Origin of the sequence: Ralstonia sp. TCR112 (genome assembly GCF_007997035.1) — a bacterium.
Lineage (GTDB): Bacteria > Pseudomonadota > Gammaproteobacteria > Burkholderiales > Burkholderiaceae > Ralstonia > Ralstonia edaphi.
Genome location: NZ_VOSS01000088.1, coordinates 1 through 47,751 on the forward strand (window position 1 = coordinate 1; position 47,751 = coordinate 47,751).

At 62.5% G+C, this 47,751-nt stretch carries 46 protein-coding genes, 1 tRNA gene and 2 pseudogenes; 45 read left to right on the plus strand and 4 right to left on the minus strand.

Annotation, left to right across the window (positions count from 1 at the left end):
• The 3 genes from FUT88_RS19770 to FUT88_RS19780 form a co-directional block, all read right to left on the minus strand.
• The coding region (locus tag FUT88_RS19770; protein ID WP_147217664.1) for a DUF3106 domain-containing protein at positions 1-701 on the minus strand (701 nt) is incomplete at its 3' end.
• Between the two features lie 11 nt (positions 702-712).
• A complete protein-coding gene (locus tag FUT88_RS19775) occupies positions 713-1,153 on the minus strand; it encodes a DUF3619 family protein (protein ID WP_147217666.1) in 441 nt (146 codons plus the stop codon).
• Positions 1,150-1,716: an RNA polymerase sigma factor gene (locus FUT88_RS19780; protein ID WP_147217668.1), complete on the minus strand. Its 567-nt coding sequence runs from the start codon at positions 1,714-1,716 to the stop codon at positions 1,150-1,152. The genes FUT88_RS19775 and FUT88_RS19780 overlap by 4 nt, the downstream gene beginning before the upstream one ends.
• Before the next feature lie 359 nt (positions 1,717-2,075).
• Here FUT88_RS19780 and FUT88_RS19785 point away from each other — a divergent pair, with 359 nt between their 5' ends.
• From FUT88_RS19785 to FUT88_RS19810, 6 genes are all read left to right on the plus strand, one after another.
• On the plus strand, positions 2,076-3,833 hold the full coding sequence (locus tag FUT88_RS19785; protein WP_147217670.1) for an acetolactate synthase 3 catalytic subunit: 1,758 nt from the start codon (positions 2,076-2,078) through the stop codon (positions 3,831-3,833).
• On the plus strand, positions 3,833-4,324 hold the full coding sequence (gene ilvN, locus FUT88_RS19790) for an acetolactate synthase small subunit (protein ID WP_004630835.1): 492 nt from the start codon (positions 3,833-3,835) through the stop codon (positions 4,322-4,324). Before FUT88_RS19785 ends, ilvN begins: the two co-directional genes overlap by 1 nt.
• A gap of 75 nt (positions 4,325-4,399) precedes the next feature.
• Entirely contained in the window at positions 4,400-5,416 is a 1,017-nt protein-coding gene (gene ilvC / locus FUT88_RS19795) for a ketol-acid reductoisomerase (protein ID WP_147217672.1), read from the plus strand.
• A 147-nt stretch (positions 5,417-5,563) separates the two neighbouring features.
• The gene (locus tag FUT88_RS19800; RefSeq protein WP_147217674.1) at positions 5,564-6,211 is read left to right on the plus strand and encodes a phosphatidylserine decarboxylase; all 648 of its coding nucleotides are present in this window, start codon (positions 5,564-5,566) and stop codon (positions 6,209-6,211) included.
• Between the two features lie 13 nt (positions 6,212-6,224).
• Complete coding sequence (pssA, locus tag FUT88_RS19805) at positions 6,225-7,097, plus strand: CDP-diacylglycerol--serine O-phosphatidyltransferase (protein ID WP_147217676.1); 873 nt, start codon at positions 6,225-6,227, stop codon at positions 7,095-7,097.
• A 315-nt stretch (positions 7,098-7,412) separates the two neighbouring features.
• Complete coding sequence (locus FUT88_RS19810; RefSeq protein ID WP_147217678.1) at positions 7,413-8,954, plus strand: 2-isopropylmalate synthase; 1,542 nt, start codon at positions 7,413-7,415, stop codon at positions 8,952-8,954.
• Between the two features lie 243 nt (positions 8,955-9,197).
• Here FUT88_RS19810 and FUT88_RS19815 read toward each other — a convergent pair whose 3' ends face one another.
• Positions 9,198-9,800, minus strand: coding sequence for a hypothetical protein (locus FUT88_RS19815; protein WP_410003892.1), 603 nt, complete (start codon positions 9,798-9,800; stop codon positions 9,198-9,200).
• A gap of 25 nt (positions 9,801-9,825) precedes the next feature.
• Between FUT88_RS19815 and FUT88_RS19820 the strand changes: the two genes are divergently transcribed.
• From FUT88_RS19820 to ureC, 39 genes and pseudogenes are all read left to right on the plus strand, one after another.
• A complete protein-coding gene (locus FUT88_RS19820) occupies positions 9,826-11,082 on the plus strand; it encodes a branched-chain amino acid ABC transporter substrate-binding protein (RefSeq protein ID WP_147217716.1) in 1,257 nt (418 codons plus the stop codon).
• A 160-nt stretch (positions 11,083-11,242) separates the two neighbouring features.
• A complete protein-coding gene (gene rpsO, locus FUT88_RS19825) occupies positions 11,243-11,512 on the plus strand; it encodes a 30S ribosomal protein S15 (RefSeq protein WP_004630822.1) in 270 nt (89 codons plus the stop codon).
• Positions 11,513-11,831: 319 nt separating this feature from the next.
• Positions 11,832-14,006: a polyribonucleotide nucleotidyltransferase gene (gene pnp / locus FUT88_RS19830; RefSeq protein ID WP_147217680.1), complete on the plus strand. Its 2,175-nt coding sequence runs from the start codon at positions 11,832-11,834 to the stop codon at positions 14,004-14,006.
• A gap of 100 nt (positions 14,007-14,106) precedes the next feature.
• Entirely contained in the window at positions 14,107-15,060 is a 954-nt protein-coding gene (locus tag FUT88_RS19835) for an HAD family hydrolase (RefSeq protein ID WP_147217682.1), read from the plus strand.
• A 38-nt stretch (positions 15,061-15,098) separates the two neighbouring features.
• The gene (locus tag FUT88_RS19840; RefSeq protein WP_147217684.1) at positions 15,099-16,103 is read left to right on the plus strand and encodes an NAD(P)H-quinone oxidoreductase; all 1,005 of its coding nucleotides are present in this window, start codon (positions 15,099-15,101) and stop codon (positions 16,101-16,103) included.
• An 80-nt stretch (positions 16,104-16,183) separates the two neighbouring features.
• Complete coding sequence (tpiA, locus tag FUT88_RS19845; RefSeq protein WP_147217686.1) at positions 16,184-16,930, plus strand: triose-phosphate isomerase; 747 nt, start codon at positions 16,184-16,186, stop codon at positions 16,928-16,930.
• Between the two features lie 62 nt (positions 16,931-16,992).
• Entirely contained in the window at positions 16,993-17,355 is a 363-nt protein-coding gene (gene secG, locus FUT88_RS19850; protein WP_147217688.1) for a preprotein translocase subunit SecG, read from the plus strand.
• A 179-nt stretch (positions 17,356-17,534) separates the two neighbouring features.
• Positions 17,535-17,619 (plus strand) — tRNA-Leu (locus FUT88_RS19855).
• Between the two features lie 163 nt (positions 17,620-17,782).
• Positions 17,783-18,142 carry an NADH-quinone oxidoreductase subunit A gene (locus FUT88_RS19860; protein ID WP_004630810.1) on the plus strand — a complete coding sequence of 120 codons (360 nt, stop codon included), beginning with the start codon at positions 17,783-17,785 and terminating at the stop codon, positions 18,140-18,142.
• A gap of 6 nt (positions 18,143-18,148) precedes the next feature.
• Positions 18,149-18,631 carry a NuoB/complex I 20 kDa subunit family protein gene (locus FUT88_RS19865; RefSeq protein ID WP_004630808.1) on the plus strand — a complete coding sequence of 161 codons (483 nt, stop codon included), beginning with the start codon at positions 18,149-18,151 and terminating at the stop codon, positions 18,629-18,631.
• Position 18,632: 1 nt separating this feature from the next.
• Complete coding sequence (locus tag FUT88_RS19870) at positions 18,633-19,235, plus strand: NADH-quinone oxidoreductase subunit C (protein WP_147217689.1); 603 nt, start codon at positions 18,633-18,635, stop codon at positions 19,233-19,235.
• Between the two features lie 13 nt (positions 19,236-19,248).
• Entirely contained in the window at positions 19,249-20,502 is a 1,254-nt protein-coding gene (locus tag FUT88_RS19875) for an NADH-quinone oxidoreductase subunit D (protein ID WP_147217690.1), read from the plus strand.
• A 115-nt stretch (positions 20,503-20,617) separates the two neighbouring features.
• Complete coding sequence (nuoE, locus tag FUT88_RS19880; RefSeq protein ID WP_045206189.1) at positions 20,618-21,121, plus strand: NADH-quinone oxidoreductase subunit NuoE; 504 nt, start codon at positions 20,618-20,620, stop codon at positions 21,119-21,121.
• Positions 21,122-22,417, plus strand: a complete 1,296-nt coding sequence (gene nuoF, locus FUT88_RS19885; RefSeq protein WP_065858872.1) for an NADH-quinone oxidoreductase subunit NuoF — start codon at positions 21,122-21,124, stop codon at positions 22,415-22,417.
• Positions 22,418-22,429: 12 nt separating this feature from the next.
• Positions 22,430-24,781: an NADH-quinone oxidoreductase subunit NuoG gene (gene nuoG, locus FUT88_RS19890; protein ID WP_147217692.1), complete on the plus strand. Its 2,352-nt coding sequence runs from the start codon at positions 22,430-22,432 to the stop codon at positions 24,779-24,781.
• Positions 24,782-24,789: 8 nt separating this feature from the next.
• Positions 24,790-25,854, plus strand: coding sequence for an NADH-quinone oxidoreductase subunit NuoH (nuoH, locus tag FUT88_RS19895; protein ID WP_009241059.1), 1,065 nt, complete (start codon positions 24,790-24,792; stop codon positions 25,852-25,854).
• A gap of 20 nt (positions 25,855-25,874) precedes the next feature.
• Complete coding sequence (gene nuoI / locus FUT88_RS19900; RefSeq protein ID WP_003261939.1) at positions 25,875-26,366, plus strand: NADH-quinone oxidoreductase subunit NuoI; 492 nt, start codon at positions 25,875-25,877, stop codon at positions 26,364-26,366.
• A gap of 152 nt (positions 26,367-26,518) precedes the next feature.
• The gene (locus FUT88_RS19905; protein ID WP_027681035.1) at positions 26,519-27,151 is read left to right on the plus strand and encodes an NADH-quinone oxidoreductase subunit J; all 633 of its coding nucleotides are present in this window, start codon (positions 26,519-26,521) and stop codon (positions 27,149-27,151) included.
• Between the two features lie 17 nt (positions 27,152-27,168).
• Positions 27,169-27,480: an NADH-quinone oxidoreductase subunit NuoK gene (gene nuoK / locus FUT88_RS19910; protein WP_004630788.1), complete on the plus strand. Its 312-nt coding sequence runs from the start codon at positions 27,169-27,171 to the stop codon at positions 27,478-27,480.
• 29 nt (positions 27,481-27,509) lie between these two features.
• Positions 27,510-29,566: pseudogene (nuoL, locus tag FUT88_RS19915) on the plus strand (NADH-quinone oxidoreductase subunit L).
• Positions 29,567-29,578: 12 nt separating this feature from the next.
• The gene (locus FUT88_RS19920) at positions 29,579-31,045 is read left to right on the plus strand and encodes an NADH-quinone oxidoreductase subunit M (RefSeq protein ID WP_147217694.1); all 1,467 of its coding nucleotides are present in this window, start codon (positions 29,579-29,581) and stop codon (positions 31,043-31,045) included.
• 16 nt (positions 31,046-31,061) lie between these two features.
• Positions 31,062-32,537, plus strand: a complete 1,476-nt coding sequence (nuoN, locus tag FUT88_RS19925) for an NADH-quinone oxidoreductase subunit NuoN (RefSeq protein ID WP_147217695.1) — start codon at positions 31,062-31,064, stop codon at positions 32,535-32,537.
• A gap of 13 nt (positions 32,538-32,550) precedes the next feature.
• Positions 32,551-32,865 (plus strand): DUF2818 family protein, encoded by a 315-nt coding sequence (locus FUT88_RS19930; protein WP_147217697.1) that lies wholly within the window; start codon positions 32,551-32,553, stop codon positions 32,863-32,865.
• A 44-nt stretch (positions 32,866-32,909) separates the two neighbouring features.
• Complete coding sequence (locus tag FUT88_RS19935; RefSeq protein WP_147217699.1) at positions 32,910-33,521, plus strand: NUDIX domain-containing protein; 612 nt, start codon at positions 32,910-32,912, stop codon at positions 33,519-33,521.
• Positions 33,522-33,658: 137 nt separating this feature from the next.
• On the plus strand, positions 33,659-34,120 hold the full coding sequence (locus tag FUT88_RS19940) for a DUF1178 family protein (protein ID WP_147217700.1): 462 nt from the start codon (positions 33,659-33,661) through the stop codon (positions 34,118-34,120).
• Positions 34,121-34,204: 84 nt separating this feature from the next.
• A complete protein-coding gene (locus tag FUT88_RS19945) occupies positions 34,205-35,401 on the plus strand; it encodes an acyl-CoA dehydrogenase family protein (protein ID WP_147217702.1) in 1,197 nt (398 codons plus the stop codon).
• Positions 35,402-35,436: 35 nt separating this feature from the next.
• Positions 35,437-36,567 (plus strand): acyl-CoA dehydrogenase family protein, encoded by a 1,131-nt coding sequence (locus tag FUT88_RS19950; protein WP_147217703.1) that lies wholly within the window; start codon positions 35,437-35,439, stop codon positions 36,565-36,567.
• 55 nt (positions 36,568-36,622) lie between these two features.
• Positions 36,623-37,108, plus strand: coding sequence for a MaoC family dehydratase (locus FUT88_RS19955; RefSeq protein ID WP_147217705.1), 486 nt, complete (start codon positions 36,623-36,625; stop codon positions 37,106-37,108).
• Positions 37,109-37,145: 37 nt separating this feature from the next.
• Positions 37,146-37,624, plus strand: a pseudogene (locus tag FUT88_RS19960) (MaoC family dehydratase).
• Positions 37,625-37,887: 263 nt separating this feature from the next.
• Entirely contained in the window at positions 37,888-39,144 is a 1,257-nt protein-coding gene (urtA, locus tag FUT88_RS19965) for an urea ABC transporter substrate-binding protein (RefSeq protein ID WP_027681046.1), read from the plus strand.
• A 100-nt stretch (positions 39,145-39,244) separates the two neighbouring features.
• Positions 39,245-40,876, plus strand: coding sequence for an urea ABC transporter permease subunit UrtB (gene urtB, locus FUT88_RS19970; RefSeq protein WP_186829350.1), 1,632 nt, complete (start codon positions 39,245-39,247; stop codon positions 40,874-40,876).
• Between the two features lies 1 nt (position 40,877).
• A complete protein-coding gene (gene urtC / locus FUT88_RS19975; RefSeq protein WP_147217707.1) occupies positions 40,878-42,047 on the plus strand; it encodes an urea ABC transporter permease subunit UrtC in 1,170 nt (389 codons plus the stop codon).
• Positions 42,044-42,895, plus strand: a complete 852-nt coding sequence (urtD, locus tag FUT88_RS19980) for an urea ABC transporter ATP-binding protein UrtD (RefSeq protein ID WP_009241045.1) — start codon at positions 42,044-42,046, stop codon at positions 42,893-42,895. Before urtC ends, urtD begins: the two co-directional genes overlap by 4 nt.
• A 1-nt stretch (position 42,896) precedes the next feature.
• On the plus strand, positions 42,897-43,589 hold the full coding sequence (urtE, locus tag FUT88_RS19985; RefSeq protein ID WP_147217708.1) for an urea ABC transporter ATP-binding subunit UrtE: 693 nt from the start codon (positions 42,897-42,899) through the stop codon (positions 43,587-43,589).
• A gap of 102 nt (positions 43,590-43,691) precedes the next feature.
• Positions 43,692-44,579, plus strand: coding sequence for an urease accessory protein UreD (locus FUT88_RS19990; protein ID WP_147217710.1), 888 nt, complete (start codon positions 43,692-43,694; stop codon positions 44,577-44,579).
• Between the two features lie 90 nt (positions 44,580-44,669).
• Positions 44,670-44,972 carry an urease subunit gamma gene (locus FUT88_RS19995; protein WP_004630759.1) on the plus strand — a complete coding sequence of 101 codons (303 nt, stop codon included), beginning with the start codon at positions 44,670-44,672 and terminating at the stop codon, positions 44,970-44,972.
• A 54-nt stretch (positions 44,973-45,026) separates the two neighbouring features.
• Complete coding sequence (locus tag FUT88_RS20000; protein ID WP_147217712.1) at positions 45,027-45,644, plus strand: HupE/UreJ family protein; 618 nt, start codon at positions 45,027-45,029, stop codon at positions 45,642-45,644.
• Positions 45,645-45,655: 11 nt separating this feature from the next.
• Positions 45,656-45,961 carry an urease subunit beta gene (locus FUT88_RS20005; RefSeq protein WP_063391398.1) on the plus strand — a complete coding sequence of 102 codons (306 nt, stop codon included), beginning with the start codon at positions 45,656-45,658 and terminating at the stop codon, positions 45,959-45,961.
• A 13-nt stretch (positions 45,962-45,974) separates the two neighbouring features.
• On the plus strand, positions 45,975-47,693 hold the full coding sequence (ureC, locus tag FUT88_RS20010; RefSeq protein ID WP_147217714.1) for an urease subunit alpha: 1,719 nt from the start codon (positions 45,975-45,977) through the stop codon (positions 47,691-47,693).
• Positions 47,694-47,751: the final 58 nt, after the last annotated feature.

The window sequence follows — 47,751 nt, forward strand, 5'->3', positions numbered from 1 at the left end:
GCCGCCGGCGCGGATGCCGCGGCGGTCGCCTTGCTGGCCGGCGCGGATTTGGTCGTGCCCGGTTTGGTGCGCGCACCGTGATGGATCGATTTGGCCGCGTCCTTGGCCAAGCCCGCCCCGCCCGGCAGCGCCGTCACTGCGGACGGGTGCTTTTGCGCCTTGGCCGCGGCGGCCAGCGCTTTCTTCTGCTCTTCCGTCAGTTGCTGGTAGCTCTGCCAAGCTTCGCTCTTCTTCTGCACCGGAAGCGACTTGGTGGTCTGGAAATTCTCACGCGCGCGGTGGCGTTGCTCGGGTGTGAGCTTGACCCAGTCCGCCATGCGGGTTTGCAGGCGCTGCTGCTGAGCCGGCGTGTATTTCGGATACGCCTGTGCAATCTGCAGCCACTTCTTGCGGGCCAATTCCGGCAAACCGTTCCATTCCGGCGCCAGCGGCGCGAAGATGCGCTGCTGCACAATGGTCAACTCGGCCCAGTTCGGGTGGACGGCGGGCAGCGGGTTGGTTGCGGGCGGTGTCGGCAGATCAACCGGCGCGTTGACCGTCACGCCCGATGCCGCGGCAGGCGCAGAAGTGGCCGGTACCTGTGCCATCGCAAGGCCCGCCGTGAGACCGGCAGCACCGATCAAAGCGACGATGCCGACGTGCAGGCGCAAGGCCCTTGCGCCTCGCGGTGGTTGGCCGTGGGTGGGTTGGAAGTGACTCATCGATCAGCCTTTCACTGATCGTGCTTGAGGTACTGATGGAAGCCTTGATCGGCGTAGGCGGCCAGCGGCAGATCGTCGAGCAGCATTGCGGCATCGACCTCCGCGAGTTCGTCCACGCGTTGCTGCTGTTGCCACTGATAAATGCCCGCGAGCCCCGCCACCAGCGCGATCGTCGGCCACAGCAGGCCAAGGCGGCGCAGGACTGCGGCGGCGCGCTGCAGCGGCGACGGTGCTTCGCCTTCCGCCTCGAAGGACACCGAGCCGACGCCTGGCATTGCCAAGGCAGGCGAGCGCACCGTGCTCGGCACTTCCGCTTTCTTGTGCGCAAGCGCCGTCCGGCGCGCCGCAGCGAGGCGGTCGCGCACGTCGGGCGGCAACTGTCCTGCCGACTCGTTCAGAGCGGTTCGGACGGCATGCACAAAACGGCGTTCTCGAAGTTCTACCTTGTTCATAGTCGGATCCCTCGCGCCCGCAGCGCTTGGGCCAGGGCGTGTGTTGCCCGCGAGCAGTGCGTCTTTACACTGCCCTCGGAACAGCCCATCGCCTGGGCTGTCTCGGCAACATCCATGTCCTCCCAGTAACGCATCAGGAAGGCCTCCCGTTGACGCGCGGGGAGTTTCTCGATTTCGCGTTCCAGGATTTCCAGCATTTGCGAGCGCTCGACCTTGTCGGCGCTGCTTTCCGCCGCTGTGGTGCCGGCTTCGCTTTCGATCAGTTCCAGCGGGTCGGTGTCGTCGCCCTCGGCGTCCGTGCGGAAGCTGGAGAACAGGCTCACCCACGTGTTGCGCACCTTGGAGCGGCGGAACCAGTCGTGAATGGTGTTCTGCAGAATGCGCTGAAAGAGCAGGGGGAGTTCGGCCCCCGGCTTGTCGCCGTATTTTTCGGCCAGCTTGATCATGGCGTCCTGCACGATATCGAGCGCGGCATCGTCGTCGCGCACCGCGAAGACCGCCTGCTTGAAGGCGCGTTTCTCGACGCTTAGGAGAAAGGCCGACAGTTCCTGTTCAGAGGCCATACAACGGCGGGTGCGAATCCTGTGAGGCAGCCGCGCGAAAATTCACATTCTCAAGATGTGATGATCACGCCGCGTGGCGTCAACGGCCTTGGCCGTGAAAAATGTTGCGATGCTAGCAAAAATGCGGCTCTACGGACAGTCCGACTGTCCGGCGGACCGCTTGCTTTGCCGAATCGCGCCGGTGCTGGACCGCTATGCGGCATTGCAGTATCATCCCCGGTTCACAACATCTGTGGTTTGTCTCATCTGGACGCCCATCAGGCGGACCATCCATGCAGACGCGCACCGCTCAAATCCGCGCCACAAGCCCGGTAGAGAGCATCCAAACAATTTTTTGCCGAAAATTGCAAAGGACTGACATGAATATGCCAAGCGCGGAATTTTCCCACGCCAATAGCGGTTCATCTGCCGACATGATGGGGGCCGACATCCTCGTCAATGCGCTCGCGGCAGAGGGCGTCGAGTTCGTCTGGGGTTACCCCGGCGGCGCGGTGCTCTATATCTACGACGCGTTCTACAAGCAAAACAAGATCGAACACATCCTGGTGCGCCATGAACAGGCGGCAGTCCATGCGGCTGACGGCTATGCGCGCGCCACGGGCAAGGTCGGTGTCGCCCTCGTGACGTCCGGCCCGGGCGTGACCAATGCCGTGACCGGCATCGCCACCGCCTACCTGGATTCGATCCCGATGGTGATCATCACCGGTAACGTGCCGACGCACGCCATCGGTCAGGATGCCTTCCAGGAGTGCGACACCGTCGGCATTACCCGCCCGATCGTCAAGCACAACTTCCTGGTCAAGGACGTCCGCAACCTCGCCTCGACCATCAAGAAGGCGTTCTACATCGCCGCAACGGGCCGTCCGGGTCCGGTCGTGGTGGATATCCCCAAGGATGTCTCGCGCGAACTCTGCAAGTACGAGTATCCGAAGACCATCGAGATGCGCTCGTACAGCCCCGTCAACAAGGGCCATTCGGGGCAGATCCGGAAGGCAGTGGGCCTGTTGCTGCAGGCCGAGCGTCCGTACATCTATTCGGGTGGCGGCGTGGTGCTTGCCGAGGCCAGCGAAGAGCTGCGCCAGCTGGCTGCGCTGACTGGTTACCCCGTGACGAACACGCTGATGGGCCTGGGTGCATTCCCGGGCACCAGCAAGCAGTTCGTCGGCATGCTGGGCATGCACGGCACGTACGAAGCCAACATGGCGATGCAGAACTGCGACGTTCTGATTGCCATCGGCGCGCGTTTCGATGATCGCGTGATCGGCAGCCCGGCGCACTTTACATCGCAGCCGCGCAAGATCATCCACATCGACATCGATCCGTCGTCCATTTCGAAGCGGGTGAAGGTCGACATCCCCATCGTCGGCAACGTCAAGGACGTGCTGCAGGAGATGATCGCCCAGATCCAGTCTGGCGAAGCCAAGCCGAACAAGACGGCGCTGGCCAAGTGGTGGGAACAGATCGAGCAGTGGCGCAGTGTCGACTGCCTGAAGTACGACCGCAATTCCGAGATCATCAAACCGCAGTACGTCGTCGAGAAGATCTGGGAACTGACCAATGGCGACGCTTTCATCTGCTCCGACGTCGGTCAGCATCAAATGTGGGCCGCGCAGTTCTACAAGTTCAACGAGCCGCGCCGCTGGATCAACTCCGGCGGTCTGGGCACGATGGGCGTCGGCCTGCCGTACGCGATGGGTATCAAGAAAGCGTTCCCGGACAAGGAAGTCGTCACCATTACGGGTGAGGGCTCGATCCAGATGTGCATCCAGGAACTGTCGACCTGCCTGCAGTACGACACGCCCGTGAAGATCTGCTCGCTCAACAACGGTTACCTCGGCATGGTCCGCCAGTGGCAGGAAATCGAGTACGACAACCGCTACTCGCATTCCTACATGCAGGCGCTGCCCGACTTCGTGAAGCTGGCCGAATCGTATGGCCACGTCGGCATGCGCATCGAGAAGACGTCTGACGTCGAGCCCGCGTTGCGCGAGGCTTTCCGACTCAAGGATCGCACCGTGTTCCTCGACTTCCAGACCGACCCGACTGAAAACGTCTGGCCGATGGTCCAGGCAGGCAAGGGTATTTCTGAAATGCTGCTCGGCGCGGAGGATCTGTAATGCGTCACATCATTTCCGTCCTGCTGGAAAACGAACCGGGCGCGTTGTCGCGCGTGGTGGGCCTGTTCTCTGCGCGCGGCTACAACATCGAGACGCTGACGGTCGCCCCGACTGAAGACGCCTCGCTGTCGCGCATGACGATCGTCACGACCGGCTCGGACGACATCATCGAGCAGATCACCAAGCACCTGAACCGCCTGGTGGAAGTCGTCAAGGTCGTCGACCTCACCGAAGGTGCGCACATCGAGCGCGAGCTGATGCTCGTCAAGGTGCGCGCGGTCGGCAAGGAACGCGAGGAGATGAAGCGTACAGCGGACATCTTCCGCGGCCGCATCATCGACGTGACCGAGAAGACCTACACGATCGAGCTGACCGGCAACGGCAGCAAGCTCGACGCGTTTCTCGATGCCATCGATCGCACTGCCATTCTCGAGACCGTTCGCACAGGCGGCTCGGGCATCGGCCGCGGCGAGCGCATTCTGAAGGTTTGAGCCGGCGCGTGCACCAGCGTGTCACTGTGGCCGGACCCCATCGATATTGAAGTATTTGAAAATTAGGACATCAACATGAAAGTGTTTTACGACAAGGACGCCGACCTCTCCCTGATCAAGGGCAAGAACGTCACCATCGTTGGCTATGGCTCGCAAGGCCACGCCCACGCCCTGAACCTGAACGACTCGGGCGTGAAGGTGACGGTCGGTCTGCGCAAGAACGGCGCGTCGTGGAACAAGGCCGTCAACGCCGGCCTGCAGGTCAAGGAAGTGGCCGAGGCTGTGAAGGAAGCCGACGTTGTCATGATCCTGCTGCCGGATGAGCAGATTGCCGATGTGTACAAGAACGAAGTGCACGGCAACATCAAGCAGGGCGCCGCGCTGGCATTCGCCCACGGTTTCAACGTGCACTACGGTGCCGTGATTCCGCGCGCCGATCTGGACGTCATCATGATCGCCCCGAAGGCGCCGGGTCACACCGTGCGCGGCACGTACACGCAAGGTGGCGGCGTGCCGCACCTGATCGCCGTGCACCAGGACAAGTCGGGCGCCGCACGTGATATCGCGCTGTCGTACGCCACCGCCAACGGCGGCGGCCGTGCCGGCATCATCGAGACGAACTTCCGCGAAGAAACCGAAACCGACCTGTTCGGCGAACAAGCCGTCCTGTGCGGCGGTACCGTCGAGCTGATCAAGGCTGGTTTCGAGACGCTGGTGGAAGCCGGTTACGCTCCGGAAATGGCTTACTTCGAGTGCCTGCACGAGCTGAAGCTGATCGTCGACCTGATCTATGAAGGCGGCATCGCCAACATGAACTACTCGATCTCGAACAACGCCGAATACGGCGAGTACGTCACCGGCCCGCGCGTCGTGACGGAAGAGACCAAGAAGGCCATGAAGCAATGCCTGAAGGACATCCAGACCGGCGAATACGCCAAGAGCTTCCTGCTGGAGTACAAGGCAGGCCAGCCGACGCTGATCTCGCGCCGCCGCTTGACCGAAGAGCACCAGATCGAGCAAGTTGGCGCCAAGCTGCGTGCGATGATGCCGTGGATCGCCAAGAACAAGCTGGTCGACCAGTCGAAGAACTGATCGGACGCATCTTGTGCGAGAAAGCCAGCCTTCGGGCTGGCTTTTTTTTATGCTGATTCCAGGGCGCCAGATATTGTTTCAAGTGCTGGCGCGGCCCCGTGTCGGCTAGAATGCCGCATTTCCTTCAAGACGCTGTCGAGGTCTGATTTGAACAACACGTATCCGCATCCCATCATCGCCCGCGAGGGTTGGCCGTACCTGGGCGGGATCTTCATCGTCACGCTCATTGTGCAGGCTGCCGCCGGCTTCGGCTGGGCCTGGCCGTTCTGGGTGCTGACGCTGTTTGTCCTGCAGTTTTTCCGCGACCCGGCGCGCGCCGTGCCAACGCAGGCCAATGCGATTCTTTCGCCGGCCGACGGCCGCATCGTCGCAGTCGAGCAGGTGCGGGACCCGTATGCCGATCGCGACTCGCTGAAGATCAGCGTGTTCATGAACGTGTTCAACGTGCACTCGAACCGGGCGCCGGTCGACGGCACCGTGCAGCACGTGCAGTACTTCCCGGGCAAGTTCGTCAATGCGGACCTGGACAAGGCGTCGCTCGAAAACGAACGCAACGCCATCGTGCTGCGCCGAGCTGATGGCCAGCTCGTCACTTCGGTGCAGGTGGCTGGACTGATCGCGCGGCGCATCCTTTGCTATACCAAGGCAGGGGAAGCACTCACGCGTGGCCAGCGCTACGGCTTCATCCGCTTTGGCTCGCGCGTTGACGTATACCTGCCGCTGACGGCGCGCCCACGCGTGACCATCGGCGAGAAGGTGTCCGCCACGCTGACGGTGCTTGCTGAGCTGGACTGATCCGGAGGCCGCCATGCCCGCGTTCAACCGACGCAAGAAGCGTTTCACCGCCGGCAATGTGACGCACCTGCGTCCGCTGCGGCACAACCAGCCTCGCTCGGATGACGACGATCTTGAGATCGTGCGTCCGCGCCGCCGTGGCATCTATCTGCTGCCCAACGCGTTCACGACGGCCGCGCTGTTCGCGGGCTTCTTCGCCATCGTGCAGGCGATGAACCTGAATTTTGAGACGGCTGCCATCGCCATCTTCGCGGCGATGGTGCTCGACGGCATGGACGGCCGCGTCGCGCGCATCACCAACACGCAAAGCGCGTTCGGCGAACAGTACGATTCGCTGTCGGACATGGTGTCATTCGGTGTCGCGCCGGCATTGGTGATGTACGAGTGGATCCTGCGCGACCTGGGGAAGTGGGGCTGGCTCGCGGCGTTTGTGTATTGCGCTGGCGCTGCACTGCGTCTGGCGCGTTTCAACACGAACATCGGGTCGGTCGACAAGCGCTTCTTCCAGGGCATGCCGAGCCCAGCCGCCGCCGCGCTCATCGCCGGATTTGTCTGGCTGGCGATCGACAACAAGCTGCCCGTCAAGGAACTGTGGATGCCGTGGGTGGCCTTCGGGCTGACGCTGTACGCAGGGCTGTCGATGGTGTCCAACGCGCCGTTCTACAGCGGTAAGGCGCTGGATGTTCGCCACCGCGTACCGTTCGGCGTGATGGTGCTCGTGCTTGTGCTGTTCGTCGTGATATCGAGCGATCCGCCGGTCGCGCTGTTCGGCCTGTTCGTTGGTTACGCAGTCTCGGGCTACGTGCTTTGGGGCTGGCGCGCGCTGCATGGGCAGCAGGGTAGTCCGCGCCTGCCGAAGCAGACGCCAGACGACGCGCATGAGTGACCCATGCGCTTCATCAGTGTGCGCTTGCGTCAATTTTTGAATTCGTCTATATTCGTCCGCATGCTTTCGCGCCCGATTTCCATTCTGATTACGCTAGTCTCGATTGATGGCCTACTAGGTCGTCAGGTCGGGACACGCGCATAGGAAATCGCAAGACAAGGCAAGCAGAAACCGCCAAGTTTTCGCGAACCAGAATTCACAGCGCCCCGGCCTGCAACCATGCACGCCGGGGCGTTTTGCATTCTGCGCCGCAAGAAACCATCTAAGACACCACTAAGACCGACGCCAAAAACGTCACCCCACCAAGGAGCCGCCATGAGCGACAAACTCATCATTTTCGATACCACCTTGCGCGACGGCGAGCAGTCCCCTGGGGCATCGATGACCAAGGAAGAGAAGATCCGCATCGCCAAGCAGCTCGAGCGGCTCAAGGTGGACGTGATCGAAGCCGGCTTCGCGGCCAGCTCCAATGGTGACTTTGAAGCGATCCGCGCGATTGCACAGTCGGTCAAGGATTCGCGGATTTGCTCGCTGGCCCGTGCGAACGACCGCGACATTTCCCGCGCTGCCGAAGCACTCAAGCCGGCGGGGCAGTTCCGCATCCACACGTTCATCGCTACTTCGGCGCTTCACATGGAGAAGAAGCTGCGCATGTCGCCGGATCAGGTGTACGAGCAGGCGCGTCTTGCCGTGCGCTTCGCGCGCCAGTTCACCGACGACATCGAGTTCTCGCCGGAAGATGGCAGCCGCTCGGACATGGATTTCCTCTGCCGCGTGCTGGAAGGCGTGATTGCTGAGGGCGCGACGACCATCAACCTGCCGGATACGGTGGGCTATGCGGTGCCAGAAGGCTACGCCGCGCTGATCCGCTCGGTGCGTGAGCGCATTCCTAATTCCGATAAGGCGATCTGGTCAGTGCATTGCCATGACGATCTGGGCATGGCTGTTGCCAACTCGCTGACCGCTGTCCAGTTGGGCGGCGCGCGCCAGATCGAATGCACGATCAACGGCCTGGGCGAGCGCGCCGGGAACACCAGCCTCGAAGAGGTGGTGATGGCCGTGAAGACCCGTCGCGACTATTTCAATCTCGACGTGGGTGTCGATACCACGCAGATCGTGCCGGCCTCCAAGCTTGTCTCGCAGATCACCGGTTTCGTCGTGCAGCCGAACAAGGCCGTCGTCGGCGCCAATGCTTTCGCGCATGCTTCGGGCATCCACCAGGACGGCGTGCTGAAGGCGCGCGACACGTACGAAATCATGCGGGCCGAAGACGTGGGCTGGACGGCCAACAAGATCGTCCTGGGCAAACTCTCGGGCCGCAACGCGTTCAAGCAGCGTCTGCAGGAACTGGGCATCGAGCTGGATTCGGAAGCCGAGCTGAACGCCGCTTTCACCCGCTTCAAGGAGCTGGCCGACCAGAAGGCCGAGATCTTCGACGAAGACATCGTCGCCATCGTTTCCAACGAAGCGCAGCACAGCGAGGGCGAGCACTTCCGTTTCGTGTCGCTTGCCCAGCGTTCGGAAACCGGCGAGCGTCCGCACGCGCGCATCGTTTTCGTGGCAGACGGCCAGGAAGTGACGGGCGAAGCGGAGGGCAACGGCCCGGTCGACGCCACGCTGAATGCGATCGAGAGCAAGGTCGCCAGCGGCGCAGAGCAGCTGCTCTATTCGGTCAACGCGATCACGACGGGCACGCAGGCGCAAGGCGAAGTGACGGTGCGGCTGTCCAAGTCGGGACGCATCGTCAACGGTGTGGGTACTGATCCGGACATCGTTGCGGCGTCGGCCAAGGCTTACCTTGCCGCGCTGAACAAGCTCCAGGACAAGAGCAGCGAAAAACTCAACCCGCAGATCTGATCGCGGGTTCATCAACACACGCAGGAGTCAGCCCAGACCCCAACACGATCACCACTGAGCGCGCACCCGGTTATCCACCGGAACGCGAAGCGGGTGCGGCGGCACCGGACACGTCAGGAGCGTGCACCATGCCGGCCGTCTTTGAGAGCGATGTCCGTGCGATCCACGACATGGCCGACCTGAACGTCCACGCCAGGCGATGCGCCTCGCGTGGATGTTGCCGTTCTGGCGTTTGACGCTGGCTCAGCGGCTTGAATCGTGATCGTGGTCGTACATCGGGTCGGGGCTGACCTGCGTAAGCCGCACGATGCCGTCGCGGTCGAAATAGAAGTGCATCAGCGAAGGCCATACGCCTTCATGCTTGAAACGGTAGGACCAAACCTGCCGATCCATCAGCCGGAAATACGCGGTTTCTTCCGGCTTGCCGAACGTCTGCAGCACATCGTTTTGCGTCGCCGTGCCGACGCGGACCTGTGCAAAATCCATCGTGGTCAGAATCTGCCGGAACGAGACGAGCTTGCCGCTCGCATCGAAATCGGCGGCATAAGTGAATTGCCCGTAGGGCTGCGTCGGATAGAGCCAGCGCGTGCCGCCACCGGCGTGTGGATACCGTTCCGGTGGTGTGCCAAATCGTGCTTCCACGGCGGAAGCGGGTTGGCCGACGAGTGCTTCGCCCGTTTGTACTGGCGCCAACACGGTACACGCGCTTGTTGAAGCCAGCGCTACGGCGAGCAGCGCCGCGCACTGCCATGTCGATCGAATGTTCACAATGGGCCCTCCCGATGGCTTCAGTGTAGGCGTGCGATTTACGCCGGCTTGTGTCGACGCGCGGCGGCGCTTTACCATCCGCGCTTCACGGAGATTTGCCATGATGGTTCGTTGGTTTGTGGCCGCGCTGGCGGCCGTGGGGTTGTGTGGGGCAGCAGGTGCCCAGCCCGAAGCCGCGCCGATCCGGTTGGCGCTGATCGAAGGACTTTCAGGCCCGTTTGCCAACGCGGGCGAGGCGGTGGATCGCAATCTGCGCATGGCGATTGAAGGCGTGAATGCGCGCGGCGGTGTGAAGCTGCCCGATGGGCGTCATCCGCTTGCACTCGTGCGTTTCGATAGCAAGAACACCGTCGATGAATCGTTGCTGCAATTGCAGGCGGCTACGGATGCGGGCATCCGCTTCGTGCTCCAAGGCAACAGCTCGGCGGCAGCGGCGGCGTTGTCGGCGTCGATTTCGCGTTACAACGACCGCCATCCGGACGCGCGGCTGCTGTTCCTGAACTACGCCGCCGTCGATCCTGCACTGACCAACGAGGCATGCAGCTTCTGGCATTTTCGCTTCGACGCATCCGCTGACATGCGCATGCAGGCGCTGACGGAGGTGATCCGCGCCGACAGGGCAATCAACAGGGTCTACCTGATCGGGCAGGACTACACATTCGGCCGCCAGGTGGCGCAATTGGCGCGCCAGCAGTTGAGCGAAAAGCGGCCAGACATTGCGATCGTTGGCGAGGTGCTGCATCCCATCGGCAAGGTCAAGGATTTTGCACCGTACGTGGCGCGCATTGCCGCGTCGGGTGCGGATACGGTCATCACCGGAAACTGGGGTAACGATCTGACACTGCTCGTCAAGGCGGCTCGGGATGCGGGGCTCAAGGCGCGCTTCTTTACGTTCTACGGCAATTCGCTCGGCGCGCCCGGGGCGATGGGGGAGGCGGGCGTTGGCCGCGTGGTGGCGGTGGCGGAGTGGCACCCAAATCTGGGCGGCGCCAAGTCCGATGCGTTTTACAAGGCATTCCGCGCGCGTTATCCGGCCCCCGCCGACGATTACCCGCTGTTGCGCGATCAGATGATGGTCGACATGCTCGCCGCTGCCATCGAGCGGGCCGGGACCACCGAAGCTGCGGCCGTGGCGCGTGCGCTGGAAGGCGCATCGCTCGACACTGGTTTCCACCGCATCACGCTGCGGGCCCAGGATCACCAGGCCATTCAGCCCCTTATCGTCACGCAGATGGAACGGGCAGGCACGCCTGGTGCGGCCTTCGATATCGAGGGCTCCGGCTTTGGCTTTCGCACGCTGAAAGTGATTCCAGAATCGCAAACGACTTTGTCGACCGCCTGCAAAATGGTTCGCCACTGAGTCGGACGACACAGATCTGTCGTCAGAGTCTGGTTCTACGCTATAATCGCGGTCTTGCTCTCCAGGCCGTCTCGGGCTGGTGCGGCAAGATCATTGTTCAACACGGCACCAACGGCGGCTATTCAGGCGCTGCAGTGTCCGCAAGTCAAAGGAATCAAAAATGTCCGTCGCTGACATCAACAAGCAAGACATCGTCAAAGATAACGGCCGCAGCGCCAACGACACGGGCAGCCCGGAAGTGCAAGTTGCACTGCTGACCGCTCGCATCAATGAACTGCAGCCGCACTTCAAGGCGCACATGAAGGATCACCACAGCCGTCGCGGCCTGCTCCGCATGGTGAGCCGTCGTCGCCGTCTGCTGGACTACCTCAAGAGCAAGGACGCTGACCGTTACACCGCCCTGGTTGCGAAGCTGGGTCTGCGTAAGTAATGGTGGGTATCACGCACTGCGCGTGATGAAAAGTGCCTGCGTCAGCGTGCTGATGCAGGCATTTTGTTTTTGGCGGCCGCGTTTGTGGCCGCACCGGGCAACCGGTAAGTGATGGCGGCCAGCCAGTTCAAGATGAAGCGGCTGCCATGGGACCGGGGGCGGCAGGAAGCAGGGCCTTGTGTCATTCCAGCGCAGCATTGATGCCAGCGCTGCGCTGGAATGGCATAAAACACACCTCTGCAACCGCACCGTCCTACGGAACGTGTTTGTCGCGGTGAGGCGCAATGAAGCGCGCCGCGAATACCGAACAGGAGATGCTATGACCATGTTCAATAAGGTCGTCAAAGAATTCCAATGGGGCGGCCATAAGGTCCGCATGGAGACGGGTGAGATCGCCCGTCAGGCGAGCGGCGCTGTGCTGCTCGACATGGACGACACCGTCGTGCTCGCCACCGTGGTGGGCGCCAAGAACCCGAAGCCGGGCCAGGACTTCTTCCCGCTGACCGTCGATTACCTCGAGAAGACCTACGCCGCCGGCAAGATCCCGGGTGGCTTCTTCAAGCGCGAAGGCCGTCCGTCGGAAAACGAAACGCTGACCTCGCGTCTGATCGATCGTCCGCTGCGTCCGCTGTTCCCCGAAGGCTTCTACAACGAAGTCCAAGTCGTGATCCACGTGCTGTCGATGAACCCGGAAGTGCCGGCTGACATTCCGGCGCTGGTGGCGGCTTCGGCTGCGCTGGCTGTGTCGGGCCTGCCGTTCAACGGCCCAGTGGGCGCTGCCCGCGTGGGTTACAAGGATGGCCAATACCTGCTGAACCCGAATCGTGCCCAACTCGCGCATTCGGAGTTGGACCTGGTTGTGGCCGGTACCGAGCGTGCCGTGCTGATGGTCGAATCGGAAGCGCAGCAGCTGTCGGAAGAGGTCATGCTGGGCGCCGTGGTGTACGGCCACGAGCAGATGCAGATCGCCATCAACGCGATCCACGAGCTGGTGCGCGACGGCGGTAAGCCCGAGTGGGATTGGCAAGCCGCTCCGAAGAACGAAGCGCTGGTCGCCAAGGTGTCCGAACTGGGCCTGGCCGATCTGCAAGCCGCTTACCAACTGCGCCAGAAGTCGGCTCGCAGCCAGAAGCTGAAGGAAGTCTACAAGTCGGTTGCGGCTAAGCTGGCCGAAGCCGGTGTGGAAGCCGACGGCGTGGAAGTCGACAACATCCTGTTCGAACTCGAATCGAAGATCGTCCGCGGCCAGATCCTGAACGGCGAGCCGCGTATCGACGGCCGCGACACCCGCACGGTGCGCCCGATCGAGATCCGTTCGTCGGTGCTGCCGCGTGCGCACGGCTCGGCCCTGTTCACGCGCGGTGAAACGCAAGCGCTGGTGGTGGCCACGCTCGGCACCAAGAGCGACGAGCAGATCATCGACGCGCTGCAAGGCGAATACCGTGATCGCTTCATGCTTCACTACAACATGCCGCCGTTCGCCACGGGCGAAACCGGCCGCGTGGGCAGCCCGAAGCGCCGTGAAGTCGGCCACGGTCGTCTGGCCAAGCGCGCGCTGATCCCGGTGCTGCCGAAGGACGACGAATTCGCTTACACGATCCGTCTGGTGTCGGAAATCACCGAGTCGAACGGCTCGTCGTCGATGGCTTCGGTGTGCGGCGGTTCGCTGGCACTGATGGATGCTGGCGTGCCCCTCAAGGCGCACGTGGCCGGCGTGGCCATGGGCCTGATCCTGGAAGACAACAAGTTCGCTGTGCTGACCGACATCCTGGGTGACGAAGATCACCTGGGCGACATGGACTTCAAGGTGGCGGGTACCGATGCCGGTATCACTGCGCTGCAGATGGACATCAAGGTGCAGGGCATCACCAAGGAAATCATGCAGGTCGCGCTGGCGCAAGCCAAGGAAGGCCGTCTGCACATCCTGGGCAAGATGCAGGCTGCCATGGGCGGCGCACGCACCGAGCTGTCGGAGCACGCTCCGCGCATGATCACCGTCAAGATCAACCCGGAGAAGATCCGCGACGTGATCGGCAAGGGCGGTTCGACCATCCAGGCGCTGACCAAGGAAACCGGCTGCACGATCGACATCCAGGAAGACGGCACGATCACCATCGCGTCGACTTCGTCGGAAGGCATGGCAGAAGCCAAGCGTCGCATCGAAGGCATCACGGCCGAAGCCGAAGTGGGCAAGATCTACAACGGCACGGTTCTGAAGCTGCTGGACTTCGGCGCGATCGTGAACATCCTGCCGGGCAAGGACGGTCTGCTGCACATCTCGGAAATCGCCAACGAGCGCGTGAACCAGGTTTCCGACTATGTGAAGGAAGGCCAGGCCGTGCGCGTGAAGCTGCTGAGCACTGACGAGAAGGGTCGCATGCGTCTGTCGATCAAGGCTGCCAAGGCTGAAGAAGGCGACGTGCCTGCCGCTGCACCGCAAGCCCCGGGTGCTGGCGACGCTGCCTCGCAACAACAGCAGCAACAACAGCAGTAAGCGAGCGGTTTTCGCCAAGAAAAACGCTGGACGATGTCCAGCCGTTTTTTTGTTTACACTGCGTCGCGAGTTCCCTCCCGTTGTCTCTTCGCGCCCCATCATGAGCCGCCTGTTCGAGCAAAACCGCATCGCCATCGTCTGGGATTTCGACAAGACGCTGATTCCGCGCTACATGCAAGTGCCGTTGTTCGACCGTTTCAATATCGCCGAGCAGGGTTTCTGGGACGAAGTGGCCGCGGGCGCGCGCGAAATCGAATCGCGCGGCCAGAAGGTCAACCAGGAAACGTTCTACCTCAACGTGCTGCTGCGCCATGTGCGCGACGGACGCATGGGTGGCCTCGACAACGCCACGCTGCGCGAACTGGGCGCTGAACTCGAATTTTTTCCCGGCGTGACCGATTTCTTCGAGCGCAGCAAGGCGTGGGTGCGCGACAACGCGGCCTACCAGGCGTTCGACATCAAGCTGGAGCACTACATTGTCAGCACCGGCCTGACGGAGATGATCAAGGGTTCGCCCATCGCCCCATACATCGACGGGGTATGGGGCTGCGAATTCCTGGAGGCGCCCGATTCGAACGCAAATGGCAGGCCGGTCATCTCGGAAGTCATCTACGCCATCGACAACACCACCAAGACGCGGGCGCTGTTCGAGATCAACAAGGGCGTCAACAAGCACCCGGAAGCGGTGAGCGTGAACTCGTCGATTGCCGAGGACGAGCGCCGCGTGCCCTTCGCCAACATGATTTACGTGGCTGACGGGCCGAGCGATATTCCGGCGTTTTCGGTTGCCCGCAAGGGCGGCGGCCGGACGTATGCGGTCTACAACCCCGAGAGCCCTCGCTCATTCGAACAGGCCGACAATTTGCGTGCGGATGATCGCGTCGACATGCTCGGCCCGGCCGACTATCGCGCTGGCTCGCCGACGGAGATGTGGCTTAAGTTGCATATCGGCAAGATCGCCGACGGCATCGTCCACGGCAAACAAGAAATCATGCGCGAGACGACGCGTGGCATTCCGCAGCACTTTGTCGAGCCCAAGCGCAGCGTCTCGTAACTCAAGCACTGCGTCTCAACCTCATTGATCCGATTCCCATGAAAGCGATTGAAATCACGCAATACGGTGGTCCCGAAGTGTTGCAGCTTGGTGAGCGGCCGATGCCGGAAGCCAAGGCGGGTGAAGTGCTGATCCGCGTGCGCGCTGCAGGCGTGAACCGGCCCGATGTGTTCCAGCGTACGGGCAACTACCCGGTGCCGCCCGGCGCCTCGGATATTCCGGGGCTTGAGGTTGCGGGCGAGATCGTCAGCGGAGATTTGGCGCACGCCGACAATCGCTACGGCTTGAAGGTGGGCGATCGCGTCTGTGCGCTGGTGCAAGGCGGCGGCTATGCAGAGTTCTGCACGGCGCCGCTGGGCCAAGTGCTCCCGGTGCCGGCCGGCTTGTCCGATGTCGAGGCCGCTGCATTGCCCGAGAACTACTTCACCGTGTGGTCAAACGTATTCGACCGCGGCTTGCTGGGGCGGGGTGCGCACGGCGCCGATGAAACGCTGCTCGTGCAGGGCGGCTCCAGCGGCATCGGCACGACGGCGATTCAGATCGCCTCCGCATTGGGTCACCGCGTGTTTGCCACCGCCGGTAGCGCCGACAAGTGTGACGCCTGCGTCGAACTCGGCGCCACGCGCGCCATCAATTACAAGACCGAAGATTTCGCCGAAATCGTCAAGGCCGACACTGGGCGCGGCGTCGACGTGGTGCTCGACATGGTCGGCGGCAGCTATGTCGCGCGCGAAATCGCCTGCACCGCCGACGACGGCCGCATCGTCTTGATTGCGCTGTTGGGCGGTGCCAAGGCCGAAGTGCCGCTCGGCGACATCCTGCGTCGGCGCATCACGCTGACGGGCTCGACGCTGCGGCCGCGCCCCGTGGCATTCAAGGCGGCCATCGCCGCCAATCTGTATGAAACGGTCTGGCCGTTGCTGTCGTCAGGGCGCATCAAGCCGGTCGTGCACGAGGTCATGCCGGCCGCGCAGGCGGCGCAGGCGCATGCCTTGATGGAATCGAGTGCGCATATCGGCAAGATCATGTTGGTTTGGGATTGACATCCAAGATGCCGAAATTGACCCTGTTTTTACCGCCACGGTAGAATGCCGGGTTTATTTGACAGTCGACCGGGCAAAACGTGAACGCAAGACCGAAGCTGGTGGTGGGCAACTGGAAGCTGCATGGCAGCCTGAGCGCGAACGCTGCGCTGCTTGACCAAATCAAGGCGGCAGGCAAAACCAACGCCACACTCGCTGTGTGTGCGCCGTTTCCGTACCTGGCTCAGTGCCAGTCCTTGCTCGCCGGTTCCGCAGTGGGCTGGGGGGCGCAGGACGTGTCGGCCGAAACGCGGGGTGCCTTCACGGGCGAAGTCGCCGCATCCATGCTGTCGGAATTTGGCTGCGGCTACGTGATCGTCGGTCACTCTGAGCGTCGCTCGTACCACGGCGAAACCGACGCGCAAGTGGCGACCAAGGCGCTGCGTGCGCTCGAACACGGCATCACTCCGATCGTCTGCGTAGGCGAAACGCTGGCGCAACGCGAAGCGGGTGAGACCGAGCAGGTGGTCGCCAACCAGCTGGACGCGGTGCTGGAGGCGCTGTCGGTCGAACAGCTCGGTCGTATCGTCGTGGCGTACGAGCCGGTTTGGGCCATCGGCACGGGCAAGACCGCAACGAGCGAGCAGGCGCAGGCTGTGCACGCGTTCCTGCGCGCACGTGTTGCTGCCCGCGACGCTGGCGTGGCGCAGCGCATGGCGATTCTGTACGGCGGCAGCGTCAAGCCGGACAATGCTGGCGAGTTGTTTGCAATGGCGGACATCGATGGCGGCCTGATCGGAGGCGCATCGCTGAAGGCAGAAGATTTTCTGGCGATCGGTCGCGCATAAACGACGGATCGGGTCGCCATGTCTTCCATGTGCGACCGCAACATATTATTGAGAGAAACGAAATGGCAATTCTGAAAACTCTGCTGCTGGTTGCGCAAATTCTGAGCGCGCTCGGCGTGATCGGCCTGGTGCTGCTGCAACATGGCAAGGGCGCGGATGTTGGGGCGGCGTTTGGATCCGGCGCCTCAGGCAGCTTGTTTGGCGCGACGGGGTCGGCCAACTTCCTGTCGCGTACGACGGCCGTCCTGGCTACGGTCTTTTTCATTGCCACGCTGGCGTTGACATTGATCGGCACCAGCAAGGGCAGCGTGTCGGCGGGTGTGATGGGTTCGGTCGCGCCTGTTACGTCCACGGCGTCAGCCCCTGCGGCTTCGGCTCCTGCCGCCGCGTCGGGTGCGGCTTCCGCGCCCGCTGTCCCGAAGTAATTTGATGTAACGATGGCGGCGCGCCGTTGAGGTTTTCCGGCGTGTCGCGATACATAAGATTTTTGTTTGTGCATTGAACAAAAGCGTTGCTTTGCGGTAGAATGCAAGGCTTGGAACAATACGGGAAACGGCAAGGGCGTTAAGTCTCAACCGGCTTCCTGATAGAGTTTCTTCCCCCAGCCGACGTGGTGAAATTGGTAGACACGCTATCTTGAGGGGGTAGTGGCGAAAGCTGTGCGAGTTCGAGTCTCGCCGTCGGCACCAATCAAATTCGGGGTCTGTTCAACGGGATGTTCCGCGCAGGCCCCTCCGCAAGGCGACGCGCTGTCGAGGCGTCGTAAGGCTGCGGACCCGGCGCCTTCGATGGGGCGACAAGGCGCCGCCTGCGGGCAGTGCTGTTGCAACCATTCAAAAAGGCGGGCGTCCCTTGAACCTCGAAGCCTATTTCCCCGTACTGTTGTTCATCGTTGTCGGCGTTGGCCTTGGCCTTGCTCTGATGACCATCGGCCGAGTTCTCGGTCCGAACAATCCCGATCCTGACAAGCTCTCGCCGTACGAGTGCGGCTTCGAAGCATTCGAAGACGCGCGCATGAAGTTCGACGTGCGCTATTACCTCATCGCCATCCTGTTCATCCTGTTCGATCTGGAGACCGCGTTCCTTTTCCCTTGGGGCGTGGCGCTGCGCGAGATCGGCTGGCCGGGATTCTTCGCGATGGGCGTGTTTCTTCTCGAGTTTCTCGTGGGCTTCGTCTACATCTGGAAAAAAGGCGCGCTCGATTGGGAGTGATGTGAAATGGCGATCGAAGGCGTACTCAACGAAGGCTTTGTCACGACAACCGCTGACAAGCTGATCAACTGGACCCGTACTGGGTCCCTGTGGCCGATGACGTTCGGCCTGGCGTGCTGCGCGGTGGAAATGATGCACGCAGGCGCATCCCGTTACGACCTGGACCGTTTCGGCGTGGTGTTCCGTCCGTCGCCGCGTCAGTCCGACGTGATGATCGTGGCCGGCACGCTGTGCAACAAGATGGCGCCGGCGCTGCGCAAGGTGTACGACCAGATGGCCGAGCCTCGCTGGGTCATCTCGATGGGTTCGTGCGCGAACGGCGGCGGCTACTACCACTACTCGTATTCTGTCGTTCGCGGCTGTGATCGCATCGTGCCGGTCGACGTGTACGTGCCCGGTTGCCCGCCGACGGCCGAAGCGCTGATCTACGGCATCATCCAGTTGCAGGCCAAGATCCGCCGCACCAACACCATTGCGCGCAAGGCCTGACATGACCGAGAAGCTTGCCACCCTGAAGGTCGCGCTGGAAAAGGCGCTGGGTAATCGCGTTCAAAGCCTGACCGAGTCGATCGGCGAACTCACTCTCGTAGTGAAGGCTGCCGATTACTACGACGTCATGCACACGCTGCGCGACGATGTCTCGCTCAAATTCGAGCAACTGATCGACCTGTGTGGCGTCGATTATGCCGACTACGGCGACGGCGCCTGGAACGGCCCGCGTTTTGCCGCTGTGTCGCATCTGCTCTCGATCACGCACAACTGGCGCGTTCGCGTGCGCGTGTTCGCGCCGGACGACGACCTGCCCGTGGTGTCGTCAGTGACCACGATCTGGAATTCCGCCGATTGGTACGAGCGGGAAGCCTTCGACTTGTACGGACTCGTTTTCGAAGGCCATCCGGATCTGCGCCGCATCCTGACCGACTACGGCTTCATTGGCCATCCGTTCCGCAAGGACTTCCCCGTGTCGGGTTACGTTGAAATGCGTTACGACCCGGTGCAGCGCCGTGTGGTGTATCAGCCGGTAACCATCGAGCCGCGCGAGATTACGCCGCGTGTGATCCGCGAGGATCAATACGGTGGTCTGAAGCACTGAAGGGCGCCCGATCATGGCAGATATCAAGAACTACACCCTGAACTTCGGTCCGCAACACCCGGCCGCACACGGCGTGCTACGCCTTGTGCTTGAGCTGGACGGCGAAGTCATTCAACGTGCCGACCCGCACATTGGTCTGCTGCATCGCGCGACGGAAAAGCTCGCCGAACAGAAGACCTGGATTCAAAGCGTGCCGTACATGGACCGTCTCGACTACGTGTCGATGATGGTCAACGAGCACGCCTACGTGATGGCAATCGAGCGCCTGCTGGGTCTCGAGGTGCCGCTGCGCGCCCAGTACATCCGCGTCATGTTCGACGAGATCACGCGGATCATGAACCATCTGATGTGGATCGGTTCGCACGCGCTGGACGTGGGCGCCATGGCGGTGTTCCTGTACGCCTTCCGCGAGCGCGAAGATCTGTTCGATATGTACGAGGCGGTGTCAGGCGCGCGCATGCACGCGGCCTACTACCGTCCGGGCGGCGTGTATCGCGACCTGCCCGATACCATGCCGCAATACAAGGCATCCAAGGTGCGCAACGAGAAGGCCTTGGCCGCCCTGAACGAAACGCGTTCGGGCTCGCTGCTGGACTTCATTGAAGACTTCACCAACCGCTTCCCGACGTACGTTGACGAATACGAAACGCTGCTAACCGACAACCGGATTTGGAAGCAGCGCCTGGTTGGCATCGGCGTGGTGAGCCCGGAGCGCGCACTGAACAAGGGCTTCTCCGGCGCGATGCTGCGCGGTTCGGGCATCGAATGGGATGTGCGCAAGAAGCAGCCGTACGAGGTGTACGACCGCATCGATTTCGACATCCCGGTCGGCGTGAACGGCGATTGCTACGACCGTTATCTGGTGCGCGTGGAAGAAATGCGCCAGAGCAATCGCATCATTCGTCAGTGCATCGAATGGCTGCGCAAAAATCCAGGCCCGGTGATCACCGACAACCACAAGGTGGCGCCGCCGTCGCGCGTGGACATGAAGACCAACATGGAAGAGCTGATTCACCACTTCAAGCTCTTCACCGAAGGTATGCATGTGCCAGAAGGCGAGGCATATGCCGCCGTTGAGCACCCGAAGGGCGAATTCGGCATCTATGCCATCTCCGACGGCGCCAACAAACCGTACCGCCTGAAGATCCGCGCCCCAGGCTTCGTTCATCTGGCCGCGCTCGACGAAATGGCGAAGGGTCACATGATCGCCGATGCGGTGACGATCATCGGTACGCAAGACATCGTGTTTGGCGAGATCGATCGCTGAACCCGCAGGAAACAACGGTTTGACGCGCAGGCAAGCGCGGCTGTGAAACGAGGACGCACGCCGGGGTAAGGCAGTCAGGTAATACGCCCCGCGTCCCGCACCAATCGCAACGAACATGCTATCAGCAGAAGCTCTCAAGGAAATCGACCGGGCGGTCGCGAAATATCCCGCCGACCAGAAGCAGTCCGCCGTGATGGCGGCGCTGGCGGTCGCGCAGAGCGAGAAAGGCTGGGTCTCGCCCGAAGTCATGCAGTTCGTGGCCGAGTACCTCGAAATGCCGCCGGTGTGGGTCGAGGAAGTGGCGACGTTCTACAACATGTACGACACCAAGCCGGTCGGCCGATTCAAGCTGTCGGTGTGCACGAACTTGCCGTGCGCGCTGTCCGGCGGCGAACGTGCTGCCGACTACCTGAAGAAGAAGCTGGGCATCGGTTTCAACGAGACCACGGCCGACGGCAACTTCACGCTGAAGGAAGGCGAGTGCATGGGCGCGTGCGGTGATGCACCGGTCATGATCGTCAACAACACCCACATGTGCAGCTTCATGAGCAACGAGAAGCTCGACGCGCTGATCGCCGACCTCCAGTCGAAGGCGCCGACCACCGGAGCAGGCAAGTAAATGACCTCCCTGCACGATCGACATATCCAGCCGTTGATTCTCGCCGGTCTGAACGGCGACAACTGGCACCTCGAAGATTACGTCAAGCGTGGCGGCTATCAGCAGCTCAAACGCATCCTTACCGAGAAGATCACCCCCGAGCAAGTCATTGCCGACGTGAAAGCCTCGGGCCTCCGCGGCCGTGGCGGTGCAGGCTTCCCCACCGGCCTGAAGTGGAGCTTCATGCCGCGCCAGTTCCCGGGCCAGAAATACCTGGTCTGCAACACGGATGAAGGTGAGCCGGGCACGTTCAAGGATCGCGACATCATCCGTTACAACCCGCACGCGCTGATCGAAGGTATGGCCATCGGCGGCTACGCGATGGGCATTACCGTGGGGTACAACTACATCCACGGCGAGATCTGGAACGAATACAAGATCTTCGAACAGGCACTGGAAGAGGCGCGCGCTGCGGGCTTCCTCGGTGACAACATCCTGGGCTCCGGCTTCAACTTTCAGCTGCATGCGCACCATGGCTATGGCGCGTACATCTGCGGTGAAGAGACCGCACTGCTCGAGTCGCTGGAAGGCAAGAAGGGCCAGCCGCGTTTCAAGCCGCCGTTCCCGGCGAGCTTTGGCCTGTACGGCAAGCCGACCACCATCAATAACACCGAAACCTTTGCCGCGGTGCCGTTCCTGCTGGCCATCGGTCCGGATAACTACTTGAAGATGGGCAAGCCGAACAACGGCGGCTCGAAGATCTTCTCTGTGTCTGGCGACGTGGAGCGTCCGGGCAACTACGAGATTCCGCTCGGTACGCCGTTCTCCAAGCTGCTGGAGCTCGCCGGCGGCATGCGCGGTGGCAAGAAGCTTAAGGCTGTGATCCCGGGTGGATCGTCGGCGCCGGTGGTGCCGGCTGATCTGATGATGGCCTCCGACATGGACTACGACTCGATCGCCAAGGCGGGTTCGATGCTCGGCTCGGGCGCCGTCATCGTGATGGACGAAACGCGCTGCATGGTGAAGTCGCTGCTGCGTCTGTCGTATTTCTATTACGAAGAGTCGTGCGGCCAGTGCACGCCGTGCCGTGAGGGCACCGGCTGGCTGTACCGCGTCGTCGATCGCATCGAGCACGGCAAGGGCCGCCAGGAAGATCTGGACCTGCTGAACAACGTGGCTGAAAACATCATGGGCCGGACCATTTGCGCGCTCGGCGATGCCGCCGCGATGCCGGTCCGCGGCATGCTCAAGCACTACTGGGACGAGTTCGCGTATCACGTCGAACACAAGCAGTGCATGGTGCCCACCTACATTTAAGCGTGGCAGAACATGGTTGAAATCGAAATCGATGGCAAGAAGGTCGAGGTTGCTGAAGGCAGCCTGGTGATGGAGGCGGCTCGCCAGACGGGCACCTACATTCCTCACTTCTGCTATCACCGCAAACTGTCTGTCGCGGCTAACTGCCGGATGTGCCTGGTCGAGGTCGAGAAGGCGCCCAAGGCGCTGCCGGCCTGCGCCACGCCCGTCACCGCGGGCATGAAGGTCTTCACGAATTCCGAGAAGGCGGTGAAGGCGCAGAAGTCCGTGATGGAGTTCCTGCTGATCAACCACCCGCTGGATTGCCCGATCTGCGATCAGGGCGGCGAGTGCCAGTTGCAGGACTTGGCTGTGGGTTACGGCAAGTCTGAATCGCGCTACCAGGAAGAAAAGCGTGTGGTGTTCCACAAGAATGTGGGCCCGCTGATCTCCATGGAAGAGATGACGCGCTGCATTCACTGCACGCGCTGCGTCCGTTTCGGTCAGGAAATTGCCGGCGTGATGGAACTGGGCATGCTCAATCGCGGCGAGCATTCCGAGATCACGACGTTTGTCGGTCAGACTGTTGACTCCGAGTTGTCGGGCAACATGATCGACCTGTGCCCCGTTGGCGCGCTGACCAGCAAGCCGTTCCGCTATTCGGCCCGTACGTGGGAACTGGCACGCCGCAAGTCGGTGTCGCCGCACGATGGCCTGGGCGCCAACGTGATCGTCCAGACAAAGAATCAGCGCGTGATGCGCGTTCTGCCGCTGGACAACGAAGCCATCAACGAATGCTGGCTGTCTGACAAGGACCGCTTCGCCTATGAAGGCGTGAACAGCGACGACCGCCTGACCCAGCCGATGCTCAAGCAAGGCGGTCAGTGGAACGCGGTCGACTGGACCACCGCGCTGGAATACGTGGCCAACGGCCTCAATGAGATCAAGCGTGATCACGGTGCCGAGCAGATCGGTGCACTGGCAAGCCCGCACAGCACGCTGGAAGAACTCTTCCTGTTGCAAAAGCTGGTGCGCGGCATTGGCAGCGACAACGTCGATTTCCGTCTGCGTCAGTCCGATTTCTCGGTCAAGCCGACGGGCGCTCCGTGGCTCGGCATGCCGATCGCCGACGTGTCGCTGCTGCAGCGTACGCTGATCGTAGGCTCTTTCTTGCGCAAGGATCACCCGCTGCTGGCCGCGCGTCTGCGTCAGGCAGGCAAGAAGGGTGCGCAACTGAGCGTGATTGGCGCAGGTGGCGAAGATTTGCTGATGCCTGCTACGCAGTTGCTGGGCGCGCCGTCGCAATGGCTGTCGCTGCTGTCGCAAGTTGCGGTGGCGGTGGCGGCTGCCAACAACGTTGCCCGCCCGGGTGGCACCGATAGCATCGAAGCCGGTGACGTTGCGAAGCGCATCGCTGCAAGCCTGGCGTCGGGAGAACGTAAGGCTGTGTTCCTCGGTAACGCTGCTGTGGCGCATCCGCAGTTCTCGCAACTGCATGCGCTGGCCCAGTGGGTGGCGCAGCAGACCGGCGCGACGCTGGGTTTCCTGACGGAAGCGGCCAACACCGTGGGCGGCTACATTGCCGGTGCGTTGCCGCAAGGCAATGGTCTGGACGCCGCCGCCATGCTGGCGCAACCGCGTCGCGCTTACGTGCTGCTGGGCGCTGAGCCGGAATTCGATACTGCGAACCCCGTGCAGGCCCGTGCCGCACTGGACCAGGCTGACACCGTGATCGTGCTCGCTCCGTTTGCTTCCCGCGCTGCACTCGAGTACGCAGATGTGCTGCTGCCGACGGCTCCGTTCACGGAAACCTCGGGCACGTTCATCAACTGCGAAGGCCTGCCACAAAGCTTCAACGGCGTTGTGCGCGGCCTGGGCGATTCGCGTCCCGCCTGGAAGGTTCTGCGCGTGCTGGGCAACCTGCTGAACGTCCCGGGCTTCGAATACGACAGCTCGGAAGTGGTGCGCGACGAGGTGCTGGCCAAGCCGGTCAGCGAGCGTTTGTCGAACGCGACGACCGCACAGACCGCCGCGCCTGCTGCCGCTGCGGCAGGCATCGAACGTCTGGCCGATGTGCCGATCTACCACGCCGACCCGATCGTGCGTCGTGCGGGCTCCCTGCAACTGACGGCTGCAGCACGCGCCGCAGTGCGCGCTGGCGTGCCGGCAGATCTCTATGCACAGCTGGGCCTGGTCAACGGTGATGCCGTGCGCGTGACGCAAGGGCAGACCAGTGTGGTGCTGCCGGCAGTGCTGGACAAGTCGCTGGCTTCCGGCGTGATCCGTGTGCCCGCGGCGACCGAGGCGTCGGCGCAGCTGGGTGCCATGTTCGGTGCGGTAAGCGTTGAGAAGGTTGAATCGTCCGCGCTGGCGGCTACGGTGTAAGGGTCAACATGATCGAGTCGATTACTTCTTTCGGTACCGCCACCTTCGGTGGGTGGTGGCCGCTGATCTGGACGCTAGTCCGTGCGGTCTGCATCATTCTGCCGCTGCTGCTGTGCGTGGCTTACCTGATCCTGTGGGAGCGCAAGCTCATCGGCTGGATGCACGTGCGTCTGGGCCCGAACCGTGTGGGCCCGATGGGCCTGCTGCAGCCGATTGCCGACGTGCTGAAGCTGCTACTCAAGGAAGTCATGGTGCCGAGCGCTGTCAGCCGTGGCATGTACATCATTGCGCCGCTGATGGTGCTGATGCCCGCTGTTGCGATCTGGGCGGTGATTCCGTTCCAGGCCGAGGCGATGGTGTCGAACATCAACGCCGGCCTGCTGTACGTGATGGCGATCAGCTCTGTAGGCGTGTACGGCGTGATTCTGGCGGGCTGGGCTTCGAACTCGAAGTACGCGTTCCTCGGTGCGATGCGTGCCTCGGCACAGATGATTTCGTACGAAATCGCGATGGGCTTCGCGCTTGTGACGGTGCTGATGGTGACGGGCAGCCTGAACCTGTCGGACATCGTCAACTCGCAGAACCGCGGTTTCTTTGCAGGTCACGGTATCAACATCCTGTCGTGGAACTGGCTGCCGCTGCTGCCGATGTTCGGCGTCTACTTCATCTCGGGTGTGGCTGAAACGAACCGCCACCCGTTCGATGTGGTGGAAGGCGAATCCGAAATCGTGGCCGGCCACATGATTGAGTACTCGGGCATGGCGTTCGCGCTGTTCTTCCTGGCCGAGTACATCAACATGATCGTGATCTCGGCGCTGACCGCAACGCTGTTCCTGGGCGGCTGGGCGTCGCCGATCGACGCACCGGTGCTGAACTGGATTCCGGGCTTCTTCTGGCTGCTGATCAAGGTTTTCCTGCTGCTGTCGGTCTTCATCTGGCTGCGCGCATCGTTCCCGCGTTATCGCTACGACCAGATCATGCGCCTGGGCTGGAAGATCTTCATTCCGCTCACCGTGGGCTGGCTTGTCGTCGTCGCCATCTGGTTGGTGTCGCCGTGGAACATCTGGAAGTAACGGGACAATAGGAAGGCACCATGTTGCTTGCCATCAAGGAATTCTTTAACAGCCTGCTCCTGAAGGAACTCTTCAAGGGCCTGGCGCTGACTGGGCGCTACCTGTTTGCGCGCAAGATCACTGTTCTCTTTCCGGAAGAGAAGACGCCGCTGTCGCCGCGTTTCCGCGGTCTGCATGCACTGCGTCGCTATCCGAACGGCGAAGAACGCTGCATCGCTTGCAAACTGTGCGAAGCCGTGTGCCCAGCCCTGGCCATCACGATCGAGTCGGATCAGCGCGACGACGGCACCCGCCGCACCACGCGCTATGACATCGACCTGACCAAATGCATTTTCTGCGGCTTCTGTGAAGAGGCTTGCCCGGTGGACGCCATCGTCGAGACGCACATCCTGGAATACCACGGTGAAAAGCGCGGCGACCTGTATTTCACCAAGGACATGCTGCTGGCCGTGGGTGATCGCTTCGAGCCGGAAATTGCGGCCAACAAGGCGGCCGACGCAAAGTACCGCTGATTCAAGACGTCCGCCGTGCAGTTGGAGTTGGCGGGCGTTGCAGTTGACATCCCGGTTGGACAACGGCTCTTCGAGAGCCAACCAGTTGCGGTGGCGTCAGGCCATCGCGGCTTCGGACAAGCGCGTGCCGCAAAACGGCCCGTGCCAGGATCATGGAAATCACGACGATCATCTTCTACTGTTTCGCGCTCGTGCTGGTGCTCGCAGCGCTGAAGGTCATCACCGCGAAGAACCCGGTGCACGCGGCGCTGTTCCTCGTGCTCTCGTTCTTCACCGCGGCGGCGATCTGGATGCTGCTCAAGGCGGAGTTCCTCGCCATCACGCTGGTGCTGGTCTACGTTGGGGCAGTGATGGTGCTGTTCCTGTTCGTGGTGATGATGATCGATATCGACATCGAACACCTGCGACGCGATTTCTGGACCTATGTGCCGATGGCAGCCTTCGTCGGCGTGGTCATCATCCTGGAAATGGCGGTCGTCTTGACCAAGACCTTCATGGGCCGCGTGCAGCCCGTGCAGGAGCTGCCGAAGGGCTTTACCGGCCCGAACACGCAAGCGCTCGGGAAGCTCATCTACACCGATTACATCTATGCCTTTGAAGTGGCCGGCGCGGTGCTGCTGCTGGCGATTGTCGCCGCCGTGGCCCTGACCGCTCGCCGTCGCAAGGACACCAAGGCACAGAACGTGTCCGATCAAATCCGCGTGAAGCGCAAGGACCGCGTGCGTCTGGTCTCGATGCCGGCGGAAAAGTCGGCTGGCGCAGCTTCAGCTGAATCCAAGAGCTGAGCCCCGGGAGAACCCATATGTCTTCGCTATCCCTTGCCCATTACCTCGTGCTCGGCGCGGTGCTGTTTGCCATCAGCATCGTCGGCATCTTCCTGAACCGCAAGAACGTCATCGTGCTGCTGATGGCGATCGAACTGATGCTGCTGGCGGTCAACCTGAACTTCGTCGCGTTCTCCCACTACTTGGGCGATCTGGCGGGGCAGGTGTTCGTGTTTTTCATCCTGACGGTGGCCGCGGCGGAATCCGCGATTGGTCTCGCCATCCTGGTGGTGCTGTTCCGTAATCTGGACACCATCAACGTCGACGATCTGGACAGCCTCAAGGGCTGACCTCCGCATCCACCTATAAGAAGCGTTCCATGGCTACCACGCTCAATCCCAACCTGCTGCTGGCGATTCCGCTCGCGCCGCTGGCCGGCGCAGCGATCGCCGGGCTGTTCGGCACCAAGTTCTTTGGCGAGAAGATCGGCCGCACGGCATCCCACAGCGTCACCATCCTCGGTGTTGCGATCGCCTTCATCCTATCGGCGCTGACGTTGTCCGACGTCATCAATGGTGTCGGCTACAACGGCACCGTCTATGAGTGGATGACGGTAGGCTCGCTGAAGATGGAAGTCGGCTTCCTCATCGATTCGCTCACGGCGATGATGATGTGCGTGGTGACCTTTGTCTCCCTGATGGTGCACATCTACACCATCGGCTACATGGCGGAAGACGACGGTTACAACCGGTTCTTCGCGTACATCTCGCTGTTCACCTTCTCGATGTTGATGCTCGTGATGAGCAACAACTTCCTGCAGCTGTTCTTCGGCTGGGAAGCGGTGGGTCTGGTGTCGTACCTCCTGATCGGCTTCTGGTTCAAGCGTCCGACGGCCATCTACGCCAACATGAAGGCGTTCCTGGTCAACCGCGTGGGCGACTTTGGGTTCGTGCTCGGTATCGGCCTGCTGCTGGCGTACAGCGGTAGCCTGAGCTACGCCGACGTGTTCGCCGCCCGCGACAACCTGGCCACGATCGGCTTCCCGGGCACGGACTGGCACATGCTGACGGTGGCCTGCATCTGCCTGTTCATCGGCGCGATGGGTAAATCCGCGCAATTCCCGCTGCACGTGTGGCTGCCGGATTCGATGGAAGGCCCGACCCCGATTTCCGCACTGATTCACGCGGCCACAATGGTGACCGCGGGTATCTTCATGGTCGCGCGCATGTCCCCGCTGTTCGAGCTGTCGGACACCGCGCTGTCGTTCGTGCTGGTCATCGGCGCCATCACCGCGCTGTTCATGGGCTTCCTGGGCATCATCCAGACCGACATCAAGCGTGTGGTGGCGTACTCCACGCTGTCTCAGCTGGGCTACATGACCGTCGCGCTGGGCGCATCGGCATACCAAGTGGCCGTGTTCCACCTGATGACGCATGCCTTCTTTAAGGCGCTGCTGTTCCTGGGTGCCGGCTCGGTCATCATCGGCATGCACCACGATCAGGACATGCGCAATATGGGCGGCCTTCGCAAGTACATGCCAATCACGTGGCTGACGTCGCTGGTGGGTTCCTTGGCGCTGATTGGCACGCCGTTCTTCTCGGGCTTCTATTCCAAGGACTCGATCATCGAAGCGGTGCGTGAATCGCACTGCCGGGCGCAGGCTTCGCTTACTGGGCCGTGCTGGCGGGCGTGTTCGTGACCGCGTTCTACTCGTTCCGCATGTACTTCCTGGTGTTCCACGGTGAAGAGCGTTTCGGCAAGGCCCACGCCCACCATGACCATCATGAAGAGGAAGAGGGTGATCACGACCATCACCATGGTCTCGCGCCCGGTCAAAAACCGCACGAGTCGCCGTGGGTGGTGACGGTGCCGCTGGTGCTGTTGGCGATCCCGTCGGTCATCATCGGTGCAATGGCGATCCAGCCGATGCTGTTCGGCGAGTTCTTTAAGCACGGTGTGGTGTTCTCGGAAGTCATCTTCAACAGCGAAAACCATGAAGCCATGAAGGTGCTGGCCGAAGACTTCCACGGCTGGGTGGCGATGGCTCTGCACGGCTTCACGTCGGCACCGTTCATTCTGTTGGTGTCGGGTGTCGTGCTGTCGTGGTTCTTCTACTTGAAGCGTCCGGATATTCCGGCGGCGATCGCCAAGCGCTTCTCCGGCGTCTACAAGCTGCTGGACAACAAGTACTACATGGACAAGATCAACGAGATCGTCTTTGCCAACGGTGCGGTCAAGTTCGGCCGCGGCCTGTGGAAGGGCGGCGATCAAGGTGTGATCGACGGTGTTGTCGTGAACGGCAGCGCGCGTCTGGTGGGCTGGTTCGCGACGGTCGTGCGCCTGCTCCAGTCCGGCTTCATCTATGACTATGCGTTCGCGATGATCATCGGCACGGTTGGGCTGCTGACGTATTTCGTGTTCCTGGCAGGCAAATAAGGGATTACAAAAATGGTTCTGTCTTTTGCGATCTGGCTGCCGATCTTCTTCGGCGTGCTGGTGCTGGCCTCGGGCTCAGACCGCAATCCCGGTTATGTCCGCTGGATGTCGCTGATCGGCTCGCTGATCAGCTTTGTGATGACGTTGCCGCTGATCACGCGTTTCGACAAGACGACGGCTGCGATGCAGTTCGTCGAGAAGTCGTCGTGGATCGAGCGCTTCCACATCAGCTACTACTTGGGTGTCGACGGCATCTCGATGTGGTTCGTGGTGCTGACCGCGTTCATCACTGTCATCGTCGTCATCGCCGCCTGGGAAGTGATTACCGAGCGCGTGGCGCAGTACATGGCTGCGTTCCTGATTCTCTCGGGTCTGATGATCGGCGTGTTTGCGTCGCTCGACGGTCTGCTGTTCTACGTGTTCTTCGAAGCCACGCTGATCCCGATGTACATCATCATCGGCGTGTGGGGTGGCCCGAACCGCGTCTACGCAGCATTCAAGTTCTTCCTCTACACGCTGCTGGGCTCTTTGCTGACGCTAGTTGCGCTGCTGTACCTGTACTTCCACAGCGGCACGTTTGAAATCCTGCAGTGGCATCAGGTCAAGCTGTCGATGAACGAGCAGATCCTGATCTTCCTGGCGTTCTTCATGGCCTTTGCCGTGAAGGTGCCGATGTGGCCGGTGCACACCTGGCTGCCGGATGCTCACGTGGAAGCGCCGACCGGTGGTTCGGTGGTGCTGGCTGCCATCATGCTGAAGCTGGGTGCCTACGGTTTCCTGCGGTTCTCGCTGCCGATCGCGCCGGATGCCAGCCACAGCCTGTCCGCATTCATCATCGCGATCTCGCTGGTTGCCGTGATCTACATCGGTCTGGTGGCGCTCGTGCAGGCCGACATGAAGAAGCTGGTGGCGTATTCGTCGATCGCGCACATGGGCTTCGTCACGCTGGGCTTCTTCATCTTCAACGAGATCGGTGTGGAGGGCGCTATCGTCCAGATGATCTCGCACGGCTTCATCTCGGGCGCAATGTTCCTGTGCATTGGCGTGTTGTATGACCGCGTGCACTCGCGTCAGATCGCCGATTACGGCGGTGTGGTGAACACGATGCCGAAGTTCGCGGCGCTGTCGGTCTTCTTTGCGATGGCAAACTGCGGCCTGCCGGCAACCTCGGGTTTCGTCGGCGAGTTCATGGTCATCTTGGGTTCCGTGAAATTCAACTTCTGGATTGGCCTGTTGGCTGCGACGGCGCTGATCTTTGGCGCAGCGTATTCGCTGTGGATGGTCAAGCGCGTGATCTTCGGTGATGTGACCCACAAGCACGTGGCTGAGTTGAAGGACCTGAATTGCCGTGAGTTCTTCATGCTGGGCGTGCTCGCGATCGCCACCCTGTACATGGGCCTGTATCCGAAACCGTTCACCGATGTCATGCATGCGTCCGTGGTCAATCTGCTGATCCACGTGGCTCAGTCGAAGCTGTAAGCAGCGAGAAGAAACTATGCAATCGTCCTCCTCTATTGCGGCTTTTGCCCCAATCGTTTTTCTCGCGCTGGGCATTGGTGCCGTCAACTGGATTGACTTGGCACGCGGCCAAAAACGAAGCAGCGTGGCGTATCCGGTTTCGTTGGTGATTACGCTGGTGCTGGCGGTGTGGTTCGCGTTGAACGCCGCGAACGGTGAGACGCACTACGTCTTCGGCAACATGGCCGTGATCGATCCGATGGCCAACGTGCTGGCGTCGTTCTGTGCGCTGACGCTGTTTGCCACGCTGGTGTACACGCGCCGCTATCTCGCCGACCGCGACATGTATGCGGGTGAGTTCTACATGTTCGCCCTGTTTACACTGGGCGGTCAGGTGGTGATGATCACCGGCAACAACTTCCTCGTGCTCTATCTGGGCCTGGAACTGCTGTCGCTGGCGTCGTACACGCTGGTAGCGCTGCGTCGCCGTTCGAACGTGTCGTCCGAATCGGCCATGAAGTACTTCATCCTCGGCGCACTGGCATCGGGCCTGCTGCTGTACGGCATGTCGATGCTGTACGGCGCGACCGGCTCGCTGGAACTGGGCAAGGTGTTTGACGCCATCAAGAACGGTGAGATCAACAAGACGATCCTCGTGTTCGGCGTGGTGTTCATCGTCGCCGGGCTGGGCTTCAAGCTCGGTGTGGCACCGTTCCACATGTGGGTCCCCGACGTGTACCAAGGCTCGCCCACGGCGGTGACACTGTTGATTGCCGGCGCACCGAAGGTGGCTGCATTCGCGATGACGCTGCGTATCTTGGTGGAGGGCCTGCTGCCGCTGGCGTTCGACTGGCAGAACATGTTGATCGTGCTGGCCGTCGTGTCGCTGGCCATCGGCAATATCACGGGCGTTGTGCAGACTAACTTCAAGCGACTGCTGGGCTATTCGACGGTCTCCCACATGGGCTTCCTGCTGCTGGGTCTGGTATCGGGCGTCAGCTCTGGCAAGCCGGATTTGACGGCCCAGGCCTACAGCGCGTCGATGTTCTATGCCATTACCTACGTGCTGACCGCACTGGGCGCGTTCGGCATCATCCTGCTGCTGTCGCGTAAGGGCTACGAGGCAGAGGACATTGCCGACCTGAAAGGCTTGTCGAAAAAGAGCCCGTGGTTTGCGCTGCTGATGCTGTTCATCATGATGTCGCTGGCAGGCCTGCCGCCGACGGTCGGCTTCTACGCCAAGCTGTCGGTCCTGGGCGCAGTGGTCGATGCGGGCATGTCGTGGCTGGCCGTTGTGGCGGTGCTGTTCTCGCTCGTGGGCGCGTTCTACTACCTGCGCGTCATCAAGGTCATGTACTTCGACGTGCCGGCTGACGAAGGCCCTGTGGAAGCCACCTTCGGCCTGCGCTCGCTGCTGTCGATCAATGGCTTGCTGGTGTTGTTGCTCGGTATCTTCCCGGCCGGGCTGATGGCCGTGTGCTATCAGGCGATCCGCCTGACGCTGGCTTCGTAACACGGCGAGCGTCATGAGCACGTCGACGGGCGGCCTGTTTGTCATCGTGTTGGCACTGATCTGTGCCAACCTGCCGTTCGTCAATCAACGCGTGTTTGCACTGGTGCCGGTACGCTGGCCGCGCAAGCCGTTCTGGCTGCGCGGCACCGAGCTGATTGCCATGTATGTTGTGGTGGGCGTGGTCGGCTTCGGTATCGAATCAAGCCAGGGCAATGCCTTCCCGCAAGGCTGGCAGTTTTACGCGATCACCGCTTGCCTGATGCTGGTGTTCGCGTTTCCGGGCTTTACGTGGCAATACCTGGTTCGCCATCCTCGCGATTCCCGTTAAATCCCGCCGGGCAGGTTCCCGCTGTCTCGGCATGAGAGAGCGCCATGTCCGATCACACTCCATCGAACGCTACCCCTGATACGGCCCAGGACCCGGATGCCGGTCTGCGCGAGACGCAGGTGGCATCTGCGTTGATGCATCAAGGCAAGTTTCTCACGCTCAAGCAAGATATCGTCCGTCTGCCGGACGGCCGCAACGCCAGCCGCGAATACCTCGTTCACCCCGGCGCGGTGATGATGATTCCCCTGTTCGACGACGGCACGGTGCTCATGGAGCGCCAGTTCCGATACCCAGTCGGGCAAGTGATGATTGAATTCCCAGCCGGCAAGCTTGACCCGGAGGAAGGCGCCCTGGCATGCGGCAAGCGCGAATTGCGCGAGGAAACTGGCTACACGGCCGAGCGCTGGGACTACCTCACACGCATCCACCCGGTCATTTCGTATTCCACCGAATTCATCGACATTTATCTTGCCCGGGATTTGAAGCAAGGCGAGGCGATGCTCGATGAAGGCGAATTTCTCGAGACTTTTGTCACGTCGGCTGGCCAGCTCATCGATTGGGTGCGCGATGGCAAAATTTCAGACGTGAAGACCATCATCGGCACGTTCTGGCTCGAGAAGATTCTGTCCGGCGTGTGGACGCCAGGTGGCGCATGAGCCGCTTGTAATCATCGCTGGATTACTCTGGTTTCTTATTGTCGCTACCATAGCGAACGATCGTGCGAAAAAATTAGCACGACCGTTCACAAATTTTCGAATCGGGGATACACTCGTCCCCATGCGCTGGACCGATCATGAAAGTGCTGGACCTCCGCTGTGCCAATGACCATCGCTTCGAAGGCTGGTTCGGCTCCGATGCCGATCTGCAATCGCAGCAAGAGCGCGGGCTATTGACGTGCCCAGTTTGCGGCCACAACGAGGTTGAGCGCTTGCCGAGTGCGCCGCGCCTGAATCTGTCGTCGTCTCGTGCGGAGACCGCCCACAGGAGCGGCGCCGGCAAGGCGGCCGAAGGCCAGGGCAGTGCGCCCGCAACCCTGCAACAGCTTTACCTGAAAGCCGTCCGCCATGTCCTTGCCAATACCGAGGACGTCGGTGAGCGGTTTGCAGAAGAGGCGCGCCGCATGCACTACAACGAGGCGCCGGAGCGGGGCATTCGCGGGACGACGTCTCGGGAGGAAGCGCAGGAACTGGCCGAGGAAGGCATCGACGTGATGCCGCTGCTGGTGCCCGACGCGCTCAAGCAGCCCGTGCACTAGCCGCCCCGATTCAGGTCCGCGCCGGTCCGACAGAACGTTCTCCGCCGATTTGCCACGGTGGGGAGCCAACCACAGGAGACAGGCATGGATCTGAATTACTCGGCGGCCGACGATGCGTTCCGCCAGGAAGTCCGCGGCTGGCTGGAAGCCAATCTGCCCAAGGACATCCAGGACAAGGTGTTGAACCACCGCCGCCTGAGCCGCGACGATTTCGTCCGCTGGCACAAGGCGCTCGCAGCGAAGGGCTGGTCGGTACCGCACTGGCCGGTCGAGTGGGGCGGCACCGGCTGGTCGCCCATCCAAAAACACATCTGGGACGAAGAGTGCGCGCAGGTCGGCGCGCCTGGCGTGCTGCCGTTCGGTGTCAGCATGGTCGCGCCCGTGATCATGAAGTACGGCAATGAAGCGCAGAAGCGCTACTTCCTGCCGCGCATCGTTGATTGCACCGACTGGTGGTGCCAGGGCTATTCGGAGCCGGGTTCCGGGTCCGATCTGGCATCCGTGAAGACGCGCGCCGTGCGCGAAGGCGATCACTACATCGTCAACGGCCAGAAGACGTGGACGACGCTCGGCCAACACGCCGACATGATCTTCTGCCTCGTCCGCACCGACCCCGATGCGAAGAAGCAAGAAGGCATCTCGTTCCTGCTGATCGACATGAAGACGCCGGGCATTACCGTGCGCCCGATCATCATGCTGGACGAAGAGCACGAGGTGAACGAGGTCTTCTTCGACAACGTCAAGGTGCCCGTCCAGAACCTGATCGGTGATGAGAACCGCGGATGGACGTACGCCAAATACCTGCTCGGCCACGAGCGTACGGGCATTGCACGTGTGGGCAATTCCAAGCGCGAACTGGCGTTCCTCAAGCGCGTTGCCAAGCAACACCAGAAGAACGGCAAGCCGCTGCTGCAGGACCCGGTATTCGGTGCCAAGGTGGCGTCGCTGGAAATCGAACTACTGGCGCTGGAGATGACGGTGCTGCGCGTGGTGTCGAGCGAGAATGCAGGCAAGGGCCCGGGGCCCGAGGCGTCGCTGCTCAAGATCAAGGGCACGCAGATCCAGCAGATGCTGACCGAGCTGATGGTGGAGGCCGTGGGGCCGTATGCCCAGCCGTTCGATCCGAGCTACCTTGAAGGCGATACCTCGCAGGCCGTGACGGGCGACAACGATGCCGCGCCGCTCGCGCCGTATTACTTCAACTATCGCAAGACCTCGATCTACGGCGGGTCGAACGAAATCCAGCGCAACATCATCTCGCAGATGATCCTTGGCGTCTGAGCAGAACGGCGACAGAACACATAGCGGAGACAAACATGGATTTCTCGTTCACCGACGAACAGAAGCAACTGGCCGATGCGGTGCGCCGCTTCATCGAGAAGGACTACAGCTTTGAGGCGCGCAACAAGGTCGTGTATTCGCCGGAAGGTGTGTCGCAGGGCCACTGGGATGCACTGGCCGAACTGGGCCTGACCGCGCTGCCGGTGCCTGAAGCACAAGGCGGTTTTGATGGCCGCGCGATGGACCTGCTGGTGGTGATGCAGGAACTGGGCCGCGGCCTTGTGGTGGAGCCGTATCAGGCCACCGTGCTGGGCGCCCAGGCCCTGAAGCTTGCGGGCGGTCAGGAAGCGCTGCTGGAAGAAGTCGCTGGCGGCGCCGTGAAACTGGCCATTGCATTCGGCGAGCGCCAATCGCGTTACGAGCTGTTCAACGTTACCACGCGCGCTACGCAGCAGGGCGCCGGTTGGACGCTCACCGGCGAGAAGGCGGTGGTGGTGCATGGCGCGCAGGCAGACAAGCTGATCGTCTCGGCGCGCACGGGCGGCGAAGCGCGCGATACATCGGGCCTGTCGCTCTTCGTGGTTGATCGCGATGCCGCTGGCGTGACGGTCAAGGACTACCGCACGATCGACAACCTGCACGCTGCGGACATCCGCTTCGACAACGCCTCGGCAACGGTGCTGGGCAAGGCCGGCGAAGCGTGGGAGACCATCGACGCCGTCGCCGATCTTGGCTGCGTGCTGTTGTGCGCTGAAGCGATCGGTCTGATCGATGCGCTGAACGCCGCAACGCTGGAGTACACCAAGACCCGCCAGCAATTTGGCGTGCCCATCGCGCGCTTCCAGGCGCTGCAGCACCGCATGGTCGACATGTTTATCCATGGCGAGCAGGCGCGTTCGATCACGTATCTGGCCGCTGCGCACTTTGAAGATGGCGATGTCGAGGCACGCCGCCGCTATGTGTCTGCGGCCAAGGCGCGAGTCGGCCAGGCTGCGCGCGATGTTGGTCAGGAAGCGGTGCAGTTGCACGGCGGCATGGGCGTGACGAACGAACTGCCGGCCGCACACATGTTCAAGCGGCTGACGATGATCAACACGACGCTGGGTGATGTGGATCACCACCTGGCACGCTTCGCATCGCTGCCCGGCTTCCAGCAGGCGGCGTAACGGCAAACTTGAACGCCCCGCATTCGTGCGGGCGTTGTCATTTGGAGGAGACGATATGGCTGAGAACCAAAGGGCAGAAGCAACGCTACCGTACGAGTTTTACTTCGACGATTTCGAGGTCGGCCGCACGCTGCAGATGGGCACCTACACCGTCACCGAAGAGGAGATCCTGACCTTCGCGCGGCAGTACGATCCGCAGCCGTTCCACATCGATGCGGAAGCCGCCAAGCACAGCATCTACGGCGGCATTATTTCGAGTGGCTGGATGACCTGCTCGATCATGATGCGGCTGATGGTGACCGGCTTTCTGGGCAAGGCGGCCAGCATGGGCTCGCCGGGCGTGGATGAAATCCGCTGGATGAAGCCGGTGTATCCGGGCGACACGCTGTCGGTGTCGAGCACGTGCATGGAAGTGCGTCCGTCGCAGTCGAAGCCGGACCGCGGTGTGGCGGTCAACCGCTGGGAGGCCCGCAACCAGCGCGGCGAACTCGTCTGCACGGTCACGGGCATGGGCTTGTTTGGCCGACGCCCGAAGGCTTGATGACACCTCATCGCATCACAACAAGGAGACAACCCAGATGCGCATCATCGAATCGCTCGACGAGCTGAAAGGTTTGATCGGCCAGGAAGTTGCCGTGAGTGACTGGACCGAGATCACGCAGCAGCAGGTGAACCTCTTTGCCGAGGCCACGGGCGATCACCAGTGGATTCACGTGGATGTGGAGCGCGCCAAGCGTGAGTCGCCGTTTGGCGCACCGGTCGCGCACGGTTTTCTGACGCTGTCGCTGCTGCCGATGCTGATGGCCAATGCGATCGAGATGTCCGACGTGAAGATGGGCGTGAACTACGGCCTGAACAAGGTTCGCTTTACGGCGCCGGTGCCGGTCGCAGCCGCGTGCGCGCGCGCGTGAAGCTGGTCGAAATGGAAGCGCTGCCGCCGCTGCCCAATGCCCCCGCGTTGACCGGCGCGCAGATGACCTGGGCCGTGACCATCGAGCGAGAGGGGCAGGAGCGCCCCGTGTGCGTGGCCGAATCGATCTCGCGCCGCTATTCCTGAGTCCCGTTCTTCGCAAGCTCCGAGGCCGGCGCAATGCCGGCCTTTCTTTTTGCATCGGTTTGCCCTTGCGCCCCGCTTGTTTTGTGCTTGTCTTCTTGCGCCCCAAGCAGGCGCATTCCGATGAGCAAATGCGCTGACTTGGCGCCGTTTTGGCACCGTTTTGGCGCGAATTTCCCTTCGAATGAGCCAAATGCGATGGCACGGTAGTTGCACTTTTGGGCCCGGGGAGTCGTTCTCGCCACCAATAAACCCAAGGAGCCGCAATGAAACGTCGTGAGCTGTTGAAGCTGTCTGCCGTCGCCGCCGCAACGCTGTTGTCCGTGTCGAGCCTCGCGTTTGCTCAGGCAAAAGAACCGATCAAGGTCGGCGTCCTGCATTCGCTGTCGGGCACGATGGCCATCTCCGAGACGTCGCTGAAAGACGTTGCGCTGATGACGATCGACGAGATCAACAAGAGTGGTGGCGTGCTGGGCCGCAAGCTGGAGCCGGTGGTGGTGGATCCGGCATCGAACTGGCCGCTGTTTGCCGAGAAGGCGCGCGGGCTGCTGACGCAGGACAAGGTGGCTGTGACGTTCGGCTGCTGGACGTCGGTGTCGCGCAAGTCGGTGCTGCCGGTCTATGAAGAGCTGAACGGCCTGCTGTTCTACCCGGTGCAGTACGAAGGCGAAGAGATGTCGAAGAACGTCTTCTACACCGGCGCGGCGCCCAACCAGCAGGCCATTCCGGCCGTGGAATACCTGATGAGCAAGGAAGGCGGCGGTGCCAAGCGCTTCTTCCTGCTCGGTACCGATTACGTCTATCCGCGCACGACCAACAAGATCCTGCGCGCCTTCCTGCACAGCAAGGGCGTGAAGGACAGCGACATCGAAGAGGTCTACACCCCGTTCGGCCACTCCGACTATCAGACCATCGTTGCCAACATCAAGAAGTTCTCGCAAGGCGGCAAGACGGCCGTGGTGTCGACCATCAACGGCGACTCGAACGTGCCGTTCTACAAGGAACTCGGCAACGCCGGCCTGAAGGCCAAGGACGTGCCGGTGGTGGCCTTCTCGGTGGGTGAAGAAGAACTGCGCGGTATCGACACCAAGCCGCTGGTGGGCCACCTGGCGGCATGGAACTACTTCATGTCGGTCAAGAACCCCGTCAACGACGACTTCAAGAAGAAGTGGGCTGCATGGGTCAAGGCCAACAACCTGCCCGGCGGCGACAAGCGCGTCACCAACGACCCGATGGAAGCCACCTACGTCGGCATCATGATGTGGAAGCAGGCCGTCGAGAAGGCCGGGTCCACCGACGTGGACAAGGTCCGCAAGGCGATGTACGGCCAGCAGTTCAAGGCACCGTCGGGCTTCACGCTGGTGATGAACAACAACCATCACCTGAGCAAGCCCGTGATGATTGGCGAGGTGCGCGGCGACGGCCAGTTCAACGTCGTGTGGAAGACGCCGACGGTGATCCGCGCCAAGCCGTGGAGCCCGTACATCCCGGGCAACGAGGGCAAGCCTGACGAAGTGAAGTAATCAGGCGGACCAGCGGCGCATACAGCGCGGCCGGTCCTTTGAACGACGCTGCACGACGTGGCGGACGGCCCCAACACCGGCCGCCACGCATCGGATTGCCATGATGCGCTTGTCCCGCTGGTTGTTTCATTCCCTTGCCGCACTGCTGTGCGCTTTCTGTCTGGCCGCGACGCCCCAAGGTTCTGCGTGGGCCGCCGGACAACCCCTGACCCAGGCCGATCTCAAGCCGCTGGCCGAAGACGACTTCGATGCCAAGGTCGAGGCGCTCAACGCGCTGACCGCTGCGCCCGCCGAACAAGCCGGGCCGATCCTGCAAGCCTTGCAGAATGACGCGCTGTTCTTCGCACCCGCCGCCGGCATGGTGCGTCAGGACGGCGAGAAGTACCTGGACGCGATCACTGGCCAACCCGTCACCGTCAAGGCCGACGATCTGCAGTCCCTCACACTGAACAATGCCCTGCGTGCGCAAGTGGACAGCGCGGCGAGCGGCTTCGTGCTGCAATCGCCCGATCGTGCCGTGCGCGCGCAGGCCGTCGAGACGTTGCTTGCGCATCCCGAGACGGCGTCGCGCCCCATTGTCGACGCGGCGCGCAAGCATGAAACCGATCCGGAGTTGCGCAGCAAGCTGCATGTGCTCTGGGCCAATCTCGCGCTTGACGACGGCACGCATGCCGAGAAGCTCGAAGCGCTCAAGCTGCTTGCGGGCGACACCAACCCGCAGACGCGCCAGCGCATCGCCCCGTTGCTTGCCAAGGACAGCGGCGCCGACGATGAACTGCGCGCCGCGGCCCAACAGGCGCTCGACGGCCTCGCCGCGCAGCAACGCAAGGCCGAGCTGGTGGGCAACCTGTTTGCCGGGCTGAGCCTCGGCTCGGTGCTGCTGCTGGCGGCGCTTGGGCTGGCCATCACCTACGGCCTGATCGGCGTCATCAACATGGCGCACGGTGAATTCCTGATGATCGGCGCGTACGCCACCTACGTGGTGCAGACCATCTTCCGCAACTACTTCCCCAACGCGTTCGACTGGTATCTGCCCGCAGCGCTGCCTGCCGCGTTCCTGGCGGCGGCCGTCGTCGGCTTTGCGCTGGAGCGGCTGGTGCTGCGTCACCTGTATGGCCGTCCGCTGGAAACGCTGCTTGCCACCTTCGGGATCAGCCTGCTGCTGATGCAGGCCGTGCGTTCGATCTTCGGTGCGCAGAACGTGGAGGTCGCGAACCCGAGCTGGATGAGCGGCGGCATTGCGCTGTATCCGGGCCTCGTGCTGCCGTACAACCGGCTCGTCATCCTGCTGTTTGCGCTGGCCGTGGTGGCGATTGCATGGGCGGTGCTGAACCGCACGCGCCTGGGCCTGTTCGTGCGGGCCACCACGCAGAACCGCACGATGGCGGCCTGCGTTGGCGTGCGCACGTGGAAGGTCGACAGCTACGCGTTTGCCTTCGGTGCCGGTATTGCCGGCCTGGGCGGCTGTGCGCTTTCGCAGATCGGCAACGTCGGGCCGGACCTCGGCCAGAGCTACATCATCGATTCGTTCATGGCCGTGGTGCTGGGCGGGGTGGGGCAACTGGCCGGCACGATCATCGGCGCGTTCGGGCTGGGCCTCATCAACAAGTTCATCGAACCGTTCTACGGCGCGGTGCTGGCAAAGATCATCGTGCTGGTGCTGATCGTGCTGTTCATCCAGAAGCGTCCGCAGGGCCTGTTCGCCCTCAAGGGCCGCAGCGCCGAGGCCTGATATGACGACGACCAAGTTCTCTCTCGATATTCCGGCGCGCATGCCGCTGCTGTCACGGCGCGGGTGGTCTGCGCTGGTGCTCGTGTCGCTCATCGTGTGCATTGGCGCGCCGGTGTGCGCGCTGCTGGTGCCGGAGGGCAGCCCGCTGCATCTGTCTGCGTATGCGCTCACGCTCATCGGCAAGATCATGTGCTACGCGCTCGCGGCGCTGGCGCTCGATCTGGTGTGGGGCTATTGCGGCATCCTGAGCCTCGGGCACGGGCTGTTCTTCGCGCTCGGCGGCTATGGCATGGGCATGTACCTGATGCGTTCTATCGGCCGCGAGGGCGTGTACAAGAGCGATCTGCCGGACTTCATGGTCTTCCTCGACTGGAAGGAGCTGCCGTGGTTCTGGCACGGCACCGAGCATTTCGCCTGGGCGATGCTGCTGGTGGTTCTGGTGCCCGGCGTGCTGGCGTGGCTCTTCGGCTTCTTTGCCTTCCGCTCGCGCGTCAAAGGCGTCTACCTGTCGATCATCACGCAGGCGATGACGTATGCGGCCATGCTGCTGTTCTTCCGTAACGAGACGGGCTTTGGCGGCAACAACGGCTTTACGGATTTCAAACGCATCCTGGGCTTCCCGATCTCGGCGCTGCCGACGCGCACCGTGCTGTTTGTAGCGACGTTCGTGGCGCTCGTGCTGGCGTTCATCGCCTGCCGCGCCATCGTCACGTCCAAGTTCGGCCGCGTGGTCACCGCCATTCGCGATGCCGAAGCGCGCGTGATGTTCTCCGGCTACAACCCGCTCGGCTACAAGCTGTTCGTGTGGACGTTTTCGGCCGTGCTGTGCGGCATCGCGGGCGCGCTCTACGTGCCGCAGGTCGGTATCATCAACCCGGGCGAGATGTCGCCGGGCAACTCCATCGAGATGGCCGTGTGGGTCGCCGTGGGCGGGCGCGGCACGTTGATCGGCCCGATCATCGGCGCCTTCCTCGTCAACGGCGCCAAGACGTTGCTCACCGCATGGGTGCCGGAGTACTGGCTGTTCGTGCTCGGCGCGATCTTCGTGCTGGTGACGCTGTATCTGCCGAACGGCGTGCTGGGGCTGCTGGGCAAGCTGCGCATGAAAAGGCGCGCGCCCACGCCAGCCCAGGCGCATGAAGCCGCGGCCGCCACCGGAGACCACGCATGAGCACGTTCACCGAACTCCCCGACCGCGCGGAGACCGGCACCGCCACCGGCATGGGCCACCTGGTCGAGCCGGACACGATCGACGTCTCGCACGGCGCCATCCTGTATCTCGAAGACGTCACCGTGCGCTTCGGCGGCTTTCGCGCACTGAACGCGCTCACGCTGTCGATCGACCACGGCGAGCTGCGCTGCATCATCGGCCCCAACGGCGCGGGCAAGACCACGATGATGGACGTGATTACCGGCAAGACCGGGCCGCGCAATGCCGACGTGACCGGCCGTGTCTTCCTCGGCCAGACCATCGACCTGCTGCGCCTGACCGAGCCGCGCATCGCGCAGATCGGCATCGGTCGCAAGTTCCAGAAGCCGACCGTGTTCGAGCAGCACACCGTGTGGGAAAACCTGGAACTGGCGATGAAGGCCGACAAGCGCTGGTGGGTGTCGCTGCGCGCGCGTCTGCTGAACGACGGCCGCCAGCGCATCGAAGAAACGCTCGGTCGCATCCACCTGGAAGCGGAGGCCTATCGGCCCGCCGGGCTGCTCTCGCACGGTCAGAAACAGCGGCTGGAGATCGGCATGCTGTTGATGCAGCAACCGCAACTGCTGCTGCTCGACGAACCGGTCGCCGGCATGACGGATGAAGAGACGATGCAGCTCGCAACGTTGCTCAACGGCCTGCGCGGCACGTGCTCGATCATGGTCGTGGAACACGACATGGAATTTGTCGCCGCGCTGGCGGGAGCAGAAGGGCGCGTGACCGTGCTGGCCGAAGGCAGCGTCCTGGCCGAAGGCACGCTCGATGCCGTCAAGCGCGATGAGCGAGTGATCGAATCCTACCTGGGGCGTTGATATGTTGCAGGTCCAACAACTGAACCAGTACTACGGCGGCAGCCACATCCTGCGCAACGTCAGCTTTGACGTCCCGACAGGCAAGCTGACCACGCTGCTTGGCCGTAACGGCGTTGGCAAGACGACGCTGCTCAAATGCCTGATGGGCGTGGTGCCCACCGCCAGCGGCGCGATCGATTGGGAAGGGCGCACCATCCAGAAGCTGCCCGCGTATGAGCGTGTCTCGCAGGGGCTCGCTTATGTGCCGCAGGGGCGCGAGATCTTCCCGCGCCTGACGGTGGAAGAGAACCTGCTGATTGGCGCGGCCGCCAAGCGCGCGCCGTCCAAGGTGCCCGATTCCATCTACGAGCTGTTTCCAGTGCTCAAGGAGATGAGGGGCCGGCGCGGCGGCGATCTGTCCGGCGGCCAGCAGCAGCAACTTGCCATCGGCCGCGCGCTGATGAGCGAGCCGCGCCTGCTGATCCTGGACGAGCCGACCGAAGGCATCCAGCCGTCGATCATCCAGGAGATCGGCCGCACGCTGCGGCGCCTCGTCGATGAGTTCGGCATGTCGGTGCTGCTGGTCGAGCAGTACTACGACTTTGCCCGCAGCATTGCCGACCGCTACGTCGTCATGAGCCGCGGCGAGGTCATCGCCCAGGGCGACGGCGCGAACATGGAAGCCGACGGCGTGCGTGATCTGGTAGCCGTTTGATGCCCCGGCTGATGCCCCGGCACTCGAGGGAAAAAGTCGAATGCCAAATCTGTGGCATCTGGCTATGATGAGAAAATTCCTAGCCGCCGTGCTGCCTTCCTGATGCGCCATCCCGATTTTCCTGTCCCGCCGCAGACCGATTCGTTCGCGTCCTGGGAGGCCTCGCTGCACCTGGCGTTTGCACGGCGCGGTGAGCGCACCGTGCTGGCCACGTGCCGGCATCAGGGGCCGCTGCGGGTGCAGAAGGCGCTGTATCCGGAAGGCGAGGGCGTCTGCCATGCCGTCATGCTGCATCCGCCCGCAGGCATTGCCGGCGGCGATGTGCTCGATATCGACATCGAGCTCGGTGCCGATGCCCATGCCGTGCTGACCACGCCCGGCGCCACCAAGTGGTACAAGTCACTCGGCCGCACGGCCACGCAGCGCGTTGCCATCCGGGCGGAGGCGGGGGCGCGGCTCGACTGGCTGCCGCAAGAGAGCATCGTTTTCAACCAGGCGTGCCCGATCATCGACCTGACGCTGGACCTGGCACCGGGCGCCACCGCCATCGGCTGGGACACCACCATGCTCGGCCGCCATGCCGCCGGTGAATCATGGGCCGAAGGCCGCATCGCCATGCGCACCGCCTTGCGTTGCAACGGTCAGCCGCTGTGGATTGAATCGGCGGCGTTCGACGCGCAATCGCCCGTGCTGAATGCGACGACGGGCATGGCCGGCTTTCACGTCACCGGCACGCTGTGGGCCGTAGGCGAGGGCGCCACCGAAGCCCTCGCCGAATCGATGGCCGAGCACCTGCCGTACAACGACGACCTGCGCGCGGGCGTCACGTGCCTCACGCAAGATGCGCCCGGCCTGCCAAACGTTTTGTTGCTGCGCGTGCTTGCACGCCGGCCCGAAGATGTGCGCGCGTTGCTGTCACAGACGTGGCTGGCGCTGCGCGAACCGATGCATGGCGTGGTAGGCCGCCCGCTGCGCCTCTGGTCTACATGACTGCGACATGACGGCCACATGATGGCGACCTGACCTCGCATCGCCCGATCTGAACTCAACCGAATTGACCCTCACCGAAGAGAGCCCCTCGTGGAACTGACCCCGCGCGAAAAAGACAAGCTGCTGATCTTCACCGCCGCCTTGCTGGCCGAGCGCCGCAAGGGCCGCGGCCTCAAGCTCAACTACCCGGAAGCCGTCGCCTTCATCAGCGCCGCCATCATGGAAGGCGCGCGTGACGGCAAGACCGTAGCCGACCTGATGCACTACGGCACCACGCTTCTCACCCGCAATGACGTGATGGACGGCGTGGCCGAGATGATTCCCGACATCCAGGTCGAAGCCACCTTCCCGGACGGCACGAAGCTCGTCACCGTCCATCACCCGATCGTTTGAATTTTGATTTCCAAGTTTGAAGTCCGCACGCCACTCACTACTACGAGTCCTGCCATGACGCCTACCCTGTCTCGCTTCGTCCGGCCCGCCGCGGCCATCGCGCTTACGTTCGGCGCCTCCATCGCGTTTGCCCACCCGGGGCATCCGGGCCATACCGCTGAGGGCAGCCTGCTCGCCGGGTTCCTGCATCCGCTCACGGGCGCAGACCACCTGCTGGCGATGGTGGCCGTGGGCGTGTGGAGTGCACTGGCCTCGCGCTCGGTGCGTGATGCGCTGTGGGCGCCGGTCGCCTTTGTCGCGTTGATGATCCTGGGTGCGCTGCTCGGCGCGGGCGGTGTGGCGGTGCCGATGGCCGAGCCGATGATTGCCGCATCGCTGCTGGTGTTCGGCCTGCTGATTGCCGCGCGCGCCCAACTGCCGACGTGGGGCGGTGCGCTGCTGTGCGGCGCGTTCGCGCTGTTCCACGGTTATGCGCACGGCACGGAATTCCCCGCAGGGGCGCAGGCCATGTTCCCGTATTTTGTGGGCGGCTTTGCCGTGGCGACGGCGCTGCTGCATACCGCCGGCATCGGCGCGGGCTTTGCGCTGAAGCCGCGCCTGGCATGGCTGGCGCGTCTGTCGGGTGTGGGCGTGGCGCTGTACGGTGCCGGCCTGCTGGCGGCGGCTGTCTGACGGGGCGCGACATGATCCCCGGAGAACTCCTGCCGCAAGACGGCGATCTCGAACTCAACGCAGGCCGTGCCACGTTGACGGTCACGGTGGCCAACACCGGTGATCGCCCCGTGCAGATCGGCTCGCACTACCACTTCTATGAAGTGAATGACGCGCTGCGCTTTGACCGCGAAGCCGCGCGCGGCTATCGGCTGAACATCGCCGCCGGCACCGCCGTGCGCTTCGAGCCGGGGCAGGAGCGCACGGTCGAACTCGTGGCGCTGGCCGGTGACCGCGTGGTCTACGGCTTTGCCGGCCGCGTGATGGGCAAGCTTTGAGCGAGACACGGACATGACATTGAAGATCAATCGCCGCGCGTATGCGGAAATGTTCGGCCCCACCACGGGCGACCGCGTCCGCCTGGCCGATACCGAACTCATCGTCGAAGTCGAACGCGACTTCACCGTCTACGGCGAGGAAGTGAAATTCGGCGGCGGCAAGGTCATCCGCGACGGCATGGGCCAGAGCCAGCGCGAATCGAAGGACTGCGCCGACACCGTCATCACCAACGCACTGATCATCGACCACTGGGGCATCGTCAAGGCCGACATCGGCCTGAAGCACGGCCGCATCTCGGCGATCGGCAAGGCGGGCAATCCGGACATCCAGCCCGGCGTGACCATCGTCATCGGCCCCGGCACCGAGATCATCGCGGGCGAGGGCATGATCGTCACCGCCGGCGGCGTCGACTCGCACATCCACTTCATCTGTCCGCAGCAGATCGACGAAGCGCTGAACAGCGGCGTGACGACGATGATCGGCGGCGGCACCGGCCCCGCCACCGGCACATACGCCACCACCTGCACGCCGGGCCCGTGGTACATGCAGCGCATGCTGCAGGCCGCGGATGCGTACCCGATGAACATCGGCTTCCTGGGCAAGGGCAACGGCAGCCTGCCCGGCGCGCTGCGCGAGCAGATCGACGCGGGCGCCATCGGCCTGAAGCTGCACGAAGACTGGGGCTCCACGCCCGCCGCCATCGACTGCTGCCTGGGCGTGGCGGACGACACCGACACGCAGGTCGCCATCCACACCGATACGTTGAACGAATCGGGCTTTGTCGAGGCCACCGTCGCGGCATTCAAAGGCCGCACGATCCACACGTATCACACCGAAGGCGCGGGCGGTGGGCACGCGCCCGACATCATCCGCGTGTGCGGTGAATCGAACGTGCTGCCGTCGTCGACCAACCCGACGCGGCCCTTCACCGTCAACACGCTGGACGAGCACCTCGACATGCTGATGGTGTGCCATCACCTCGATGCGTCCATCGCCGAAGACATCGCTTTTGCCGAAAGCCGCATCCGCCGCGAGACGATCGCCGCTGAAGACATCCTGCACGACCTCGGCGCGTTCTCGATGATCTCCAGCGATTCGCAAGCCATGGGCCGCGTCGGCGAAGTCGTGCTGCGTACGTGGCAGACCGCCCACAAGATGAAGGTGCAGCGCGGCAAGCTGGCCGGCGACCCGAACGATGCGCGCGGCGGGCATGACAACTTCCGCGTCAAGCGTTACGTGGCCAAGTACACGATTAACCCCGCGCTCACGCACGGCATCGCACATGAAGTTGGCTCGGTTGAAGTCGGCAAATGGGCAGACCTCGTGCTGTGGAAGCCGGCGTTCTTTGGCGTGAAGCCGAGCCTGATCCTGAAGGGCGGGATGATTGCCTCTGCGGCGATGGGCGATGCAAATGCGTCGATCCCGACACCGCAGCCGGTGCACTATCGGCCGATGTTTGGGTCGGCCGGCGGGGCGTTGGGGCGGACGTCGTTGACGTTCCTGTCGCAGTCAGCTGCTGCGGCTGGCGTGGCGGAGCAGTATGGGTTGGCTAAGACGACAGCGGTGGTCAAGGGCACGCGTACTGTGAGCAAGGCGGACATGATTCATAACGACTGGCGGCCTGACATTACTGTGGATCCGGAGACGTATCAGGTGGTGGCGGATGGGACGGTGTTGACTTGTGAGCCGGCGGAGGTGTTGCCTATGGCGCAGAGGTATTTCTTGTTTTGAGTTTTTGGCTGGGGATGGGCTCTGGTGGTTCATCCCTGTTTCGTACCCTGCCGGGCAC

Excerpts from the sequence above, each read along its gene's own strand:
- FUT88_RS19865 (WP_004630808.1), top strand. The coding sequence starts at position 18,149 with ATGGCGATCGAAGGCGTACTCAACGAAGGCTTTGTCACGACAACCGCT.
- ilvC (WP_147217672.1), top strand. The coding sequence starts at position 4,400 with ATGAAAGTGTTTTACGACAAGGACGCCGACCTCTCCCTGATCAAGGGC.
- urtD (WP_009241045.1), top strand. The coding sequence starts at position 42,044 with ATGAGCACGTTCACCGAACTCCCCGACCGCGCGGAGACCGGCACCGCC.
- pssA (WP_147217676.1), top strand. The coding sequence starts at position 6,225 with ATGCCCGCGTTCAACCGACGCAAGAAGCGTTTCACCGCCGGCAATGTG.
- FUT88_RS19935 (WP_147217699.1), top strand. The coding sequence starts at position 32,910 with ATGTCCGATCACACTCCATCGAACGCTACCCCTGATACGGCCCAGGAC.
- FUT88_RS19780 (WP_147217668.1), bottom strand. The coding sequence starts at position 1,716 with ATGGCCTCTGAACAGGAACTGTCGGCCTTTCTCCTAAGCGTCGAGAAA.
- FUT88_RS19775 (WP_147217666.1), bottom strand. The coding sequence starts at position 1,153 with ATGAACAAGGTAGAACTTCGAGAACGCCGTTTTGTGCATGCCGTCCGA.
- nuoH (WP_009241059.1), top strand. The coding sequence starts at position 24,790 with ATGATCGAGTCGATTACTTCTTTCGGTACCGCCACCTTCGGTGGGTGG.
- secG (WP_147217688.1), top strand. The coding sequence starts at position 16,993 with ATGGCAATTCTGAAAACTCTGCTGCTGGTTGCGCAAATTCTGAGCGCG.
- rpsO (WP_004630822.1), top strand. The coding sequence starts at position 11,243 with ATGTCCGTCGCTGACATCAACAAGCAAGACATCGTCAAAGATAACGGC.
- urtB (WP_186829350.1), top strand. The coding sequence starts at position 39,245 with ATGATGCGCTTGTCCCGCTGGTTGTTTCATTCCCTTGCCGCACTGCTG.
- FUT88_RS19930 (WP_147217697.1), top strand. The coding sequence starts at position 32,551 with ATGAGCACGTCGACGGGCGGCCTGTTTGTCATCGTGTTGGCACTGATC.
- FUT88_RS19920 (WP_147217694.1), top strand. The coding sequence starts at position 29,579 with ATGGTTCTGTCTTTTGCGATCTGGCTGCCGATCTTCTTCGGCGTGCTG.
- urtE (WP_147217708.1), top strand. The coding sequence starts at position 42,897 with ATGTTGCAGGTCCAACAACTGAACCAGTACTACGGCGGCAGCCACATC.
- FUT88_RS19840 (WP_147217684.1), top strand. The coding sequence starts at position 15,099 with ATGAAAGCGATTGAAATCACGCAATACGGTGGTCCCGAAGTGTTGCAG.
- nuoI (WP_003261939.1), top strand. The coding sequence starts at position 25,875 with ATGTTGCTTGCCATCAAGGAATTCTTTAACAGCCTGCTCCTGAAGGAA.
- FUT88_RS19955 (WP_147217705.1), top strand. The coding sequence starts at position 36,623 with ATGGCTGAGAACCAAAGGGCAGAAGCAACGCTACCGTACGAGTTTTAC.
- FUT88_RS19820 (WP_147217716.1), top strand. The coding sequence starts at position 9,826 with ATGGTTCGTTGGTTTGTGGCCGCGCTGGCGGCCGTGGGGTTGTGTGGG.
- ilvN (WP_004630835.1), top strand. The coding sequence starts at position 3,833 with ATGCGTCACATCATTTCCGTCCTGCTGGAAAACGAACCGGGCGCGTTG.
- FUT88_RS19785 (WP_147217670.1), top strand. The coding sequence starts at position 2,076 with ATGAATATGCCAAGCGCGGAATTTTCCCACGCCAATAGCGGTTCATCT.
- nuoN (WP_147217695.1), top strand. The coding sequence starts at position 31,062 with ATGCAATCGTCCTCCTCTATTGCGGCTTTTGCCCCAATCGTTTTTCTC.
- nuoG (WP_147217692.1), top strand. The coding sequence starts at position 22,430 with ATGGTTGAAATCGAAATCGATGGCAAGAAGGTCGAGGTTGCTGAAGGC.
- ureC (WP_147217714.1), top strand. The coding sequence starts at position 45,975 with ATGACATTGAAGATCAATCGCCGCGCGTATGCGGAAATGTTCGGCCCC.
- urtA (WP_027681046.1), top strand. The coding sequence starts at position 37,888 with ATGAAACGTCGTGAGCTGTTGAAGCTGTCTGCCGTCGCCGCCGCAACG.
- nuoE (WP_045206189.1), top strand. The coding sequence starts at position 20,618 with ATGCTATCAGCAGAAGCTCTCAAGGAAATCGACCGGGCGGTCGCGAAA.
- FUT88_RS19835 (WP_147217682.1), top strand. The coding sequence starts at position 14,107 with ATGAGCCGCCTGTTCGAGCAAAACCGCATCGCCATCGTCTGGGATTTC.
- FUT88_RS19905 (WP_027681035.1), top strand. The coding sequence starts at position 26,519 with ATGGAAATCACGACGATCATCTTCTACTGTTTCGCGCTCGTGCTGGTG.
- urtC (WP_147217707.1), top strand. The coding sequence starts at position 40,878 with ATGACGACGACCAAGTTCTCTCTCGATATTCCGGCGCGCATGCCGCTG.
- FUT88_RS20000 (WP_147217712.1), top strand. The coding sequence starts at position 45,027 with ATGACGCCTACCCTGTCTCGCTTCGTCCGGCCCGCCGCGGCCATCGCG.
- nuoK (WP_004630788.1), top strand. The coding sequence starts at position 27,169 with ATGTCTTCGCTATCCCTTGCCCATTACCTCGTGCTCGGCGCGGTGCTG.
- FUT88_RS19815 (WP_410003892.1), bottom strand. The coding sequence starts at position 9,800 with ATGGTAAAGCGCCGCCGCGCGTCGACACAAGCCGGCGTAAATCGCACG.
- FUT88_RS20005 (WP_063391398.1), top strand. The coding sequence starts at position 45,656 with ATGATCCCCGGAGAACTCCTGCCGCAAGACGGCGATCTCGAACTCAAC.
- pnp (WP_147217680.1), top strand. The coding sequence starts at position 11,832 with ATGACCATGTTCAATAAGGTCGTCAAAGAATTCCAATGGGGCGGCCAT.
- nuoF (WP_065858872.1), top strand. The coding sequence starts at position 21,122 with ATGACCTCCCTGCACGATCGACATATCCAGCCGTTGATTCTCGCCGGT.
- FUT88_RS19875 (WP_147217690.1), top strand. The coding sequence starts at position 19,249 with ATGGCAGATATCAAGAACTACACCCTGAACTTCGGTCCGCAACACCCG.
- FUT88_RS19810 (WP_147217678.1), top strand. The coding sequence starts at position 7,413 with ATGAGCGACAAACTCATCATTTTCGATACCACCTTGCGCGACGGCGAG.
- FUT88_RS19940 (WP_147217700.1), top strand. The coding sequence starts at position 33,659 with ATGAAAGTGCTGGACCTCCGCTGTGCCAATGACCATCGCTTCGAAGGC.
- FUT88_RS19990 (WP_147217710.1), top strand. The coding sequence starts at position 43,692 with ATGCGCCATCCCGATTTTCCTGTCCCGCCGCAGACCGATTCGTTCGCG.
- FUT88_RS19950 (WP_147217703.1), top strand. The coding sequence starts at position 35,437 with ATGGATTTCTCGTTCACCGACGAACAGAAGCAACTGGCCGATGCGGTG.
- FUT88_RS19945 (WP_147217702.1), top strand. The coding sequence starts at position 34,205 with ATGGATCTGAATTACTCGGCGGCCGACGATGCGTTCCGCCAGGAAGTC.
- FUT88_RS19870 (WP_147217689.1), top strand. The coding sequence starts at position 18,633 with ATGACCGAGAAGCTTGCCACCCTGAAGGTCGCGCTGGAAAAGGCGCTG.